The sequence below is a fragment of the Pseudomonas sp. NY15356 genome (genome assembly GCF_048068175.1).
GTDB classification, from domain to species: domain Bacteria; phylum Pseudomonadota; class Gammaproteobacteria; order Pseudomonadales; family Pseudomonadaceae; genus Aquipseudomonas; species Aquipseudomonas putida_K.
In genome coordinates, this window is sequence record NZ_JBLUPW010000015.1 from 56,451 (window position 1) to 112,384 (window position 55,934).

The 55,934-nt window shown below is 64.3% G+C and carries 52 protein-coding genes (2 of these 52 cut by a window edge); 31 read left to right on the plus strand and 21 right to left on the minus strand.

Features of this window, described 5'->3' with window-relative positions; translation table 11 throughout:
• The 7 genes from murG to lpxC all read left to right on the plus strand — a co-directional run.
• On the plus strand, window positions 1-762 hold the 3' portion of the coding sequence (murG, locus tag ACNFCI_RS13910) for an undecaprenyldiphospho-muramoylpentapeptide beta-N-acetylglucosaminyltransferase (protein ID WP_084857281.1). Its footprint begins 318 nt before the window's first position; the window shows 762 of its 1,080 coding nt (coding positions 319-1,080); the start codon falls outside the window, past its left edge; its stop codon occupies window positions 760-762.
• A complete protein-coding gene (gene murC, locus ACNFCI_RS13915; RefSeq protein WP_324815387.1) occupies window positions 755-2,209 on the plus strand; it encodes a UDP-N-acetylmuramate--L-alanine ligase in 1,455 nt (484 codons plus the stop codon). The genes murG and murC overlap by 8 nt, the downstream gene beginning before the upstream one ends.
• The gene (locus tag ACNFCI_RS13920; RefSeq protein ID WP_084857285.1) at window positions 2,206-3,162 is read left to right on the plus strand and encodes a D-alanine--D-alanine ligase; all 957 of its coding nucleotides are present in this window, start codon (window positions 2,206-2,208) and stop codon (window positions 3,160-3,162) included. The genes murC and ACNFCI_RS13920 overlap by 4 nt, the downstream gene beginning before the upstream one ends.
• Window positions 3,163-3,167: 5 nt before the next feature.
• Window positions 3,168-4,037 (plus strand): cell division protein FtsQ/DivIB, encoded by an 870-nt coding sequence (locus ACNFCI_RS13925; protein ID WP_084857287.1) that lies wholly within the window; start codon window positions 3,168-3,170, stop codon window positions 4,035-4,037.
• 14 nt (window positions 4,038-4,051) lie between these two features.
• The gene (gene ftsA, locus ACNFCI_RS13930; RefSeq protein WP_084857289.1) at window positions 4,052-5,308 is read left to right on the plus strand and encodes a cell division protein FtsA; all 1,257 of its coding nucleotides are present in this window, start codon (window positions 4,052-4,054) and stop codon (window positions 5,306-5,308) included.
• Between the two features lie 55 nt (window positions 5,309-5,363).
• A complete protein-coding gene (ftsZ, locus tag ACNFCI_RS13935) occupies window positions 5,364-6,560 on the plus strand; it encodes a cell division protein FtsZ (RefSeq protein ID WP_084857291.1) in 1,197 nt (398 codons plus the stop codon).
• 112 nt (window positions 6,561-6,672) lie between these two features.
• Entirely contained in the window at window positions 6,673-7,584 is a 912-nt protein-coding gene (gene lpxC / locus ACNFCI_RS13940) for a UDP-3-O-acyl-N-acetylglucosamine deacetylase (protein WP_070092350.1), read from the plus strand.
• An 86-nt stretch (window positions 7,585-7,670) separates the two neighbouring features.
• Here lpxC and ACNFCI_RS13945 read toward each other — a convergent pair whose 3' ends face one another.
• Entirely contained in the window at window positions 7,671-8,126 is a 456-nt protein-coding gene (locus ACNFCI_RS13945) for a DUF721 domain-containing protein (RefSeq protein ID WP_084857293.1), read from the minus strand.
• A gap of 32 nt (window positions 8,127-8,158) precedes the next feature.
• The gene (locus tag ACNFCI_RS13950; RefSeq protein WP_301178466.1) at window positions 8,159-8,287 is read right to left on the minus strand and encodes a hypothetical protein; all 129 of its coding nucleotides are present in this window, start codon (window positions 8,285-8,287) and stop codon (window positions 8,159-8,161) included.
• A gap of 198 nt (window positions 8,288-8,485) precedes the next feature.
• Between ACNFCI_RS13950 and secA the strand changes: the two genes are divergently transcribed.
• From secA to ACNFCI_RS13970, 4 genes are all read left to right on the plus strand, one after another.
• Window positions 8,486-11,224, plus strand: a complete 2,739-nt coding sequence (secA, locus tag ACNFCI_RS13955; RefSeq protein WP_084857295.1) for a preprotein translocase subunit SecA — start codon at window positions 8,486-8,488, stop codon at window positions 11,222-11,224.
• Window positions 11,225-11,403: 179 nt separating this feature from the next.
• A complete protein-coding gene (gene argJ, locus ACNFCI_RS13960) occupies window positions 11,404-12,621 on the plus strand; it encodes a bifunctional glutamate N-acetyltransferase/amino-acid acetyltransferase ArgJ (protein WP_416768022.1) in 1,218 nt (405 codons plus the stop codon).
• Window positions 12,622-12,749: 128 nt separating this feature from the next.
• Entirely contained in the window at window positions 12,750-13,382 is a 633-nt protein-coding gene (locus ACNFCI_RS13965) for a glutathione S-transferase family protein (protein ID WP_084857299.1), read from the plus strand.
• Complete coding sequence (locus tag ACNFCI_RS13970; RefSeq protein ID WP_368829559.1) at window positions 13,379-14,323, plus strand: Nudix family hydrolase; 945 nt, start codon at window positions 13,379-13,381, stop codon at window positions 14,321-14,323. The genes ACNFCI_RS13965 and ACNFCI_RS13970 overlap by 4 nt, the downstream gene beginning before the upstream one ends.
• A 129-nt stretch (window positions 14,324-14,452) precedes the next feature.
• On the opposite strand, the gene ACNFCI_RS13975 is transcribed toward ACNFCI_RS13970, so the two are convergent.
• From ACNFCI_RS13975 to ACNFCI_RS13985, 3 genes are read right to left on the minus strand one after another with little or no spacing between them, the layout of a single operon-like run.
• Window positions 14,453-15,019 carry a cob(I)yrinic acid a,c-diamide adenosyltransferase gene (locus ACNFCI_RS13975; RefSeq protein WP_084855795.1) on the minus strand — a complete coding sequence of 189 codons (567 nt, stop codon included), beginning with the start codon at window positions 15,017-15,019 and terminating at the stop codon, window positions 14,453-14,455.
• A 1-nt stretch (window position 15,020) separates the two neighbouring features.
• Entirely contained in the window at window positions 15,021-17,051 is a 2,031-nt protein-coding gene (locus ACNFCI_RS13980) for an ATP-binding protein (RefSeq protein WP_368829558.1), read from the minus strand.
• A 39-nt stretch (window positions 17,052-17,090) separates the two neighbouring features.
• Window positions 17,091-18,008 (minus strand): putative 2-dehydropantoate 2-reductase, encoded by a 918-nt coding sequence (locus tag ACNFCI_RS13985; protein WP_084855797.1) that lies wholly within the window; start codon window positions 18,006-18,008, stop codon window positions 17,091-17,093.
• Window positions 18,009-18,104: 96 nt separating this feature from the next.
• Between ACNFCI_RS13985 and ACNFCI_RS13990 the strand changes: the two genes are divergently transcribed.
• The 3 genes from ACNFCI_RS13990 (at window position 18,105) to ACNFCI_RS14000 (ending at window position 20,972) form a co-directional block, all read left to right on the plus strand.
• Window positions 18,105-18,590 carry a YajQ family cyclic di-GMP-binding protein gene (locus tag ACNFCI_RS13990; RefSeq protein WP_084855798.1) on the plus strand — a complete coding sequence of 162 codons (486 nt, stop codon included), beginning with the start codon at window positions 18,105-18,107 and terminating at the stop codon, window positions 18,588-18,590.
• Between the two features lie 118 nt (window positions 18,591-18,708).
• Window positions 18,709-19,551, plus strand: a complete 843-nt coding sequence (locus tag ACNFCI_RS13995; protein ID WP_084855799.1) for a mechanosensitive ion channel family protein — start codon at window positions 18,709-18,711, stop codon at window positions 19,549-19,551.
• Window positions 19,552-19,730: 179 nt separating this feature from the next.
• On the plus strand, window positions 19,731-20,972 hold the full coding sequence (locus ACNFCI_RS14000) for an MFS transporter (protein WP_084855800.1): 1,242 nt from the start codon (window positions 19,731-19,733) through the stop codon (window positions 20,970-20,972).
• Window positions 20,973-21,058: 86 nt separating this feature from the next.
• Here the strand turns inward: ACNFCI_RS14000 and ACNFCI_RS14005 are convergent, their stop codons facing one another.
• Complete coding sequence (locus ACNFCI_RS14005) at window positions 21,059-22,606, minus strand: AmpG family muropeptide MFS transporter (protein ID WP_084855801.1); 1,548 nt, start codon at window positions 22,604-22,606, stop codon at window positions 21,059-21,061.
• A gap of 44 nt (window positions 22,607-22,650) precedes the next feature.
• Window positions 22,651-23,004: an MGMT family protein gene (locus ACNFCI_RS14010; RefSeq protein ID WP_324813581.1), complete on the minus strand. Its 354-nt coding sequence runs from the start codon at window positions 23,002-23,004 to the stop codon at window positions 22,651-22,653.
• A gap of 153 nt (window positions 23,005-23,157) precedes the next feature.
• Between ACNFCI_RS14010 and ACNFCI_RS14015 the strand changes: the two genes are divergently transcribed.
• From ACNFCI_RS14015 to groL, 5 genes are all read left to right on the plus strand, one after another.
• A complete protein-coding gene (locus tag ACNFCI_RS14015) occupies window positions 23,158-24,165 on the plus strand; it encodes a DUF481 domain-containing protein (protein WP_368829557.1) in 1,008 nt (335 codons plus the stop codon).
• 110 nt (window positions 24,166-24,275) lie between these two features.
• A complete protein-coding gene (locus ACNFCI_RS14020) occupies window positions 24,276-25,007 on the plus strand; it encodes a HugZ family protein (RefSeq protein WP_368829556.1) in 732 nt (243 codons plus the stop codon).
• 67 nt (window positions 25,008-25,074) lie between these two features.
• On the plus strand, window positions 25,075-25,536 hold the full coding sequence (locus ACNFCI_RS14025) for an FxsA family protein (protein ID WP_324813589.1): 462 nt from the start codon (window positions 25,075-25,077) through the stop codon (window positions 25,534-25,536).
• A gap of 275 nt (window positions 25,537-25,811) precedes the next feature.
• The gene (locus ACNFCI_RS14030) at window positions 25,812-26,105 is read left to right on the plus strand and encodes a co-chaperone GroES (RefSeq protein WP_012274036.1); all 294 of its coding nucleotides are present in this window, start codon (window positions 25,812-25,814) and stop codon (window positions 26,103-26,105) included.
• A 48-nt stretch (window positions 26,106-26,153) separates the two neighbouring features.
• The gene (gene groL / locus ACNFCI_RS14035; RefSeq protein ID WP_084855806.1) at window positions 26,154-27,797 is read left to right on the plus strand and encodes a chaperonin GroEL; all 1,644 of its coding nucleotides are present in this window, start codon (window positions 26,154-26,156) and stop codon (window positions 27,795-27,797) included.
• 86 nt (window positions 27,798-27,883) lie between these two features.
• On the opposite strand, the gene ACNFCI_RS14040 is transcribed toward groL, so the two are convergent.
• Window positions 27,884-28,612, minus strand: coding sequence for a phosphatase PAP2 family protein (locus ACNFCI_RS14040; RefSeq protein WP_084855807.1), 729 nt, complete (start codon window positions 28,610-28,612; stop codon window positions 27,884-27,886).
• 178 nt (window positions 28,613-28,790) lie between these two features.
• Here ACNFCI_RS14040 and colR point away from each other — a divergent pair, with 178 nt between their 5' ends.
• The 5 genes from colR to ACNFCI_RS14065 all read left to right on the plus strand — a co-directional run bounded on the left by colR (window position 28,791) and on the right by ACNFCI_RS14065 (window position 32,512).
• The gene (colR, locus tag ACNFCI_RS14045; RefSeq protein ID WP_043213544.1) at window positions 28,791-29,474 is read left to right on the plus strand and encodes a two-component system response regulator ColR; all 684 of its coding nucleotides are present in this window, start codon (window positions 28,791-28,793) and stop codon (window positions 29,472-29,474) included.
• The gene (locus ACNFCI_RS14050) at window positions 29,464-30,792 is read left to right on the plus strand and encodes a sensor histidine kinase (protein WP_084855808.1); all 1,329 of its coding nucleotides are present in this window, start codon (window positions 29,464-29,466) and stop codon (window positions 30,790-30,792) included. Before colR ends, ACNFCI_RS14050 begins: the two co-directional genes overlap by 11 nt.
• 108 nt (window positions 30,793-30,900) lie before the next feature.
• The gene (locus ACNFCI_RS14055) at window positions 30,901-31,581 is read left to right on the plus strand and encodes a class I SAM-dependent methyltransferase (protein ID WP_368829555.1); all 681 of its coding nucleotides are present in this window, start codon (window positions 30,901-30,903) and stop codon (window positions 31,579-31,581) included.
• A gap of 5 nt (window positions 31,582-31,586) precedes the next feature.
• Window positions 31,587-32,288 (plus strand): lipopolysaccharide kinase InaA family protein, encoded by a 702-nt coding sequence (locus tag ACNFCI_RS14060; RefSeq protein ID WP_368829554.1) that lies wholly within the window; start codon window positions 31,587-31,589, stop codon window positions 32,286-32,288.
• Window positions 32,285-32,512, plus strand: a complete 228-nt coding sequence (locus tag ACNFCI_RS14065) for a hypothetical protein (protein WP_084855811.1) — start codon at window positions 32,285-32,287, stop codon at window positions 32,510-32,512. Before ACNFCI_RS14060 ends, ACNFCI_RS14065 begins: the two co-directional genes overlap by 4 nt.
• A gap of 355 nt (window positions 32,513-32,867) precedes the next feature.
• Here the strand turns inward: ACNFCI_RS14065 and ACNFCI_RS14070 are convergent, their stop codons facing one another.
• The 9 genes from ACNFCI_RS14070 to ACNFCI_RS14110 form a co-directional block, all read right to left on the minus strand.
• Window positions 32,868-35,900, minus strand: a complete 3,033-nt coding sequence (locus ACNFCI_RS14070) for a multidrug efflux RND transporter permease subunit (protein WP_368829553.1) — start codon at window positions 35,898-35,900, stop codon at window positions 32,868-32,870.
• 13 nt (window positions 35,901-35,913) lie between these two features.
• Window positions 35,914-37,065, minus strand: a complete 1,152-nt coding sequence (locus ACNFCI_RS14075) for an efflux RND transporter periplasmic adaptor subunit (RefSeq protein WP_084855813.1) — start codon at window positions 37,063-37,065, stop codon at window positions 35,914-35,916.
• Window positions 37,066-37,228: 163 nt separating this feature from the next.
• Window positions 37,229-38,326 carry a DUF1513 domain-containing protein gene (locus ACNFCI_RS14080; protein WP_368829552.1) on the minus strand — a complete coding sequence of 366 codons (1,098 nt, stop codon included), beginning with the start codon at window positions 38,324-38,326 and terminating at the stop codon, window positions 37,229-37,231.
• A 2-nt stretch (window positions 38,327-38,328) separates the two neighbouring features.
• On the minus strand, window positions 38,329-39,393 hold the full coding sequence (locus ACNFCI_RS14085) for an imelysin family protein (protein WP_084855815.1): 1,065 nt from the start codon (window positions 39,391-39,393) through the stop codon (window positions 38,329-38,331).
• Window positions 39,394-39,410: 17 nt separating this feature from the next.
• A complete protein-coding gene (locus tag ACNFCI_RS14090; RefSeq protein WP_368829551.1) occupies window positions 39,411-40,838 on the minus strand; it encodes a di-heme oxidoredictase family protein in 1,428 nt (475 codons plus the stop codon).
• A 509-nt stretch (window positions 40,839-41,347) separates the two neighbouring features.
• Window positions 41,348-42,679: an imelysin family protein gene (locus ACNFCI_RS14095; protein ID WP_084855817.1), complete on the minus strand. Its 1,332-nt coding sequence runs from the start codon at window positions 42,677-42,679 to the stop codon at window positions 41,348-41,350.
• Between the two features lie 144 nt (window positions 42,680-42,823).
• Entirely contained in the window at window positions 42,824-44,875 is a 2,052-nt protein-coding gene (locus ACNFCI_RS14100; protein ID WP_084855818.1) for a putative bifunctional diguanylate cyclase/phosphodiesterase, read from the minus strand.
• Window positions 44,876-45,164: 289 nt separating this feature from the next.
• Window positions 45,165-45,761: a superoxide dismutase gene (locus ACNFCI_RS14105; RefSeq protein WP_084855819.1), complete on the minus strand. Its 597-nt coding sequence runs from the start codon at window positions 45,759-45,761 to the stop codon at window positions 45,165-45,167.
• Between the two features lie 283 nt (window positions 45,762-46,044).
• Complete coding sequence (locus ACNFCI_RS14110; protein WP_084855820.1) at window positions 46,045-46,644, minus strand: LysE/ArgO family amino acid transporter; 600 nt, start codon at window positions 46,642-46,644, stop codon at window positions 46,045-46,047.
• 124 nt (window positions 46,645-46,768) lie between these two features.
• Here ACNFCI_RS14110 and ACNFCI_RS14115 point away from each other — a divergent pair, with 124 nt between their 5' ends.
• From ACNFCI_RS14115 to ACNFCI_RS14125, 3 genes are all read left to right on the plus strand, one after another.
• On the plus strand, window positions 46,769-47,659 hold the full coding sequence (locus ACNFCI_RS14115; protein ID WP_324813613.1) for a LysR family transcriptional regulator ArgP: 891 nt from the start codon (window positions 46,769-46,771) through the stop codon (window positions 47,657-47,659).
• 49 nt (window positions 47,660-47,708) lie between these two features.
• Window positions 47,709-48,704: an NAD-dependent epimerase/dehydratase family protein gene (locus ACNFCI_RS14120; protein WP_368829550.1), complete on the plus strand. Its 996-nt coding sequence runs from the start codon at window positions 47,709-47,711 to the stop codon at window positions 48,702-48,704.
• Window positions 48,705-48,794: 90 nt separating this feature from the next.
• The gene (locus ACNFCI_RS14125) at window positions 48,795-49,640 is read left to right on the plus strand and encodes an ATPase (protein ID WP_084855823.1); all 846 of its coding nucleotides are present in this window, start codon (window positions 48,795-48,797) and stop codon (window positions 49,638-49,640) included.
• Between the two features lie 118 nt (window positions 49,641-49,758).
• Here ACNFCI_RS14125 and ACNFCI_RS14130 read toward each other — a convergent pair whose 3' ends face one another.
• Window positions 49,759-50,808 (minus strand): alkene reductase, encoded by a 1,050-nt coding sequence (locus ACNFCI_RS14130; protein ID WP_084855824.1) that lies wholly within the window; start codon window positions 50,806-50,808, stop codon window positions 49,759-49,761.
• Between the two features lie 83 nt (window positions 50,809-50,891).
• On the minus strand, window positions 50,892-51,194 hold the full coding sequence (locus ACNFCI_RS14135) for an ArsR/SmtB family transcription factor (protein WP_084855825.1): 303 nt from the start codon (window positions 51,192-51,194) through the stop codon (window positions 50,892-50,894).
• A gap of 151 nt (window positions 51,195-51,345) precedes the next feature.
• Between ACNFCI_RS14135 and ACNFCI_RS14140 the strand changes: the two genes are divergently transcribed.
• Complete coding sequence (locus tag ACNFCI_RS14140; protein WP_324813620.1) at window positions 51,346-51,918, plus strand: ACP phosphodiesterase; 573 nt, start codon at window positions 51,346-51,348, stop codon at window positions 51,916-51,918.
• Between the two features lie 27 nt (window positions 51,919-51,945).
• Here ACNFCI_RS14140 and ACNFCI_RS14145 read toward each other — a convergent pair whose 3' ends face one another.
• Entirely contained in the window at window positions 51,946-52,734 is a 789-nt protein-coding gene (locus ACNFCI_RS14145) for a lysophospholipid acyltransferase family protein (RefSeq protein WP_084855827.1), read from the minus strand.
• Window positions 52,734-53,489, minus strand: a complete 756-nt coding sequence (olsB, locus tag ACNFCI_RS14150) for an L-ornithine N(alpha)-acyltransferase (RefSeq protein ID WP_084855828.1) — start codon at window positions 53,487-53,489, stop codon at window positions 52,734-52,736. The genes ACNFCI_RS14145 and olsB overlap by 1 nt, the downstream gene beginning before the upstream one ends.
• Before the next feature lie 134 nt (window positions 53,490-53,623).
• On the opposite strand from olsB, the gene ACNFCI_RS14155 reads away from it, so the two are divergent.
• The 3 genes in view from ACNFCI_RS14155 to ACNFCI_RS14165 are tightly spaced (at most 42 nt apart) and all read left to right on the plus strand, a layout consistent with a single transcriptional unit that may run on beyond the window.
• Window positions 53,624-54,511, plus strand: a complete 888-nt coding sequence (locus ACNFCI_RS14155; protein ID WP_084855829.1) for an acyl-CoA dehydrogenase — start codon at window positions 53,624-53,626, stop codon at window positions 54,509-54,511.
• Window positions 54,512-54,553: 42 nt separating this feature from the next.
• Complete coding sequence (locus ACNFCI_RS14160) at window positions 54,554-55,642, plus strand: serine hydrolase domain-containing protein (protein WP_368829549.1); 1,089 nt, start codon at window positions 54,554-54,556, stop codon at window positions 55,640-55,642.
• Window positions 55,639-55,934 carry the 5' portion of an amidase gene (locus ACNFCI_RS14165; protein ID WP_084855831.1) on the plus strand. The gene runs 1 nt beyond the window's last position, so 296 of the gene's 297 nt are visible here — the first part of the coding sequence; its start codon is at window positions 55,639-55,641; only part of the stop codon is in view: it crosses the right edge, with 2 bases visible at window positions 55,933-55,934. Before ACNFCI_RS14160 ends, ACNFCI_RS14165 begins: the two co-directional genes overlap by 4 nt.

The window sequence follows — 55,934 nt, forward strand, 5'->3', positions numbered from 1 at the left end:
ACCGGCCCCGGCGGCGTTGCCGCACGGCTGTGCGGCGTTCCGCTGGTGATCCACGAGCAGAACGCCCGGGCCGGTACCGCCAATCGGCTGCTGGTGCCATTGTCGGCCCGTGTCTGCGAGGCTTTCCCGGACACCTTCGGGGCCAGCGACAAGCGCCGCACCACCGGCAATCCGGTACGCCCGGAACTGTTCCTGGACGCCCATCGCACGCCCCTGGCCGAGCGCCGTGCACGCCTGTTGGTACTCGGCGGCAGCCTGGGTGCGGAACCATTGAACAAATTGCTGCCTAAGGCCCTGTCGGAAGTGCCCGCCAGTGTACGCCCAGAGGTGTTCCACCAGGCCGGCAAGCAGCATGCGCCGATCACCGCCGAGCGTTATCGCGAGGCCGGGGTCGAGGCTCAGGTAGAGCCCTTCATCAAGGATATGGCCCACGCCTATGGCTGGGCCGACATGGTGGTCTGTCGGGCCGGTGCCCTGACCGTCAGCGAACTGGCGGCCGCAGGCCTGCCCTCGGTGCTGGTGCCCTTGCCCCACGCCATCGATGACCACCAGACCCATAACGCCCAATACCTGGCACGTGAAGGCGCCGCCTTCCTGATGCCACAAGCGACAACTGGCGCAGCGCAGCTCGCTGAACGCCTGAACGAGGTGCTGATGCAACCCGAGAAACTCAACACCATGGCCAGCACCGCACGGCGCCTGGCCAAACCTGCCGCAACCAGCACCGTGGTCGACATCTGCCTGGAGGTGGCCCATGGTTGAGAGCCAGAAAGCCATGCCCCAGCCGAAGATGGGCCGTATCCGTCGTATCCACTTCGTCGGTGTCGGCGGCGTGGGCATGTGCGGCATCGCCGAAGTGCTGCTGAACCTGGGTTACCAGGTGTCCGGCTCCGACCTCAAGGCCTCGCCGGTTACCGAGCGCCTGGAGTCGTTCGGTGCCGAGATCTTCGTCGGCCACCGCGCCGAGAACGCGGCCAACGCCGATGTGCTGGTGGTATCCAGCGCGATCAACCCGGCCAACCCGGAAGTTGCCACCGCCCTGGAACGTCGCATTCCCGTGGTGCCGCGCGCCGAGATGCTCGCCGAGCTGATGCGCTACCGCCATGGCATCGCCGTGGCCGGCACCCATGGCAAGACCACCACCACCAGCCTGCTGGCTTCGGTATTCGCCGCCGGCGGCCTGGACCCGACCTTCGTCATCGGCGGCCGCCTGACCGCGGCCGGCACCAACGCCCAGCTCGGCACCAGCCGCTACCTGATCGCCGAGGCGGACGAGAGCGACGCCAGCTTCCTGCACCTGCAGCCGATGGTCGCGGTGGTCACCAATATCGACGCCGACCACATGGCTACCTATGAAGGCGACTTCAACAAGCTGAAGAAAACCTTCGTCGAATTCCTGCACAACCTGCCGTTCTACGGCCTGGCGGTGATGTGCCTGGACGACCCGGTGGTGCGTGAGATCCTGCCGCAGGTCAAGCGCCCGACCGTCACCTACGGCTTCAGCGACGAGGCCGACATCCGCGCGATCAACGTGCGCCAGCATGGCATGCAAACGCACTTCACCGTGTTGCGCCGCGACCGCGAGCCGCTGGACGTCTCGGTCAACATGCCGGGCAACCACAACGTGCTCAATGCCCTGGCCACCATCGCCATTGCCACTGACGAAGGCATCAGCGACGAAGCCATCGTCCAGGGGCTGTCCGGCTTCCAGGGCGTCGGCCGACGCTTCCAGGTGTATGGCGAGCTGCCGGTCGAAGGTGGCAGCGTGATGCTGGTCGACGACTACGGCCACCACCCGACCGAAGTGGCTGCGGTGATCAAGGCGGTGCGTGGCGGCTGGCCGAGCCGGCGCCTGGTGATGGTCTACCAGCCGCACCGCTACAGCCGTACCCGCGACCTGTACGACGATTTCGTGCAGGTGCTGGCCGACGCCAACGTGCTGTTGCTGATGGAGGTGTACCCGGCCGGCGAAGAGCCGATCCCCGGTGCCGACAGCCGCCAGCTGTGCCACAGCATCCGCCAGCGCGGCCAGCTGGACCCGATCTACATCGAGCGTGGTGTCGACCTGGCACCGCTGGTCAAGCCGCTGCTGCGCGCCGATGACATCCTGCTGTGCCAGGGCGCCGGTGACATCGGCGGCCTGGCCCCGCAACTGATCAAGAGCCCGCTGTTCGCTGGCGCCGTCGCCAGCCCGGAGAAGTCGAAATGAGCAGCGCATACGCCAAGTTGCATTCCACCCTGGACGTGAAGGCCTTCGGGCGGGTCGCCGTGCTGTACGGAGGCAAGAGCGCCGAGCGCGAAGTCTCGCTCAAGTCTGGCAAGGCCGTGCTGCAGGCACTGACCGACGCCGGTGTCGACGTGGTCGGCATCGACGTAGGCGATGACCTGCTGGCTCGCCTGCAGAGCGAGAAGATCGACCGCGCCTTCATCATCCTCCATGGTCGTGGCGGCGAAGACGGCAGCATGCAGGGCCTGCTGGAGTGCTTGGGCATTCCCTACACCGGCAGCGGCATCCTCGCCTCGGCGCTGGCCATGGACAAGCTGCGTACCAAGCAGGTCTGGCAAAGCCTGGGCATCCCGACCCCGCGCCACGCCGTGCTGGGTAACGAAAACGATTGTGTCGAGGCCGGCACGGAACTGGGCTTCCCTTTGATCGTCAAACCGGCCCATGAAGGTTCCAGTATCGGCATGGCCAAGGTGAACAGCGTCGAAGAGCTGGTTGCTGCCTGGAAGGATGCCGCCAAGTACGATTCCCAAGTGTTGGTCGAACAGTGGATTCGCGGCCCGGAGTTCACCGTCGCGGTGCTGCGTGGCCAGGTACTGCCGCCGATCGCGCTGGGCACCCCGCATGTGTTCTACGACTACGACGCCAAGTACATCGCCAATGACACCCAGTACCGCATCCCGTGCGGACTGGACAGTGCCAAGGAACAGGAACTGATCGACCTGACCGCACGCGCCTGCGATGCCATTGGCATCGAAGGCTGGGGCCGGCTGGACGTGATGCAGGACGAGCAGGGCCGGTTCTGGCTGCTCGAAGTCAACACCGCACCCGGCATGACCGACCATAGCCTGGTGCCCATGGCGGCCCGCGCGGCCGGCCTGGACTTCCAGCAATTGGTGCTGGCGATCCTGGCCGCCAGCGTCGAGACGCGAGGTTAACAGCCATGCAAGGCGCGATGTTACGTCATCAGCAACCCGCCACCGGCCGTAGCAAGCCGGTGCCGCGTGGTGCCAGCCGACTGGTGGCCAAGGAGCCAATGTCGGCGCGCCTGCCCAAGGCCAACTTCAGTGTGTTCAAGCGCCTGCTGTGGCCGGTGCTGCTGGTGGCCGCGGGCTTCGGTGCCTATGAAGGTGCCGTGCGCCTGATGCCGTACGCCGACCGTCCGATCACCAAGGTCGCCGTGCAGGGCGACCTGAGCTACATCAGCCAGCAGGCGGTGCAGCAGCGGATCGCGCCCTACGTGGCGGCGAGCTTCTTCAGCGTCGACCTCACAGCGATGCGTACGGAGCTCGAACAGATGCCGTGGATCGCCCATGCCGAAGTCCGTCGTGTCTGGCCGGACGAGGTGGTGATCCGCCTGGAAGAACAGTTGCCGGTGGCGCGCTGGGGCGACGAGGCCCTGCTCAACAACCAGGGGCAGGCCTTCACCCCGCGCGAGCTGGCCAACTATGAGCATCTGCCGCAGCTGTTCGGGCCGCAGCGCGCTCAGCAACAAGTCATGCAGCAGTATCAGGTATTGAGCCAGATGCTGCGCCCCTTGGGCTTTTCCATCGCTCGCCTGGAGCTGCGCGAGCGAGGCAGCTGGTTCCTGACCACCGGCGCGGGCAGCGCTGGGCCTGGGATCGAGCTGCTGCTGGGGCGCGACCACCTGGTGGAGAAGATGCGCCGTTTCATTGCCATTTACGACAAGACACTCAAAGAGCAGATCACAAACATCGCCCGCGTTGATCTGCGGTACGCCAACGGGCTTGCCGTTGGCTGGCGGGAACCGATTGCACCGACGACGGCCCAACCCGCCGTTGCGAAGAATTAGAGAGAGGCAGGACCATGGCAAACGCGCATAGCGGCAAAATGATCGTCGGGCTGGACATCGGCACCTCCAAGGTGGTGGCGCTGGTGGGTGAAGTGGCCGACGACGGCTCCCTGGAGATCGTGGGGATCGGCACCCACCCGTCCCGCGGCCTGAAGAAGGGCGTGGTGGTGAACATCGAATCGACCGTGCAGTCGATCCAGCGCGCCGTGGAAGAGGCGCAGCTGATGGCCGGCTGCCGCATCCACTCGGCGTTCGTCGGTGTCGCCGGCAATCACATCCGCAGCCTGAACTCCCACGGCATCGTCGCCATCCGCGACCGGGAAGTGAGCACCGCTGACCTCGAGCGTGTGCTCGACGCTGCCCAGGCTGTAGCCATTCCGGCCGACCAGCGGGTGCTGCACACCCTGCCGCAGGACTACGTGATCGACAACCAGGAAGGCGTGCGCGAGCCCCTGGGCATGTCGGGCGTACGTCTGGAGGCCAAGGTTCACGTGGTCACCTGCGCGGTCAATGCCGCGCAGAACATCGAAAAATGTGTGCGCCGCTGCGGCCTGGAAATCGACGACATCATCCTCGAGCAGTTGGCCTCGGCCTACTCGGTGCTGACCGATGACGAAAAAGAACTGGGCGTGTGCCTGGTGGACATCGGTGGAGGCACCACCGACATCGCCATCTTCACCGAAGGCGCTATCCGCCACACCGCGGTGATCCCGATCGCCGGCGACCAGGTGACCAACGACATCGCCATGGCCTTGCGTACGCCGACCCAGTACGCCGAGGAAATCAAGATCCGCTACGCCTGCGCCCTGGCCAAGTTGGCCGGCGCCGGCGAGACCATCAAGGTGCCGAGCGTGGGCGATCGCCCGCCGCGCGAGCTGTCGCGCCAGGCCCTGGCCGAGGTGGTGGAGCCCCGTTACGACGAGCTCTTCACCCTCATCCAGGCCGAGCTGCGTCGCAGCGGTTACGAGGACCTGGTGCCGGCCGGCATCGTCCTTACCGGCGGCACCGCGAAGATGGAAGGCGCCGTGGAATTGGCCGAGGAAATCTTCCACATGCCGGTACGCCTGGGCGTGCCGCACAGCGTTCGGGGGCTGAGCGATGTAGTACGCAACCCGATCTATTCCACCGGCGTGGGCCTGCTCACCTATGGCCTGCAAAAGCAGACCGAGGACCTGCCCTTGACCGGTAACAGCAGCAACAACAGCTATGGCGATGAACCGAAGGCCCCGGTGCTTGAGCGATTCAAGCGTTGGGTCCAGGGCAACTTCTAAGTTTCAAAGCAGTAGTGGTAGGCGCAAAAACTAGAGAACTGTAAGGAGAGGGAAAATGTTCGAGCTCGTAGACAACGTCCCGCAAAGCCCGGTCATCAAAGTGATCGGTGTCGGCGGTGGTGGCGGCAACGCCGTCAACCACATGGTCAAAAGCAACATCGAAGGCGTCGAGTTCATCTGCGCCAACACCGATGCACAGGCGCTGAAGAACATCGGCGCGCGCACCATCCTGCAACTGGGTACCGGCGTCACCAAGGGCCTGGGTGCAGGTGCCAATCCGGAAGTCGGCCGCCAGGCTGCGCTGGAAGACCGCGAGCGCATCGCCGAAGTGCTGCAGGGCACCAACATGGTGTTCATCACCACCGGCATGGGTGGCGGTACCGGTACCGGTGCTGCGCCGATCATCGCCGAAGTGGCCAAGGAAATGGGCATCCTCACCGTTGCGGTGGTGACCCGTCCGTTCCCGTTCGAAGGCCGCAAGCGCATGCAGATCGCCGATGAAGGCATTCGCATGCTGGCCGAGAGCGTCGACTCGTTGATCACCATCCCCAACGAGAAGCTGCTGACCATCCTGGGCAAGGATGCCAGCCTGCTGTCTGCCTTCGCCAAGGCCGACGACGTACTGGCCGGTGCCGTACGCGGTATCTCCGACATCATCAAGCGCCCAGGCATGATCAACGTCGACTTCGCCGACGTGCGCACCGTGATGGGCGAAATGGGTATGGCAATGATGGGTACCGGTTGCGCCAGTGGCCCGAACCGTGCCCGCGAAGCGACCGAGGCGGCGATCCGCAACCCGCTGCTCGAGGACGTCAACCTGCAGGGCGCCCGCGGCATCCTGGTGAACATCACCGCAGGCCCGGACCTGTCCCTGGGCGAGTACTCCGACGTCGGTAGCATCATCGAAGCCTTTGCCTCCGACCACGCGATGGTCAAGGTCGGCACCGTGATCGACCCGGACATGCGCGACGAACTGCACGTGACCGTGGTGGCCACCGGCCTGGGCGCGCGCATCGAGAAGCCGGTCAAGGTCGTGGACAACACCCTGCAGAACGCCCAACAGGCCTACGAGGCGTCCATCCCGGCACCGGCCCGCCAGGAGCAACCAGCGGTCAACTACCGTGACCTGGAGCGTCCGACCGTGATGCGCAACCAGGCCCATGGCGGTGCTGCCGCAGCCGCTAAACTCAACCCACAGGATGATCTGGACTACCTCGACATCCCGGCGTTCCTGCGTCGTCAGGCCGATTAATGGAATTTATCAGGGGTATAGGGGTGATTGGTGTTCAGCAAAGGCCGGGTCTGTTATCATCCCCAGCCTTTGTTGATACCTGTTCGCAATTTGCGCTGAAGCGGCCAATGCCATGATTAGACAACGCACCCTGAAGAATACCATCCGTGCCACAGGTGTCGGCCTGCACTCCGGGGAGAAGGTCTACCTGACCCTCAAGCCAGCGCCTGTGGACACCGGCATCGTCTTCCGCCGTGCCGACCTCGACCCTGTCGTCGAGATCCCGGCGCGCGCGGCCAACGTCGGCGAGACAACCATGTCGACGACGCTGGTCAACGGTGACGTAAAGGTCGATACGGTCGAGCACCTGCTCTCCGCTATGGCGGGCCTGGGCATCGATAACGCCTACGTCGAGCTCTCCGCCTCGGAAGTACCGATCATGGATGGCAGCGCGGGCCCCTTCGTATTCCTGATTCAATCCGCCGGCCTGGAAGAACAGGACGCAGCCAAGAAGTTCATCCGCATCCTGCGCGAAGTGACGGTGGAGGAGGGCGACAAGCGCGCTACCTTCCTGCCTTTCGACGGGTTCAAGGTGAGCTTCGAGATCGACTTCGATCATCCGGTACTGCGCAACCGGACCCAGAGCGCCAGCGTCGACTTCTCCAGCACGTCGTTCGTGAAGGAAGTCAGCCGCGCCCGTACCTTCGGTTTCATGCGCGACATCGAGTACCTGCGCAAGCACAACCTTGCGTTGGGCGGCAGTGTGGAAAACGCCATCGTGGTCGATGAGGACGGCGTGCTCAACGAAGACGGCCTTCGTTACGAAGACGAATTCGTCAAGCACAAGATCCTCGACGCCATCGGCGACCTCTACCTGCTGGGCAACAGCCTGATCGGCGAGTTCAAGGGCTACAAGTCCGGACACGCGCTGAACAACCAGCTGCTGCGCAAGCTCATTGCCGAGAAAGACGCCTGGGAAGTGGTCACCTTCGAAGATGCCAGCACGGCACCGATCTCCTACATGCGCCCTGTTGCGGCCGTGTAAGTTCGAACACTCTCTAGTTCATTGAGGCCACCTTCGGGTGGCCTTTTTTATGCTTGCTGACGGAGCGCGAAGCGGTCCCAGTGGGCCTATCGCTTGTCGCGGGCGTGACTGGCCAACCGCTCCAGGGCTGCGCGCAGCCTGGGGTCGGCAATGCCTTCGGCCGAATCGCGAATGCTCTCGGCTGCCTTGCTCGACAGTTCGACCCCTTGCCCCTCGCGCTTGGCCGGGACCAGCGGCGGCTGCACCTTGAACAGGATGCGCTGCAGGTTGCCGAACGCCTCCAGCGTTTGCAGCTGACGTTGCAGCCTTTTCTGCTGGTAGCGCAGGCGTGTCGCCCAATGACCATCCGTCACCACCAGCAACAATGTGCCATCGCGCCAGGACGCCACATGGCAATGCTCGCGAGCAGCCGGCTGCAGCTGGCTCTCCAGCAGGCGCTGCAGGTATTCCAGGCGTTCGGCCTGGTTGAGCAGCAGGCGCAGCGGCCGGGCCTGGCGTAGCAGGGCGGCCGGTGGGCGGGCGGGGGAGGGCTTGTAGGCCATTGGAGTACACAGTGGGTTGCTGGGTGGCCATCTTAACAGAAGCTGCACGCCTCACGGCCTGTCTTGCCGAACCCCTGCGGGAGCAGGCCTGTCCCGCGATTGGGCAGTAAACGCAACGCAACCGCCTGATCCGCTTCGGAAATGTCCCAGATACGTTTCATCTTCCAGCACCTTGAACTTGCCCGAAAAGCCCTTATGTTAGGAGGGCCCCCGCCAAAGCGCTGTGCCAGCATCGTGGAAATCCACCACTTTCCTCACCATCGTTTCCGGGTAGAATGCTCGTTCGCATGCAGCCCATGGGCTGCACGGGCGACTCACGGGGCCGCCCTCCATCCCTAAGTGTGGAAGATCCTGTCGATATGTTTGCGCCTTTGTTAAAGAAACTTTTTGGAAGCAAGAACGAGCGTGAAGTCAAACGCATGCTCAAGACGGTGAATATCGTCAATGCCTTCGAAGAGAAGATGGTGGCCCTCTCCGACGAGCAGCTGCGGGGCAAGACCGCAGAGTTCAAGGAGCGCCTGGCCAAAGGCGAGACCCTCGACCAATTGCTGCCCGAAGCCTTCGCCGTGGCCCGTGAGGCCGGCAAGCGCGTCATGGGCATGCGTCACTTCGATGTGCAGCTGATCGGCGGCATGACCCTGCACGAGGGCATGATCGCAGAAATGCGCACCGGTGAAGGCAAGACGTTAGTCGGTACCCTGGCCGTCTACCTCAACGCACTGTCCGGCAAGGGCGTGCACGTGGTGACGGTGAACGACTACCTGGCCCGCCGTGACGCCAACTGGATGCGTCCGCTGTACGAGTTCCTCGGTCTTTCCGTGGGTATCGTCTCGGCCTTCCAACCGCCGGAGGAGAAGCGCGCCGCCTACGCCGCCGACATCACCTACGGCACCAACAACGAATTCGGTTTCGACTACCTGCGCGACAACATGGCGTTCAGCCAGGAGGAGAAGTTCCAGCGCGAGCTGAACTTCGCCGTGATCGACGAAGTCGACTCCATCCTCATCGACGAAGCTCGTACCCCGCTGATCATCTCCGGCCAGGCCGAGGACAGCTCCAAGCTGTACATCGAGATCAACCGCCTGATCCCACGCCTGACCCAGCACATCGAAGAAGTCGAAGGCCAGGTGACCCAGGAAGGTCACTACACCATCGACGAGAAGAGCCGTCAGGTGGAGCTCAACGAAGCCGGCCACCAGTTCATCGAGGAGATGCTCACCCAGGCCGGCCTGCTGGCCGAGGGCGAGAGCCTCTATTCGGCGCACAACCTGGGGCTGCTGACCCACGTCTATGCCGGCCTGCGCGCCCACAAGCTGTTCCATCGCAACGTCGAATACATTGTCCAGGACGGCCAGGTCCTGCTGATCGACGAGCACACCGGCCGTACCATGCCGGGCCGCCGCCTGTCCGAAGGCCTGCACCAGGCCATCGAGGCGAAGGAAAACCTGAACATCCAGGCCGAGAGCCAGACGCTGGCCTCGACCACCTTCCAGAACTACTTCCGCCTCTACACCAAGCTGGCCGGCATGACCGGCACCGCCGACACCGAGGCCTTCGAGTTCGCTCAGATCTACGGCCTGAACGTGATGGTCATTCCGCCGAACAAGCCATTGGCGCGCAAGGACTTCAACGACCTGGTATACCTGACCGCCGACGAGAAGTACGCGGCGATCATCGCCGACATCAAGGAAAGCATGAAGCAGGGCCGCCCGGTCCTGGTCGGTACGGCCACCATCGAAACCTCCGAGCACATGTCCAACCTGCTGAAGAAGGAAGGTATCGACCACAAGGTGCTCAACGCCAAGTACCACGAGAAGGAAGCCGAAATCATCGCCCAGGCCGGTGCGCCGGGCGCGCTGACCATCGCCACCAACATGGCCGGTCGGGGTACCGACATCCTGTTGGGTGGTAACTGGGAAGCCGAGGTCGCAGCGCTCGAGAACCCGACCCCTGAGCAGATCGCCCAGATCAAGGCCGACTGGCAGAAGCGTCACCAGCAGGTGATCGAGGCTGGCGGCCTGCACGTGATCGCCTCCGAGCGCCACGAATCCCGCCGTATCGACAATCAGCTGCGCGGTCGTGCCGGCCGTCAGGGTGACCCGGGTTCCAGCCGTTTCTACCTGTCGCTCGAAGACAGCCTGATGCGTATCTTCGCCTCCGACCGGGTGAAGAACTTCATGAAGGCCTTGGGGATGCAGTCCGGCGAGGCCATCGAGCATCGCATGGTCACCAACGCCATCGAGAAGGCCCAGCGCAAGGTCGAAGGCCGTAACTTCGACATCCGCAAGCAGTTGCTCGAATACGACGATGTGGCCAACGAGCAGCGCAAGGTGATCTACCACATGCGCAACAGCCTGCTGGCGGCCGACAACATCGGTGACACCATCGCCGAGTTCCGCCAGGAAGTGCTCGATGCCACCATCAGCCAGCACATTCCGCCACAGTCGCTGCCCGAGCAGTGGGACGTGGCCGGCCTGGAAGCTGCTTTGGCCAGCGATTTCGCCATCAAGCTGCCGATCCAGCAGTGGCTCGACGAGGACGAGCGCCTCTACGAGGAGACCCTGCGCGAGAAGCTGCTCAGCGAAATCACCGCAGCCTACAACGAGAAGGAAGACCAGGCCGGCGAGGAAGCCCTGCGTACCTTCGAGAAACAGATCCTGCTGCGTGTACTGGACGATCTGTGGAAGGACCACCTGTCCACCATGGACCACCTGCGTCACGGTATCCACCTGCGCGGCTATGCACAGAAGAACCCGAAGCAGGAGTACAAGCGCGAGTCCTTCAGCCTGTTCCAGGAGCTGCTGGAATCGATCAAGCGCGACACCATCCGTGTGCTGTCCCATGTCCAGGTCCGTCGCGAGGACCCGGCCGAAGAGGAAGCGCGCCTGCGTCGCGAGGCCGAGGAACTGGCCCAGCGCATGCAGTTCCAGCATGCCGCCGCCCCTGGCCTGGAAAGCGAAGAGCAAGCTGCCCAGGAAGGTGCCGAAGTGGCCGTGGCCACCGCGCCGGTGCGCAACGAACAGAAGCTGGGCCGCAACGAGCCATGCTGGTGCGGTTCGGGCAAGAAGTTCAAGCATTGCCACGGCCAGATCGAATGATCTGATCCGCTTGCTGTAACGTGACAAACCTGGGCCGCTGTGCGGCCCATTCGCGGCACAAGGCCGCTCCTACAGAGACTCGAGCATGGTTCTGTAGGAGCGGCCTTGTGCCGCGAATGGGGTGCGAAGCGGCCTCGCTCTTCCATCACCTGTCCACCGTATTTTCTAGGAGCGCTCTAATGGCTGTTGGTCTTGGTCCTTTGCCCACCCTGCACCCGGTTCCCGGTTTTGAACTCGGCATCGCGTCTGCCGGCATCAAGCGCCCTGGGCGCAAGGACGTGGTGGTGATGCGTTGCACCGAAGGCTCCAGCGTCGCGGGTGTGTTCACCCTCAACGCCTTCTGTGCAGCACCGGTGATCCTCTCCAAGCAGCGTGTACAAGGCACCGTGCGCTACCTGCTGACCAACACCGGCAACGCCAATGCCGGCACCGGCGCGCCGGGCCTCGCCGCCGCCGAGCGCACCTGCGCCAAGCTGGCCGAATTGGCGGGTGTCGATGCCAGCACGGTACTGCCGTTCTCCACCGGCGTGATCGGCGAACCGCTGCCGGTCGAGAAGATCGAGGGTGCGCTGCAGGCCGCCCTGGACGACCTGTCGGAAGACAACTGGGCGCAAGCCGCCACCGGCATCATGACCACCGACACCCTGCCCAAGGGTGCCAGCCGCCAGTTCCAGCACGACGGCGTCACCGTCACGGTCACCGGCATCAGCAAGGGCGCCGGGATGATCCGCCCGAACATGGCCACCATGCTCGGCTACATCGCCACCGACGCCAAGGTCGCGCCGGGCGTGCTCAAGGACCTGCTGCTCGACGGCGCCAACAAGTCGTTCAACCGGATCACCATCGACGGCGACACGTCGACCAATGACTGCTGCATGCTGGTCGCCACTGGCAAGGCCAACCTGCCGGAAGTCACTGAAGCCCGCGGTGCGCTGTTCGACGCCCTGAAGCAGGCCGTGTTCGAGGTGTGCATGGAAGTGGCCCAGGCCATCGTGCGCGACGGTGAAGGCGCCACCAAGTTCGTCACCGTGCAGGTCAATGGCGGCGGCAACCACCAGGAGTGCCTGGACGTCGGCTACGCCGTGGCCCACTCGCCGCTGATCAAGACCGCGCTGTTCGCCTCCGACCCCAACTGGGGCCGCATCCTCGCCGCGGTCGGCCGTGCCGGCGTACCGGCGCTGGATGTCAGCCTGATCGACGTGTTCCTCGATGACGTCTGCATCGCCAGCAAGGGTGGTCGTAGCCCGAGCTATACCGAAGAGCAGGGTTCCAAGGTGATGGCCCAGGAGGAAATCACCATTCGCATCGAGCTGGGCCGTGGCCAATGCAGCGAAACCATCTGGACCACCGACCTGTCCCACGAGTACGTGAAGATCACCGCTGAATACGGCCCCTGATTCCGGTGGGGCCGCGACGCGGCCCTTTCGGGGCAAACGGCGGCTACTCCCGGGCCCAGGTAGGCGCGGCCTTGTGCCGCGATGGGCTGCAAGGCAGCCACGAATTTCCAAACCAATGGAGCCGAACCATGAGCTATCACCTGATCATCGGCGACAAGCTGTACTCCTCCTGGTCGCTGCGTGGCGCGCTGGCCCTGGAGCTGGCTGGCGTGCCCTATGAAGAAACGCTGATCAAACTGAACCAGCCCGACACCCGCAAGCGCATCCTCGAGTTCTCGACCAGTGGCAAGGTGCCGCTGCTCAAGACCGAGCATGGTGTGATCGCCGATTCCCTGGCCATCGCCGAGTATCTGGCCGAGCGCCACCCCGACGCCCAGCTGTGGCCTGCCGATGTCACTGCCCGTGCCCAGGCCCGCTCGGCTTGCGCGCAGATGCACAGCGGCTTCATGGCCCTGCGCAGTGCCATGCCATTCGACCTGTCTCGCGACGAGGGCCTGGAAAGCATCCCGCTGGATGTCCAGGTGGATATCGATCGTATGGTCGCCCTGTGGTCCGAATGCCGGCTGGCGGCCAAGGAAAGCGGCCCGTTCCTGTTCGGCAAGCCGAGCCTGGCCGACGCCTTCTTCGCCCCGGTGGCTGTGCGCCTGCGTACCTACCGCGTCGAAGTGCCTGCGCAAGCGGCCACGTACATCGAGACCATCTACCAGTGGCCGGCCTTCCAGGCCTGGCAGAAGGCAGGCCTGGCGGAGCGTGAAGGGTGAAGCGGATTCATGTGGTAGCAGCAGTCATTCGTGGTATCGATGGGCGCATCCTGATCGCTCGGCGCGCCGACACCCAGCACCAGGGCGGCCTGTGGGAGTTCCCCGGCGGCAAGGTGGAGGAGGGCGAGGCCGTCGAGGCGGCGCTGGCCCGTGAGCTGCGCGAGGAACTGGGCATCGAGGTGACCCGTTCCCGGCCGCTGATCAAGGTCAGCCATGATTACCCGGACAAGCAGGTGCTGCTGGATGTCCGTGAAGTCGACGGTTTCACCGGCGAGCCCCATGGCGCCGAAGGCCAGCCGCTGGCCTGGGTGGCGCCCCGGGACCTGGGGCAGTATGACTTCCCCGAGGCCAACACGCCGATCGTGGCAGCCGCCCGCCTGCCAGACCAGTACCTGATCACCCCGGACGGGCTGGACGCGCCGCAGCTGCTGCGCGGTATCCAGAAGGCCATCGCCGGCGGTATCCGCCTGATCCAGCTGCGTGCACCGGACATGTACGACCCCAAGTATCGCGACGTGGCGGTGGATGCGGTCGGCCTGTGTGCCGGCAAGGCCCAGCTGATGCTCAAGGGGCCCTTGGAGTGGTTGGGGGATTTCCCTTCCGCCGGCTGGCACCTGACCTCGGCACAGCTGCGCAAGTACGCTGCCAATGGCCGCCCCTTCCCCAAGGCGCGCTGGCTGGCGGCGTCCTGCCACGATGCCGAGGAGTTGGCCCTGGCCGAGCAAATGGGCGTGGACTTCGTCACCCTGTCGCCGGTGCAGGCGACCCAGACTCATCCGGACGCCACGCCGCTGGGATGGGAGCAGGCGAGGCGGTTGATCCAGGGGATCAACCATCCGGTGTTCCTGCTCGGAGGCGTCGGTGCCGGTGAGCGGGAGCAAGCCTGGGATGCCGGAGCACAGGGTGTTGCCGGGATCCGGGCGTTCTGGCCTGAAGTCTGAGTAATCGGGGCCGCTTTGCGGCCCATCACCGGCAAGCCGGCTCCCGCAGGGCCTGCACAGAACTCAAGCCCTGTGCGGTCCTTGTGGGAGCCGGCTTGCCGGCGATGGGCTACAAAGTAGCCCCAAAAATCAGCCGTTAGGCTTATCCGCAGGCTGCCACAACACCTCAGCCACCCCCTGCCGCCGGCCGATGATCCGCGCCGCCACGAACAGCAGGTCCGACAATCGGTTGATATACGCCAACCCGACCCCCTCCAGCGGCTCGAGCGCATTCAGCTGTTGGCAACGCCGCTCCGCGCTCCGCGCCAGGCTCCGGCACACATGGGCCTGGGCCACCAGCGCCGAGCCGCTGGGCAGGATGAAGTTCTTCAGCGGCCCCAGCTCTTCGTTCCAGCGGTCGATCGCCGCTTCCAGCCGTTCGACCTCTTGGGAATCCAACGCCTGGTAGCTGGGCATCGCCAACTCGCCACCCAGGTCGAACAGCCGGTGCTGACAGGGCGCAAGGACCTCGATCACCTCCTGCAGCCCTTCGCTGGCGAGCCCTGCGAGCAGCAGGCCCAGTTGACTGTTGAGGCTGTCCACCTCGCCAATGGCTTCGATGCGTGGGTGGTCCTTAGGCACCCTGCGCCCATCGCCCAGGCCGGTCTCGCCTTTGTCGCCGGTGCGGGTGTAGATCTTCGACAGGCGATAGCCCATGTCATGCCTCCGTGGTGCCCGGTGCCGTCGGCGCCGGTTGGCCAAGGGGCAGGCGCAAGGTGAAGCAGGTACCCTGGCCGGGGGCGGAATGCACTTCCATTTGCCCCTTGTGGTTGTTGGTGATGATGAAATACGAGACCGACAAGCCCAAGCCGGTGCCCTGCCCAATCTCCTTGGTGGTGAAGAACGGTTCGAAGGTTCGCTTGCGTACGGCTTCGGGCATGCCGACGCCATTGTCTTCCACCTGGATTTCCGCCCACGGCGGGTTGAGCCGGGTGCGCAGGGTGATGCGCCCCGGTTCGCTGGTTTGCGGGCGCTGGTGGATGGCCTGGGCGGCGTTCTTGAGCAGGTTGAGCAGCACCTGCTCCAGCTCGTTGGCCGTGCAGGGCACTGGCCCGAGTGCCGGGTCGAATTGACGCACGATGTGTTGGCCCTTGAAGTCGAAGCCGATGGCCAAATCGAAGTCGTTGCCGGCGATTTCCACGGCCTGGTCGATCAGCGCCGGCAGATCGCAGGGCGCCAGCTGACGGTTGCTGCGGCGGCTGAAACTGAGCATGTGGGTGACGATCTTCGCTGCGCGCGCGCCGGCTTGTTGGATGCCATCGAGCAGCTGGGGCACCTCGCGGCTTTCCAGGTAGCGGTTGACGCTGGACAGGTCGATGTCCAGCTCGGCCGCCTGCTCCTGGTTGCGAGGCAGCTCCGGCGACAGCCGTCGGCGGATGTTCTGCACGTTGTGCAGGATGGCCCCCAGGGGGTTGTTGATCTCGTGGGCCATGCCCGCGGCGAGCCCGCCCACCGAGAGCATCTTCTCCGACTGCACCATCATCTCTTCCAGCGAGAGGCGCTGGGTGATGTCGTCGATGCGGATCACCACGCCACGCCCTCCGCCGCCCGTCAACGGGTAGAAGGTCAGGGCGTAGTGGCGCACGTCCTCGCCCTTGGGCCAGGTGACCCGTTCGATCTTCGCCACGCGGTGTTTTTCCACGCTTTCCTTGAGTTGCGGAAGGAACGGCTTGAGCGGCTCGAAGGCGATGAAGATCGGCTGGTTCAGTGCCTCGTCCAGCGGTGTGCCGGAGAGCACCGTGGCTTCATGGTTCCACTGGGTCACGTAGAGCTGTTCATCGAGGGCGATCAGGGCCGAAGGCATGGAGTCGATGATGCTGTTGAGGTAGTTTTGGAAGCCCGTGAGCTTCTTCTCGATCTTGCTGCGGACCTGGACTTCCAGTTCCAGCTTGCGATTGGTGTGTCGCGTTTCTTCGGCCAGGCCCTGGGCCTGGTCATAGGCCATCTGGAATTCGTCGCGGGTGCGCTTGAGCTGTTGCTCGCGAGCCTCGATGCGCGAGAGCATGGTATTGAAGGCGTTGGCCAGGCTGCCGATCTCGTCGTCGTTGCCGCGTTGGGCGCGCAGGGCGTAGCTTTCCTCACGGGTGACCTGGCGGCTCAGCTCCTCGAGCTGGTTGATCGGTTCGGTGATCAGGCGCTTGATCTGCCGGGCGATGAGCAACCACAGCAGCACACTGAAGACCAGGATCGCCAGGCTCGCGGTGAGGGTGCCAGTGTAGAAGGCCGTCGGCAGTTCGCTGCTGGCGACCAGCAGCAGGTGGGCCGGGGGCTGGCCTTCGCGGGGCAGAGGGATCAGCTGGGTGCTGCGAAATTCCATCATGCGCCAGCCGCTGATGTTGCGAAAACGCTTGGGCAGCGCCAGCGGGTCACCATGTTGCAACTGTGCGAGCATGCGCCCATCGCCGCCATAGAGGGCGGCGGCGCGCAGGGGAGAGTAGCTGTCCAGTTCCTTGAGCAGTGCGCTGGCCGCCTCCTGCGAGTCGCCGGCACGCGCCGACAGCTGTGGGTTGGATACCAGCCGGCCGATGGTGTGCAGGGCCTGGGGCGCCATGCTTTCCTGGGTGATCCAATAGGCGGCGCTGATGAAAGCCAGGTTGGCTACCAGCAGGATGGTGACCAGCAGTACCAGCAAGGCCGCCAGCAGTTTCTGCCCGACCGGGAGGTTTTCCAGGCGTTGGCGCAGGGTCATGGGCGAGGCGGTGTCCTCTGTGCGGTTGATGGGGCAGCGTCAGTCGCTGGGCAGGCCACGGGCCTGCAAGCTATCGACCAGGCGCTGGTGCAGGCGTTCCAGGTGCGGCAGGCCCAGACCATGGCGGGCTGCGGTCCGGCAGGCATGGCCGAGCAGGTAGTGCACTTCGGTGCGCCGACCATGGCGTACGTCCTGGTACATGGAAGAATAGTTGGCTGCCGTGGCCAGGATGACCCGCTGTACTTCCTCGTACAGCCTGTCGGCGGCCTGGGGCTGGCCACAATGGCGCAGCAGTGCGGCGAGCTCGTCGCACAGTGTGGCGACTTCTCCCAGGTGTTCCAACAGGCCACCGTTATGGCAGTCGTGAAGCACCGTCAGGGGGTTGATCGCACAATTGAGCGCCAGCTTGCGCCACAGGCGGGTGTTGATATCCACCGTCCATTCGGCGGGGATGGCGGCTTCGGCCAGTTCGTCGTACCAGTGCGGCATGGTGGGGTTGGCGGGGTCGCCCAGCCAGTTGAAGCCTTGCCCGGCGAAGCGTACGCGCCAGTCGTCCTCGCGAAAGGCGCCTTCGGTGCTCGAGGCGAAGATGCAGCGGGCCCGAGGCACCTGCTCGGCGACTTCGTCCTGGCTGCCCAGGCCGTTCTGCAGCAGAACCAGTTCGGCCCCTTCGGCCAGGCGCGACGCCAGGCGGGCCACGGCAGGGGCGGCGTCATAGGCCTTGCAGGCCACCAGCAGGCGATGGATCGGCCCATGGGCACCGGGGCTCTCGGCCGGGATCGCATAGCGGCTGGCCTGGTCATGCTCGACCAGGGTCAGGCCGCCGACGGCCTGGTAGGCGGCCACGCGCTGTTCGTCACGCAGGACCAGGCGCACCGCCTTGCCCGCGCGGGCCAGGCGGCAGGCCCAGAGGCTGCCGAGGCTACCGGCGCCGAGAATATGCCAGGTGCTGCTCATCTGCGTTTCGCAACCCGTTATAATGAGCCCGCATTTTAACCGTCAAACCTGGCGCGCTCCATCCGACCGAGCGCGCTTTTATTTTGGAGAACAACCATGCCTTCGTTCGACGTGGTATCGGAACTGGACAAGCACGAAGTCACCAACGCCGTGGACAACGCGGTGAAGGAACTGGACCGTCGCTACGACCTCAAGGGCAAGGGCAGCTTCGAGTTCAAGGACAAGGAGCAGACCGTGCTCCTGACCGCCGAGGCGGAATTCCAGCTCGAGGCGATGATCGAGATCCTGCGCCTGGCCCTGGTCAAGCGCAAGATCGACGTCAAATGCCTGGAAGTCAAGGATGCCTACCCCTCCGGCAAGGAAATGAAGCAGGAAGCCAAGTTCCGCGAGGGTATCGATAAAGAACTGGCCAAGAAGATCGTCGCTACCATCAAGGACGCCAAGCTCAAGGTCCAGGCCGCCATCCAGGGCGAGCAGGTGCGGGTCACCGGCAAGAAGCGCGACGACCTGCAGGAAGCCATCGCCCTGCTGCGCACCAAGGAATTCGACATGCCGCTGCAGTTCAACAACTTCCGCGACTGACCGTTTGTGAAACAGGAACCTTGATGGCCTAGTGATGTCCATCGGAACCTGGGGCCGCGAGATCTTCGCGGCCTGTTTTTTTCGTGTACATGCCGTTTGGCATCAGGAGATGAAATAGATGGACTTGAATGCTGAAGTGGACCAGCTGGTCCGCCAGTCGCAGACCTGGATCCCGTTGATCATGGAATACGGCAGCCGTGTGCTGCTGGCATTGGTGACCCTGGGCATCGGCTGGTGGGTGACCAACAAGATCAGTGACCGCCTGGGCCGGCTAGTGGGCCTGCGCGCGCCTGATCCCGCATTGCAGGGTTTCATCAAGACCATCGCCAACATCGTGTTGAAGGTTCTGCTGGTCATCAGCGTGGCCTCCATGATCGGCATCGAGACGACCTCGTTCGTGGCGGCCATCGGTGGTTCGGCCCTGGCCATCGGCCTCGCTTTGCAGGGCAGCCTGGGCAACTTCGCCGGAGGGGTGCTGATCCTGTTGTTCCGCCCGTTCCGTGTCGGTGACTGGATCGAGGCCCAAGGAGTCAGCGGCACTGTCGACAGTATCCAGATCTTCCATACCGTGCTGCGCACCGGTGACAACAAGACCGTGATCATGCCCAACGGCAACCTGTCCAACGGCATCATCACCAACTACAACCGCCAGCCGACCCGCAAGGTGGTGTTCGACGTGGGTGTGGATTACGACGCTGATCTGCAAAAGGCTCGCAACGTTCTGTTGGAGCTGGCCAAGGACCCGCGCGTGCTGCAGGACCCGGCTCCGGAAGCCGTGGTGTCGACCCTGGGCGACAGCGCCATTACCGTCTCCCTGCGTGCCTGGGTCAAAACCGCTGACTACTGGAGCGTGATGTTCATGCTCAATGAACAGGCCCGTGATCGCCTGAAGGCCGAGGGTATCGACATTCCGTTCCCGCAGCGGGTGATCCGCGTGGTACAGGAAGCGGCTGCGCAGTAAAGCCGGTGTTCCTGGGGCTGCTTTGCAGCCCTTTCGCGGGGCAAGCCCACTCCTACAGACGACTGTGGGGGCGGGCTTGCCCCGCGATGCGTTGGTAGCCATTACACTTGTTCACAGCCTCGCCCCGCCGTTTCTGGCATATAGGCTGGCCCCTCCTGTTTTTCAAGCTGTCTTCGACCATGAAACCATTGCTGTACATCACGCCCCTGCGTGCCTTGCTGTTCGGGCTGACCTTGGCCCTGTTCGAATTGCTGACCTACCTGGCCAGCGATGCGGTCATGCCCGCCATGCCGGTGGTGGTCGACGATCTGAAGGCCAGCCCCGAATACATTCCCCATGCCCTGAACCTGTACCTGCTCGGTGGTGTGCTGCTGCAGTGGCTGATCGGCCCCTTGGCCGACCGCTATGGGCGGCGGCCGCTGCTGCTGGCCGGTTGTGCGTTCTTCGGCCTGGCGTGCTTGGCCACCTACTGGGTGCACGACATTGGCCTGTTCAACCTGCTGCGCCTGTTGCAGGGCATTGGCCTGGGCTTCGTGGTGACGGTCAGCTATCCGGCGCTCAACGAGGCCTTCAGCGAGGCCGATGCCGTGCGCATGATGGCCCTGTTGGCCAACATCGCCCTGTTGTCGCCGCTGCTGGGGCCGCTGGTGGGGACCCTGATGCTGCAATGGCTGGATTGGCGCTGGTTGTTCGTGGCGTTTGCCGTGGGCGCTGTACTGACCTGGGCGCTGCTCTACCGATTGATGCCGGAGACCCTGGGCGTGGAGCGCCGCGATGGTTCGCGCCTGCCGTTCACGCCGATCCACCTGCTGCCGTTGCTCGCCGGTTATGGCCAACTGCTGGGCAACTCTCGCTTCGTCGCGGGCAGTGCGGCGCTCGGGCTGGTGGGCTTGCCGCTGATCGGCTGGATCGGCCTGTCGCCGGTGTTGCTGATCACTGACGAAGGTTTGAGCACGATGGAGTACGCCCTGTGGCAGTTGCCGGTGTTCGGTGGGTTGATCCTGGGCAACCTGATCATCAACCGTATCGCCGACCGCTACCCCTTGGCCAGCCTGGTGCGCGGGGCGCTTTGGCCATACCTGGCAGGGCTGTGCCTGATGGCGCTGGCGACTTGGTACTGGCCGACGGTGACCAGCCTGGTAGCGGGCATGTCGCTGTATGCGCTGGGCTTGGGTGTGGCCAATGCCGTGTTGTATCGCATGACGCTGTTCGCCAGCGAGCAGAGCAAGGGGCTGGTATCGGCGATGCTGGGGATGATCACCATCGCCCTGCTGGGGCTCGGTGGCGCGGTGCTGGCGATGCTGGGGGCGGGGGCGAGCCTGGTGCACTTTGCCCTGGGCGCCGGCCTTGCCGGAGCATTGGCGCTGTGGCCGTTGTGGTTTGTGGTAGGCGGGCGTCGGGACCAAGGTGCTGTGGTCTAGGTCCTAGGGCCGCATCGCGTAGCAAGCCCGCACCTACAGGGACTTACCCCCTCTGTAGGCGCGGGCTTGTCCCGCGATGGGCTGCATCAAGGCTGCTCGGCCGCGGAATTGTCCACAGGCGCCGGCTTGCCACGCCCGGCCTCTTGGTGCCAGTGCAGGGCGATCAGGATCAGCGTCGGTACGCCCAGCAGGGCCGTGATCAGGAAGAAATCGTGGTAGCCGAACTTCTCCACCAGCACCCCTGAGTAACCGCCGATCAGACGCGGTAGCAGCAGCATGATCGAGCTGAGCAGTGCGTACTGGGTGGCCGAGAACTTCAGGTTGGTCAGGCTCGACAGGTAGGCCACGAATGCCGAGGTGGCAAGGCCCGAGCTGAAGTTGTCGAGGGAGATGGTGACCACCAGCATTTCCAGGTTCGGGCCCATGTCGGCCAGCATCAGGAACAGGATGTTGGTCGCCGCCGAGGCTGCACCACCGATGAACAGGATCGGCAGGATGCCGAAGCGTACGATCAGCAGGCCGCCGGCCCCGGCACCGACCAATGTCATGATCAATCCGAAGATCTTGCTGACGCTGGCGATCTGGTCCTTGGTGAAGCCTTGATCGATGTAGAACACGTTGGCCATCACGCCCATCACCGTATCGGACATGCGATAGGTAGCGATCAGCCCGAGCAGCAGCAACGCCTGCCAGCGATAACGCAGGATGAAGTCGTTGACCGGCGTCAACACCGGTGCCAGGCCTCTTCGGCCCAGGGACGACAGGCAAGCCCAGGTCAGCAGCACATAGAGGATCAGGCGCAGGAAGGCACGATCCTCGAGCAGCAGGTCGAGCATGGTCGCATCACCAGCAATCACGCTGGACCAGCCGGTATTGAACATCTGCGTGAAGCTCGCCGGCACCGACACCAGCAGAATGATCAGCACGAACACCGACGCCAGCTGGTGGACCAGGCCGTAGCGCGCAGCCGACAGCTGGGTACGCATCGGCACGGGCGGCTCGCGCATCACCAGGGTGGTGAACACCGCAGGTAGCATCAGTACGCCGAACAGCACATAGGTGCCGGTCCAGGCCTTGTGCAGGTAGCTGAAACCGGTGGAGCCGAACCATTCGGCGAAGAACAGCGCACCGGCCGTGGCGAGCAGGGCCGCGACACGGTAGCCGGCCATGTAGCTGGCAGCCAGGGCGGCCTGGCGCTGGTCATCTGCGATTTCCAGGCGGTAGGCATCCACGGCGATGTCCTGGGTCGCCGAGGCGAAAGCCACCAGCACGGCCAGGGCGATCAGCCAGGACAGGTGTTTCTGTGGATCGCACAAGCCCATGCCGACCAGGCCGACCACGACCAGGGCCTGCGACAGCAACAGCCAGGAGCGGCGCCGGCCAAGGCGACCGAGCACCGGCAGGCGCCATTGGTCCAGTAGCGGCGACCAGACCCATTTGAACGCGTAGGCAAGGCCGATCAGGCTGGCATAGCCGATGGTCTCGCGTGCTACGCCTGCTTCCCGAAGCCACACGGAAAGCGTCGAAAACACCAGCATGTAGGGCAGGCCGGCAGCGAATCCAAGCAGCAAAAGCACCAAGGTCGACGGGCTGGCATAGGCAGCGAGCGCAGCGCGCCAGGTTTTACGGGGCATGGGCCAACATCTGCCTCAACATTTGCGAAAACAAAGCGCGCACTCTAACCGCTGTGCTCCATCGGACGCCAGCCATGACGCGACATATCGACGCGATTGTTCACGACTGCAACGCCTTCTGCACGCAGACGAGCACGCTGTTCATCCCCCGATGGCGTGCCCAGCGCCAGGCTCAGGCGGCCGCCTGCACCCAGCACCCGGTGCCAGGGCAGGCGGGTGTCCACCGGGAGTTGCCCGAGCGTGCGCCCGACCCAGCGGGCTGCGCGCCCCAGGCCGGCCAGCTCGGCCAGCTGGCCATAGCTGACGACCTTGCCGGGCGGAATCTGGCCAAGCACCGAGTAAAGCGCCATTCGTCGGCCCTCGGCATCTTCCGCTGGCCCAGGAAGGGGCGCCGGCATCACTGCAGCCCTGGCCTGTGGATGAAAGCGGACCGGCGGTCGGGGTAAATGAGAGTTGAACTCAACGGCATGGTCTGGGTCTGTCCTTGCTCTGGTCGTGGTGATCTGGATAATGCCCGGCTTTTTTTGGTAAATCGAACCCGTAGTCAGCTTATGTATCCTAGAACCCTGCTATGCATCCTTGCCGCTTCACTCTGCGCGCCGGCGCTCGCCGACACCGTGTGGATGAAGAACGGCGACAGGCTCAGCGGCAAGATCAAGGTCTTCGATGGCGGCAAGTTGTTGCTGGAAACCCCGTATGGCGGTTCCATCGCCCTGGACTGGAAAGAAGTGCAGACCCTGGAAAGCGACCAGGAACTGCTGGTCAAGCAGGACGCCTACAACGGCGAGAAGACCAAGTCGCTCAAGGCTGCCGAACCGGGCAAGGTGACCCTGGCCAATGGCGAGGCGCCCAAGACCGTGGACCTGGCGAGCATCGAACAGATCATGAAGCCCAAGCCATTGGTCGAGGACTTCCTGTGGAAGGGCAACGTCGATGTGGCCATGGACTACAAGCGCGCCGAGAACGATACCGACGACTACGACGTCAGCTTCAAGACCACCGCGCGCCATGGTCGCTGGCGGCACAATGCCGAAGGCGAATACAACCGTGAGACCAAGGACGACGTCACCACCACCAACAACTGGAGCGCTGAATACGCCCTGGACCGTTTCATCACCGACCAGTGGTTCTGGCAGGGGCGCATGGAATACAAGCGCGACCACATCGAGGACTTGGCGCGCCAGCGTACCGTCGGTACAGGCCCGGGCTACCAGTTCTGGGACGACGAGCTGGGGGCGTTCTCCCTCGGTTCGCTGATCAACCGCACCGATTTCGAATACCGGGACGGTGGCAAGGACAACTTCTATTCCGCGGCGCTGAAGTGGGACTACAACCGCTACCTGATCGGCAAGAGCGTCGAGATCTTCACCAATGGCGAATTCGGCAAGCCTCTGGGTGGCGTGGCCGATTACTCGCTGGATGCCGAGGCGGGCCTGCGCTACAAGGTCACCGAATGGGCCTCGCTCAACCTCAAGGCGGAGAAGGACATCATCAGCGGAACCCGGGACAGCGACCTGGACAAGACCCGTTACACGGCCGGCTTCGGGGTGACCTGGTAGGGCGCAAGGTGACTCGCGCCTGCAACGGGTGTGACAAGGCGGCGATTGGCAGTGGGCAGTGATAGTGCTTATCTTGTCCGCATCCAGTCCGCCGCCCAGGAGCGCGCTTCGTGAGTAACAATGCCATCCGCCCCGCCCGGGAACTGCTGCTCAAGGAATACCGTGGCGTCCTTTCGACCCATTCCAAGTCCATGCCCGGTTTCCCCTTTGGTTCGGTGGTGCCGTACTGCCTGGACGGCGATGGACACCCGCTGATCCTGATCAGCCGTATCGCCCAGCACACCCATAACCTGCAGAAGGACGCTAAGTGTTCGCTACTGGTAGGCGAGCGCGATGCCGAGGATGTCCAGGCCGTGGGGCGGCTGACGATCATGGCGCAGGCCTGCAAGCTCACCGACGAGGCCGCCATCGAGGCGGCGGCCGAGCGCTACTACCGCTACTTCCCCGATGCGGCGAACTACCACAAGGCGCACGACTTCGATTTCTGGGTACTGGAGCCTGTACGTCACCGCTACATCGGCGGCTTCGGCGCGATCCACTGGCTCGACCAGGTGACCCTGGCCAACCCCTTCGCCGGCCAAGTCGAGGCGAGCATGGTCGAGCACATGAACAACGACCATGCCAATGCCATCGCCCACTACGTCGAGCTCACCAACCTGCCGCGCACGGCGCCGGCGCAACTGGTGGGCATCGACAGCGAGGGCATGCACCTGCGAATCGGTCAGGGCATCCACTGGCTGGCGTTTCCCACTGTTTGCAATACGCCGATACAGGTTCGCGAAGCCTTGGTTTTACTGGCTCGCGCCGACCAATGGCCGGTTGCGGCGAAGGTCGAGGGTTGAAAACAGGCACACACGCATCCATCTGATGGTCTTATTGGAAGGTTTTCTTCCGCCGAGGATCCCTTGAATGCGTGCTTTTCTACTGCTGTTCCTGATTTTTCCGGTGCTGGAGCTGTTCGTCTTCGTCAAGGTCAGCGCCGCCATCGGTTTCTTCCCGGCGTTGCTGTTGATCATCGCCGGTTCTGCCCTGGGTGTGCTGGTGATGCGTGTGGCAGGCCTCGCGACCGCCCTGCGTGCCCGTGAAAGCCTGCAGCGCGGCGAACTGCCCGCCGAGGACATGTTCCAGGGCATGATGCTGGCCGTCGCTGGCGGCCTGCTGTTGTTGCCCGGTTTCATCAGCGACGTGCTGGGCCTGCTGTGCCTGTTGCCGTTCACCCGCCACCTGGCCGCACGCAAGATGCGCCAGCGTGCCGAAGCCCAGGCCATGCGCCAACGCGCCTTCCAGGACGACCCGTTCCAGGCGCAGCCGCGTGACGGTGGTCATCGCCCGAATGTGATCGAGGGCGAGTACGAGCGCCGCGACAAGTAATATCGCTGGGGCCGCTTCGCGCCCCTTCCGTGGCTTTGTGCCAGGAAGGGGGGGCGAAGCGGCCCAGTTTTTTTGCCTGAAAAAAATTTTTACGTACCAAGCCTTGTAATTGATTTCGCCGACCACATGTATGGGTCACCGCAAGGTTTCTGGTGGCAACACCAGACATATATACGGGGTTCGCCCGGGCGAGCCCCGACCGGCAACGCCGGACCGTATCAACCCGCCGGTATCGACACCGGCCGATGAAAACCACAATTTGGGAGAGATCGACAATGAAGCTTCGTCCTCTGCATGACCGCGTCGTCATCCGTCGCAGCGAAGAAGAATCGAAAACCGCTGGCGGTATCGTCCTGCCGGGTTCGGCCGCTGAAAAACCAAACCGCGGCGAAGTCGTCGCCGTCGGCACCGGTCGCATCCTGGAAAACGGCGAAGTACGCGCGCTGGCCGTGAAAGTGGGTGACAAAGTGGTTTTCGGCCCCTACTCGGGCAGTAACACCGTGAAAGTCGATGGCGAAGACCTGCTGGTCATGGCTGAAAACGAAATCCTGGCCGTCATCGAAGGCTGATTTCCCCGACTTCCCGTTACTCCAAAGATTTTCAAGGAATAAACGATCATGGCTGCTAAAGACGTAAAATTCGGCGATTCCGCTCGTAAGAAAATGCTGGTTGGTGTCAACGTTCTGGCTGACGCCGTCAAAGCGACCCTGGGCCCGAAAGGCCGCAACGTGGTCCTGGCCAAGAGCTTCGGCGCGCCGACCATCACCAAGGACGGCGTTTCCGTCGCCAAGGAAATCGAGCTGAAGGACGCCTTCGAGAACATGGGCGCCCAGCTGGTCAAGGAAGTCGCTTCCAAGGCCAACGACGCTGCCGGTGACGGCACCACCACCGCTACCGTCCTGGCCCAGGCCATCGTCAACGAAGGCCTGAAGGCCGTTGCTGCCGGCATGAACCCGATGGACCTCAAGCGCGGTATCGACAAGGCCACCGCCGCCATCGTCGCCGAACTGAAAAACCTGTCCAAGCCATGCGCCGACTCCAAGGCCATCGCCCAGGTAGGTACCATCTCCGCCAACTCCGACACCTCCATCGGTGAGATCATCGCCGAAGCCATGGAAAAGGTCGGTAAAGAAGGCGTGATCACCGTTGAAGAAGGCTCGGGCCTGGAAAACGAACTGTCCGTCGTTGAGGGCATGCAGTTCGACCGTGGCTACCTGTCGCCGTACTTCATCAACAAGCCGGACACCATGGTTGCCGAGCTGGAAAGCCCGCTGCTGCTGCTGGTCGACAAGAAGATCTCCAACATCCGCGAGCTGCTGCCTGTTCTGGAAGCCGTTGCCAAGGCCGGCCGTCCGCTGCTGATCGTTGCCGAGGACGTCGAAGGCGAAGCCCTGGCCACCCTGGTGGTCAACAACATGCGCGGCATCGTCAAGGTCGCTGCTGTCAAGGCACCTGGCTTCGGCGACCGCCGCAAGGCCATGCTGCAGGACATCGCCACCCTGACCGGCGGCCAGGTCATCTCCGAGGAAATCGGCCTGACCCTGGAAACCACCACCCTGGAGCACCTGGGTAACGCCAAGCGCGTGATCCTGTCCAAGGAAAACACCACCATCATCGATGGCGCCGGTTCCGACGCCGACATCGAAGCACGCGTCAAGCAGATCCGTGCCCAGATCGAAGAGACTTCCTCGGACTACGACCGTGAGAAGCTGCAAGAGCGTCTGGCCAAGCTGGCTGGCGGTGTTGCCGTGATCAAGGTCGGTGCTGGCACCGAAGTCGAGATGAAAGAGAAGAAGGCTCGCGTCGAAGACGCCCTGCACGCTACCCGTGCAGCCGTCGAAGAAGGCGTGGTGCCTGGCGGTGGTGTTGCCCTGGTGCGTGCCCTGCAAGCCGTTGCCGACCTCAAGGGCGAGAACGAAGACCAGAACGTTGGTATCGCGCTGCTGCGTCGCTCGGTCGAAGCTCCGCTGCGTCAGATCACTGCCAACGCCGGCGACGAGCCAAGCGTTGTCGCTGACAAGGTCAAGCAAGGTTCGGGCAACTACGGCTACAACGCTGCTACCGGCGAATACGGCGACATGATCGAGATGGGTATCCTGGACCCAGCCAAGGTCACCCGTTCGGCCCTGCAAGCCGCAGCTTCGATCGGCGGTCTGATGATCACCACCGAAGCGATGGTTGCCGACCTGCCGGAAGACAAGCCAGCAGCTGGCGGCATGCCAGACATGGGCGGCATGGGTGGCATGGGCGGCATGATGTAAGCCAGCCTTACCCTCTGCTGTAACAAGAAAGCCCCGCCTAGTGCGGGGCTTTTTTGTTACAGCTGTGGGCCGCAAAGCGCCCCCATTCAGGCAACGCTACCTTGTGCTTCGGGCACCGTCACTGCGCCCCGGCGATACAGCACCAGGTAATAGCACCCCAGCCCGATCATCCAGCAGAACACCGCTGTCCACAGGTTGTGCGACAAGAAATGCGCGCCCTGCAGCATGCGCCCGATCGACAGTACCGTGCCGGTGGTGAACGCCAGCACGAAGGCGGCGCGCGCCAGGCGTGGGCGCCGGTCGCGCAGGACGAAGAACAGGGCAAACAGGCTGAAACCGGTCGCCGCATGGCCGCCAGGCCAGCAGCGCCCGGGCTTGTCGGTGGCCGGGCGGTGTTCAAGCAGTTTGCTGTAGGTCTCCTTGCCGCCGAATTGACTCAGGCTCCACGGGCACTGCACCTCGGTCGCGGCCTTGAGCGGGGTGACGAAGGCAGTGGACAACGCCAGCGACAATACCAGACAGCCCAGCTCGCGACGCCAGCCGAACAGCCGTGACCAGAAGCAGCTGGCCACGAAGGCGACGATCGACAACAGGCCCAGGCCGATGACCACCTGCTTGACCCGGTCGTGCAGGATGTTCTCCAACAGGTAGCTGTGACGGCCGATGAACTGGCCGGCGACCGGGTCGAAAGCCAGCTTGGCCACATCCATGTCCAGCGACGTCCATTCCAACAGGATCAAGGCCATGGCAGTAGCCAGTGGGATGCCCAGGTACAACCACAGGTTGAGTGGGCGGGGGCGGGGATGTTGCTGCATGACGGCTCCAGGGGCGATAAATGCCGGCCATTGTCGGCTTGCCGCTATGCTGGGTTCGTGAAGGATGGGTGAAAAATCCGTCAGCCTCCTGGATCGATGCCCAAGACTGGCGCCGCGCGGACGATGGCCTTAAGCTGCGCCTGCCGCGCAGAGCGAAAGCGCCGCACAGGAGACCCCGATGCGCATTCTACTGGTTGAAGACAACCGCGATATCCTCGCCAACCTGGCCGACTACCTGGGCATGAAAGGCTACACCGTCGACTGCGCCCAGGATGGCTTGTCCGGGTTGCACCTGGCCGCCACTGAGCATTACGACCTGATCGTGCTCGACATCATGCTGCCGGGCATCGACGGTTATACCCTGTGCAAGCGCCTGCGCGAGGATGCCCGCCGCGATACTCCGGTGATCATGCTGACCGCCCGCGATCAGCTCGATGACCGCCTGCAGGGCTTTCGCTCCGGTGCCGATGACTACCTGCTCAAGCCGTTCGCCCTGTCGGAGCTGGCGGCGCGCATCGAGGCGGTGCTACGCCGCTCCCAGGGGGGCGGCCGCCGTACCCTGCAAGTCGCGGACCTGAGCTATGACCTCGATACCCTGGAGGTCACCCGCCAGGGGCGCCTGCTCAAGCTCAACCCGGTCGGCCTCAAGCTGCTCGCCGTGCTGATGCAGAAGAGCCCCCATGTGCTTCGCCGCGAGGTGCTCGAAGAAGCCTTGTGGGGCGACGACTGCCCCGACAGCGACAGCCTGCGCAGCCATGTCCACCAACTGCGTCAGGTGATCGACAAGCCGTTCGAAAAACCGCTGCTGCATACCGTCCATGGCGTCGGCTATCGCCTCGCCGAGGGCCGTGATGGAGTTTAAGCAGAGCCTTGCCCAGCGCATCATCATCGCTTTCGCGCTGATGAGTGCGCTGGTGGCCGGCGCCTTCGCCTTCGGTATCGTCGCCACCGTGCACCTGGTCGAGGAGCGGCTGATTTCCGCCGTGCTCGGTGGGGACCTGCAGCGCTTGCTGCGTATGGACAGTATCAGTGACTGGAGCCATCGACCGCGCCCTGACCAACTGTTCTACTTCAGCGGAGGCCGCGACGATTTCGAATTGCCCAAGGACCTGCGCCATCTGAAGCCGGGTTTCCACGAAGTGTTCCGCGACCAGCTGTCCTACCACGCCATGGTGGAGATCGTCGACGGTCGCCATTACGTACTGCTGCAGGACCAGAGCGACTTCGAAGAGCGCGAGCGGGTGCTGTTCGCCGTCGTGGTCGTAGGGTTCATGCTCAGCCTGGTGCTGGCCGTGACCCTTGGCTGGTTGCTGGCCAGGCGCGTGATGGCGCCGGTCATCCGCCTGGCCCGACAGGTGCGCCATCGTGACCAGTTACTGGGCCTGGCGCCGCCCTTGGCCCCCGATTACGCTGCGGACGAAGTCGGCCAGCTGGCGGTGGCCTTCGACGATACCTTGGGCCGCCTGCGCGATGCCCTGACCCGCGAGCGGCTGTTCACCAGTGACGTGAGCCATGAACTGCGTACGCCCTTGATGGTGCTGGCCACCTCCTGCGAATTGCTGATGGAGAACCCGAACCTCGACAGCCGTTCGCGCAGCCAGGTGGAGCGCATCGCCCGGGCGACCGAGGAAATGCGCGAGTTGGTCAAGACCTTCCTGATGCTCGCCCGGGCCCAGCGCGACGAAGGCGCGGTAGCTTCCCAGGCGACCTTGAGCGAGGTGGCCGACGACTTGATCGGTGTGTGGCGCGACACCATCGAGCAGAAGGGGCTGACGCTCTACTACGACGGCCGCATCAGCGCCAGTCGGGTGCTCTATAACGCCACGTTCCTGCAATCGGTGATGGGCAACCTGCTACGTAACGCTGCCCATTACACCGACAGCGGTTACATACGTCTGAGCCTGGAGCCCGCCGGCTTCAGTGTCGAGGACAGCGGCGTGGGTATCCCGGAAGAACAGCGCGAAGCCATGTTCCGCCCCTTCGTGCGTGGTGACGAGCGTCGTGGTGAAGGCCTGGGCCTGGGGTTGTCGCTGGTGCAGCGGATCTGCGATGACCAGGGCTGGCGGGTCACCCTGACGGCAACCCAGCCCCATGGCTGCCGTTTCCAGGTGGACCTGAGCCAGGGCAAGACCCCTGCCGAAGATAGCGAAACCGGTGACCAGATACCGGTTTCCCGTTGATTTTTCGGAAATATCCTGTTGCAGGGCTGACGTAATTTTCACATTCGCATGACCTGATTCCAACGCTTGGCGCCCTAGAGTGAGCGCACTTGGAGTCAGGAGAGCACCATGCGTAGCCCCATCAAACTCGAATTTTCCGAGAAGTACGACCGGCAGCACGCCCAGGAGTACTTCCTCAAGCACCAGGACGGCCTGGCGCGTCGCCTCTCGCACCAACGCGACGAGCAATTGGCGCGCCGTGCTCTGGCCTTGGCCGGGGAGCCGGGGCTGGTGCTGGACCTGCCATGCGGTGCCGGCCGCTTCTGGCCGCTGCTGGCGGAAAAAACCAATCGAGTGATCATCGGCGCCGACAACTCCGCGGCGATGATCGAGACCGCCTGTGCCTCGCAGCCGGCAGACGTGGTGTCACGGGTACGCCCCTTGCAGACTTCCGCCTTCGATATCCAACTGCCGGACAATGCGGTCGACAACATCTTCTGCATGCGCCTGTTCCATCACATCGGCGAGGCCGCTCATCGCAAGGCGATTCTCTCGGAGTTTCACCGGGTTAGTCGCGACAGCGTGATCCTCTCGCTGTGGGTCGATGGCAATTTCAAGGCGTGGCGTCGCAAGAAACTCGAGCGCCGTCGCAGCGCCAAGGCGGAGCAGGGCAGTTACCAGAATCGTTTTGTGTTACCAGTTGATACAATCGAAGAAGAATTTATGACAGCAGGTTTCCGTATCCAGGATCGCCTGGACTTCCTGCCGTTCTACGCCATGTGGCGGGTATACGTATTACGCAAGGGGTAGGTTTCATGGCAGTGGCCGGCAATACAGCTTCCCAGTTCGAGTTCTACTGGAGCCAACAGGGCGAATGGGTCGAAGCGCCCAATCAGCGCCGTGGCGGCGAAAGTGGCGTGCAACGTTTGACCGCTGCGGGTGGGCAGTTGCTGTATGCCAAGCGCCAGGTCGGGCATATCTACCGCAGCCTGCGCCATCCCTTCGGCCGGCCGACGGTATTACGTGAGCTGGACGCCTTGCACAGCTTCGAACAATTGGGCGTGCGCGTACCGCGAATTGTCTTCGCTGGCGCTGAACGAGGCGCCGACCATGAATGGCGGGCGCTGTTGGTGAGCGAGGCCCTGGACGGCTTCGTCGACCTGGACACCTGGCATGCCGAGGGTGCCGTGGAGCGTTACCCGCAAGCGCTGCATGAGCGCCTGCTCAAGGACCTGGCGGACAACCTGGCGCGCATGCACCTGGGGCACTGGCAGCATGGTTGCCTGTATGGCAAGCACGTATTCGTCAAAGTTGTCGGCGAAGGTGAACAGGCCCGGGCCGAAGTCGCCCTGCTGGACCTGGAAAAGTGCCGGCGGCGCATCAGCTGCCAACGTGCGGCCTACAACGATCTTCGCCAGTTGCGGCGCCATTCGTCATTCAATGAGGCGCACTGGCAGACACTGCTCTATTTTTACCAGATGGCGTTTGGCAGCGCTGTCAAAGGGTTAGAGCAATGAAACTAGAAATCGCTCGAGCTTTGTTCCTGTTGGCTGCACTGGCGGTGACCACCGCGGCGGTGGCGGCCTGGGAAGAGCCGCGTCCCGCGGTGTTCAGCAAGGCAGAGGTCGGGGGGCTGTGCGCGGTGCCCCGTGAGGTGAAGCAGCAGGTCAGGGTCCAGCCGGACAATGACCTGTTGTTGTTCCTGTTCGGCATGCGCCAGGGGCTGCGGCCGTTCGGGTGAGCGAGCGCGTGATGGTTGAAAACGCCAGGAGCCCACGACGGGCTCCTGGCGTTTTCATTCCGGCCCGATCGCCGGCAAGCCGGCTCCCACAGTGATTTCGCAAGTCTTGAGAGCGGCGCAATCTCGGTGGGAACTGGCGACAGCCTGCGATGGGCTGCAAAGCAGCCCCAAGCCCTCGTATGGTGGAGCCCCTCCAGACTCAAGGGGCCGCTTTGCGGCCCATCGCAGGCTCCGCCAGCTCCCACGAAGCAAGCGGAGCCTGGGCCGTATTGGCGGCTGTCCAGCAAGCGTCCCGCTCAGGCGCAGTGTCAGTTTGTGGGAGCCGGCTTGCCGGCGAGTGGGCCAAAGCAGGCACTCAGGCGTGTACCGCCGTCCGGTGCGCCAACAGTGTGTAGATGCACGGCAACACGAACAATGTGAACAAGGTCCCGATCGACATCCCCGTGGCGATCACCATGCCGATATCGAACCGGCTGACCGCCCCGGCCCCGGTGGCGAGAATCAGTGGCACCATGCCGAACACCATGGCCGCGGTGGTCATCAGCACCGGGCGCAGGCGAATGGCGGCTGCCTCTTCGATCGCTTCGCGCACGCCCAACCCCCTTTCCTCACGCAACTGGTTGGCGAACTCGACGATCAGGATGCCATGCTTGCTGATCAGCCCGATCAGCGTCACCAGGCCCACCTGGGTATAGATATTCATGCTGGAGACCCCCAGGAACAACGGCAACAGCGCGCCGCAGATCGACAAGGGCACGGTCACCAGGATCACCAGCGGGTCGCGGAAGCTTTCGAACTGTGCGGCCAGCACCAGGAAGATGATCGCCAGCGCCAGGCCGAAGGTGACCCACAAGGCGCTGCCCTCCTGCACGAACTGGCGCGCCGCGCCGGCATAGTCGAAGGAAAAGCCTTCCGGCGCTTCCTCGCGGGCGATCGCCTGCACCGTCTGCAGCGCCTCGCCGATGCTGACCAGCGGGAAGCCTTGGATGATCGCCGAGTTCAACTGCTGGAACTGGTTGAGCTGGCGCGGCCGGGCGCGGTCGCTGACACTGATCAGGGTCGATAGCGGCAGCAGCTGGCCTTGGTCGTTCTTCACGTAGTAGCTGTTCAGCCAGCCGGGGTTGTCCCGGTAGGGCCGCTCGACCTGGGCGATGACCTTGTAGCTGCGCCCTTCGAGGGTGAAGCGGTTGATTTCCCCTTCGCCCAGCAGCGTCGCCAGGGTACCGCCCAGATCGTCCATGGATACGCCCATCTGCGCGGCCTTGGCCCGGTCGATGTTCACCACCACCTCCGGTTTGTCGAAGGCCAGGTCAATGTCCAGAAAGGCGAACTTGCCCGAGGCCTGGGCCCGCTCCTTGACCCGTTGGGCCACCTCCAACAGCGCCGGATAGTCGCCGGCGGTGTTGATCACGAACTGGAACGGCAGGCCTTCGCCGGTACCGGGCAACGATGGCAGGTTGAAGCCGAAGATCTGCAGGCCGCCGATTTCCTCGAGTTTGGCCTGCACCAGCGGCAGCAGCTCCATCTGGGTGCGTTCGCGCTCGTTCCAGGGCTTCAGGAGAAAGCCGCCGATGCCGCTTTGCACGCCGTTGAAGCCGTTGATCTGGAAGGATGAATAGTACTCGGGGAAGGTCTTGAACAGCGGTGTGAATTCATCGGTGTAGGCGTTGAGGTAGTCCAGGTTGGCTGTCTGCGGCGAATTGCTCATCATGAAGATCACGCCCTGGTCTTCGTCCGGCGCCAGTTCGTTATGGGTGAACATCAACAGCACCGGGATCAGGCACAGCACGAGCACGGCGAACACCAGCACCACCGGGCGACTGTCCAGGGTGCTGTGCAACAAGCGCTGGTAGCGAACCTTCAGCCCTTCGAACAGCACGTCCAGACGATGCGCCAGGCCGCTGGGGTTCTGCTCGTGGCGCAGCAGCAGGGCGCACATCATCGGCGACAGGGTCAGGGCGACGATGCCTGAAATGATTACGGCGCCCGCCAGGGTCAGGGCGAATTCCTTGAACAACGCGCCGGTCAGGCCTTCGAGAAAGCCGATGGGCGCATACACGGCCGCCAGGGTGATGGTCATCGACACCACCGGCATGGCGATTTCCCGTGCGCCTTCCAGGGCGGCCTCGAACGGTGTCTTGCCTTCCTCGATGTGCCGATGGATGTTCTCCACCACGACGATGGCGTCATCCACCACCAGGCCGATGGCCAGCACCATGGCCAGCAAGGTCAGCAGGTTCAGCGAATACCCCATCATCTGCATGAAGAACAGCACACCGATCATCGACAGCGGAATGGTCACCACCGGTATCAGCACCGACCGCAAGGCCCCCAGGAACAGGAACACCACCACGATCACGATCAGCACCGCCTCGCCAAGGGTCTTGATCACCTCGTCGATGGACGCCTGAATGAACAAGGTGGCGTCGTAGGCGATGGAAACCTTGAGGTTGGCGGGCAGCTCCGACTCCAGGGTGGGCATGATGCGCCGCACTTCCTTGATCACTTCCAGCGGGTTGGCTGCCGGGGTGGCCTTGATGCCGATGTAGACCGAAGGCGTGCCGTCGAAGGAGCTGACCGTGTCGTAGTTTTCCGCGCCCATTTCCACCCGTGCCACGTCGCCCAGCAGCACGCGCCGGTCACCGGCAGTCTTGACCGGTAGCTTGGCGAAGGCCTCGGCGGACTTCAGCTCGGTGGTAGCGTTGATGCTGGTGACCACGTACTCGCCTTTGACCTCGCCTGCGGCAGAGAGGAAGTTGTAGCGGCGCACCGCATCGGTCACATCGCTCGCGGCCAGGCCGAAGCCTGCCAGCTTCACCGGGTCGAGCCAGATGCGCATGGCGAACACCTGGTTGCCGAGGATCTCGGCCTCGGCCATGCCGGGCAGGGTGGCCAGCTTGGGCTGGATCACCCGCGACAGGTAGTCGGTGATCTGTGGGTTGCTCATCTGCTGGCTGTAGAAGCTGATGTACATCAGGGCCGAGGCGTCGGCCGCTTCCTTGCTCAGCACGGGGTCTTCGGCGTCCTGGGGCAGCTTGTTGCGTACTTCGTTGGCCTTGGCCAGCAGTTGGGTGAACAGGCGGTCGGTGTCGGCGCCGATACGTGCGTAGACGGAAATCACCGAGAAGTTCTGGCGGCTCACCGAGGTCATGTAGTCGATGCCGTCGGCGCTGGCCAGGCTCTGCTGCAACGGCTGGGTGATGTAGCCCTGGATGGTCTCGGCATTGGCGCCAGGGTAGGCGGTGGTCACCGTGATCAGGGCGTTTTCCATCTGCGGGTACTGGCGGATCTGCAGCTTGCTCCAGGCCTGGAAGCCCAGCAGCAGGATCAGCAGGCTGACCACGCTGGCCAGGACCGGGCGGCGGATGAACGGGTCGGTGAACGCCATGCCTGCCTCCTGCTCACTCGGCGCCGGAGGCGCCCTGGCCACCCTGCTCGAGCGCCTTGTCGGCACTGATACGGATGGCGGCGCCTGGGGTCAGCTTCAACTGGCCTGCGCTCACCACCTGCTCGCCAGCCTTGAGCCCTTCGCTCACCACCACCAGGCCATCGCGGCGCTCGCCGGTCTTGACCGTGCGTTGCTCGGCGATCAGCTGCGGCTGGCCATCGGCGTTCTTTTCCACCTGGCCGTCCTTGCCTTTCTTCTGGGTCACGACATACACCGAGTTGCCGTAGAGGGTATAGGTGATGGCACTTTCCGGGACCACCACCTGTGGCTGCGGATTGGGCAGCAGCACCAACAGGCTGGCGAACATGCCGGGCAGCAGCTTGCCGTCGGGGTTGGCCAGGGTCGCACGTACCAGCAGGTTGCGGGTGCTCTCATCGACCTTGGGGTTGATGGCGCTGATGCTGCCTGGGAAGGTCTGGCCCGGGTAGGCTGCCACCTGTACCAGTACCTGCTGGCCGAGCGTCAGTTGCGGCAGGGCCTGTTCGGGCACGTTGAAGTCGACGTAGAGGCTGGAGAGGTCCTGCAGGGTGGCGATGACAGTGCCGCTGGGCAGGTAGTCGCCCACATCCACCTGACGGATGCCGATGGTGCCGCTGAAGGGAGCGCTGATGCTTTTCTTGGCAAGCGAAGCCTTCAGTTGCTCGACCACCGCCTGGTTGCGCCGGTACTGGGCCGTGAGGCGGTCGAACTCGCCACGGGAGATGGCCGAGTCGCCGACCAGTTGGCTGCCCCGGCCGAAGTCGACCTTGGCCAGGCCCAGGTCGGCCTGCGCGGTGCCCAGCAGGGCGGTCTCCTGGTCGTGATCCAGTTGCAGCAACAGTTGGCCGGCCTTGACCTTCTGCCCGGACTCGAAGTGCAGCGACTTGACCGTGCCCGCCACCTCCAGGCTCAAGTCCACACCCTGCAAGGCCGTGAGGCTGCCGACTGCGGGCAGGCGCTCTTGCCACTGGCGCTGTTCGGCCCAGGCCGCAGCCACGCTCACCGGCGGTTTCGGGGCGGAGAACATCTGGACCTGCTGGTAGATCGAGAACGCCTTGATGCCACCCAGGGCCAGCACGATCAGCAGGACCACGGCCAACATGATCAGCATGCGGCGGCGCAGCATAGTTCCGGTTCCTTGGAAAAGGGTTGTTGTTCGTATGGCACGACAACGGGCGATCCTGCCCACGTGCGGATGGGGGAAGTATTGCCTGTTTTCTAGAGGAGGGGGAAGGGTGGATCGGCCTGACGGTCGGTTATTCCATTGGGCTGCAAAGCAGCCCAATGGCTCAGACCAGGTGCAGGTGGTTGTCCCAGAACCCGGACGGCAGGTTCAACGGTTGGCCGACCAGCTCGGTCTTGCGGCAATCATAGTAGCGGCAACGCCCCTGGCCGGAAGTCACCACGAAGCCATCCTTGACCGCGCCCACGCCCGCACAATCGGGCATCGGTGCGTCCAGCTTCACGGCGCCGCTGTCCAGGTCCCAGATGAACAGGCGGTTGGCCCGCGGGGCGGTCAGCGCGACCAGGCGCAGGTCGCTGTGGATGGCCACGCTGGCGGTGTACTGGGCCATCGACTGCAGTTGCCGCTCCGGCACCGGGAAGGCCTTGAACGGCTCGCCAGGGCGCTTGATCGCCAGCAGCTCGGCGGTTTCCTCGGCATCGCCCATGAACTGCTGGCAGGCGGCGATGGTGCCATCGCTGCCGATGGCCAGGTGGCGCACGCTGTTCATCTGCTGGGCCAGGGTCTCCTTGCTCAGCAAGGTACCGTCGCGGCGCATCAGCACCAGGCTCGGTTCCATGGCGTCGAGATTCATCTCCACACGGCTTTCGGCCTCGGTGCGGATGCCACCGTTGGCCACCACCAGGGTCTCGCCGTTCGGCAGCCAGGCCACTTCGTGGGGGCCGATGCCGTGGGTGGAAATCTCGCCGCTGTGCACCAAGCGGTCACCCTCGAAGCGGTAGATGCCGAGCACGCCACGGCCGGGGTCGGTGGTGTCGTTCTCGGTGGCGTACAGCCACTCACCGCCCTTGTGGACCACCGCATGGCCATAGAAATGCCGGTTTGGCTGGGAGGCCACGGTCTGCAACAGGCGCCCGTCACGCAGGTCGACCAGGTAGCTTTCGGTGCCGGGGCGGCGGGCGACGAACAGGGCGATGGGCCGTTCAGGGTGGTGGATTATGGCGTGGCAACGCTGGGCGACCTGGGTGGCGAACACTTGGGTGCCGTCCAGGCGATAACCGACGGCATAATGCTTGCCGTCGCCGTCATCGCGCGCCGAGAGCAGCAGCGGTTCGCTGCCCTTGCTGCGCAGCAGGCTCCAGCCACCCAGGGTCAGGGCGCTGAGCAACACGCTACCGAGTTTGAGGGCCTGGCGTCGCAACATGATCAGTCACCGTCGTTGGCATTGAAGCCCAGCTGGATGTTCAACGCCTTGGCCAGCTCGCCTTCGTGCAGGCGGTGGACGACGTTGAGGCTGTCGTAGATTTTGTCCAAGGCCTGCTTGCCAGCGTCGTCGGCGAGCAGCTCGCCCAGGGTCCTCTGGTTGTCGGCCAGCAGTTTCAACGACGTGGCATAGGCGGTGTCGATCTTCTCGGCCAGAGCGTCCTGGTCTTTGCCCAACAGGCCGCGCAGGCCCTGGTTGTCGACCCCTACCCATACCGCCTGGGCGGCCTTGAGGCTGGCTTCCAGGCTCTTGAGCGAGGAGCTGCTGCGCCAGGCTTCGGCCTGCAGCGGCTGCGCGATGCCTTTGCTCTGGCGACCCATGGGGGCACCGAGCTTCTTCTTCAGGGTGTCCAGGGCCGTGACCTGGGCACGCAGCAGGTCGGCGATCGCCTCATGGGAGTCGGCGTAGCGCTGGTTGGGGAACTTGGTCATCTGCGAGAGCATGCCGTCGGTGCTGTTCCAGCCCTTGAGGATTTCCTCGGCCAGGGCTTTCTGGTGTTCGCCGATGGCCACCAGCAGCGGGCAGTAGCGGGCTTTCTGTTCCGGGGTGGCAACATCCGGCTTGCTGTCGAACAGGATGTATTCGTAGGCCGACAGGCCACGCACCACCACGCTGGCCTTGCCCAGTGCCGCGGCGTCGATCGGCTTGTCGCCGGCGACCAGTTGCTCGACCTGGCGGCCCACCAGGTTCTTCTTGTCCGGCCAGAACTGTACCTGCCAGGCGCGGTTGCCCTCGGCCAGTGGGCCTACCAGCAGCGGCTGGAGCTCGGCCCAGGCTTTCTGGGCGTTGAGGAAGTCGGCGCGGGCGCTTTCCAGCGAGGCCTTGCCTTCACAGTAGGCCAGGGCGCTGCTGGCCAGCTGGCGGTCGGCCTCGACCCAGCGGCTGTAGGTCGGCAGGATCACCTGCTTGGCGATGGCCGCGGACGTCACCGCCTGTGGGTCTTGCGGCGAACAGGCACCGAGGGCGAGTGCGGCGAGGCTGGTGAACAACAGTTTGGGTCGGAACATGCCCGGCTCCTTGCGCTTTAAAGTGAGTTCAGGAAGGCCAGCAACGCGGCGCGTTGCTCGGCATTGAAGGTCAGTACATGGTTGCGCGCCGCCTGGGCTTCGCCGCCGTGCCAGAGCACGGCCTCGAGCAGGTTGCGGGCACGGCCGTCATGGAGGAACTGGGAGTGGCCGCTGACCGTTTCGCTCAGGCCGATGCCCCAGAGCGGCGCGGTGCGCCAGTCCTGCCCGGAAGCCTTGAATTCGCTGCGCTCGTCCGCCAGGCCCGGGCCCATGTCGTGCAGCAGCAGGTCGCTGTAGGGGCGGATCACCTGGTTGGCCAGCTCCGGCTCCGGGGTGTCGGCGGCGGTGGTGAACTGCGGGGTATGGCAGCCCTGGCAGCCAGCCTGGAAGAACAGGGTCTTGCCGGCCAGTACCTGCGGTGCGGCGACGTCACGGCGTGCCGGCACGCCCAGGTTGCGGGTGTAGAAGGTGACCAGGCGCAGGATGTTGTCGCTGACTTCTTTCTCGCCATCGGCCCCGTCGCCATTGGGCGCGGCCAGGCAGGCCGCCTGGGCCGGGGTGCAGTCGTCGAAGGGCAGCAGGGTGCTGGTCAGGCCCATGTCGCCGGAGAAGGCATGGACGTTCTGTTGGTTGACGTTGGGCTGGCCGGCCTTCCAGCCGAAACGGCCTAGCACGGCCTTGCCGGCAGCGTCGTCCCAGACCTGGTTGGCACGGCCACGGATACCATCGCCGTTACGGTCGTGCGGGTCGGCGTTGGCCAGGATCGCGGCTTCCGGGATGGCCTCGAGCAGGCCCAGGCCGATCATTGGCGGAGCCACCCGTGCGGAGAACCGGGTGTCGGGGTGCATGGGCCCGTACCCGAGCTGGGTGATCTGCAGGTGCGGGCGGCGCAGCTCGACCTGGTGGCCATCCTCGAAAGTGACCGTCTCGGTGGTGTATGTCACGCGCACCTTGCCTTCCGGCGCCACGCCCGGGATGGCCATGTCCTGTAGCTGGGTGCCGTAGACCGGCTCCGGGACCACGCCCAGGCGTTCGATTTCCTTCACATACTGCGGCTGGTCCGGGATCGACAGGCGCACCAGCATCGACACCGCATTGCTGGCATCGGGCTCGGGCGGATGGCCACGGCCGTCGCGCACGTGGCAGTTCTGGCAGGCGTTGGTGTTGAACAGCGGGCCTAGGCCGTCACGGGCGGTAGTGGTGGACGGCGCGATGACCCAAGGGCTGCGGAAGAAGCTGTTGCCGACACTGAAGTCCAGGCGCCGCTCTGGCGAAAGGTTGGCCGAGGGCAGGGAATATGCGTTGCGGTCGCTGCGTTGTACCGTTGCCGTGCCGCCGGAAAGGGCTTCGCCGGGCTCGGCCTGGGTGAAGCGCGGGGCGTCGTCACAGGCGGCCAGGGCAAGGGCCAGCAGCAAAGGGGAGAGTCGGAACAGCGACGCGGACATCGAGGATCCTGGCTATGGGCTAAAAAACCGGCGTGCAAGCTTAGCAGGGTGAAGAAGTTTGAATAAGAGCAATTTGCAATTGCTGGATGAAATCCTTGTCACTGTCGCTGCTATCGAATAGCTCACTGTGAGGGCTTCCAGGTGCATGCCTTGGGGTTTTAAGGTGACGCACAGATCGAGCGCCGCCCGCGCGGCGCATCGCGAGCTGCGCTCGCTCCTACGTTTGTTTACGGCCAGTAACGCCTGTGACAGACGCGCGCGACCGCCTGGTTCGTATGACACGATATCGCGCCATACACCAAGGCGTCCGCGCGAAAATCCACAGGATGGATTGGTCCGAAACAGACGTAGGAGCGAGCGCAGCTCGCGATGCGCCGCGCGGGCGGCGCTCGATCGGATAGGCGCTGAACCTTTCACGACGAACACTTGGCAGCCCTGACACATCCTCAAAAACGCCCCAAAAAAAGGCGGCCGGAAGGCCGCCTCTGTCGAACCCGCTACGCGTCGGATCAGAACTCGTGATCAGCGGTGTCCGGGTTCAGGTTGGCGATACCCAGCTTGCCGGCGGCCTGCTCGATCGCGCTGGTCTGCTTGACCAGCGAAGCGATGGCGTCGCGCACGACCTGGTTGCCGGCCGCGTTGTCGGCGGCGATCAGCTGGTCGTAGTGCTCGCCCTTGAGCGCGCGGTCGACCATGACCTGGATCTTGGCTTCGGTGGCTTCCAGGTCTGCCTTGAGGGTGGCGTCGGTGGCCGGGTCGATCTTGGCCACCAGCGAAGACAAGCTCGGGCCGGTCAACTTGGTGCCGTCGGTGCGGGTGTACTCGCCCAGGTAGACGTTACGGATACCCTTGGCGTCGTAGAAGTGCGAATAGTGGGTGTTGTCGCTGAAGCAGTCCTGTTCGTCTTCCGGCGAATTGGCCTCCAGGGAGACCTTCATGCGCTCGCCGGCCAGCTCGCCCAGAGACAGGCTGCCCATGCCGAACAGCATCTTGCGCAGGCCATCGGCCACAGGCTCGGCCTCGAGCTTGGCGCGGTAGTTGTCGGTGACGTTCGGTGCCCAGTTGCCGACCATTTCTTCCAGGTCCTGGACCAGCAGCTGGGTCACAGCCTTCAGGTAGGCGCGGCGGCGCTCGTTGTGGCCACCGGTGGCGCCTTCGCCTTCCAGGTAGTCGGAAGCCGGGCGGTTGCCGGCGCCTGGGCCGGTACCGTTGAGGTCCTGGCCCCACAGCAGGAATTCGATGGCGTGGTAGCCGGTGGCGACGTTGGCCTCGGAACCACCGAGCTCGTTCAGGCTGGCCAGCTTCTCAGGCGTGATGTCCTTGACGTCGACCTTCTCTTCGCCCACCTGGACTTCGGTGTTGGCGATGATGTTGGCGCTGGCCGCCGGGTTGCCCAGGGCGTGTTCGTAGCTCTTGTCGACGTAGTCGATCAGGCCTTCGTCCAGGGGCCAGGCGTTCACCTGGCCTTCCCAGTCGTCGATGATGGTGTTGCCGAAGCGGAAGACTTCGCTCTGCAGGTACGGTACGCGTGCAGCGGCCCAGGCTTCCTTGGCGGCTTTCAGGGTCTCGTCGTTGGGCTTGGCGAGGAACGCATCGATCGCGCTCTGCAGGGCCTTGGCGGTGCTCAGCGAGTCGCTGTAAACGGCATGGACCATCTCGGCGTAATGCTTGACCACGGCTTTGCCGGCCGCTTCGTCGACAGCCCCCGGCGCCGCGGCGGTGGTGGCGGCAGGTGCAGGTGCTTGCGCTGCGGGAGCCTTTTCATCCTTGCTCTCGCCGCAACCGGCGAGGGCGATGGCGATGGCCAGCAGACTGGCGGAGGCCAGAGGCATTCGAATCATTGTAGGTTTCCTGCGTCGTGGGGTTGGACAGTGTGCTGTGGGATACGAAACCGCAACATAATGCGAAAGATTTGCATTTGGTGTAAAGAGGCCGGCGCGTAATTCGTGCAGAAGGGTCGTTTTCACGCTCGTGCCGGTCTTGCCCTACGTGACCGTGGCCTGGTTGCGTTGCGCATGCTTGAGGAAGGCGGTCAGCTCGCGGGCGTTCAAGGGCTTGCTGTAGTGGTAGCCCTGACCTTCGTGGCAACCCTGGGCGATGATGTACGCCTCCTGCTCGGCCGACTCCACGCCCTCGGCGATCACCTGCATGCCCAGGCTCTTGCCCAGCTGGATGATGGCCCGCACGATGGTGGCGTCGTCATCGTCGTCCAGCAGGTCCTGGACGAAGCTCTTGTCGATCTTGATCTTGTCCAGCGGCAGCGACTTCAGGTAGCTGAGCGAGGAATAGCCGGTACCGAAGTCGTCGATGGCGATCAGCGCCCCGGAGCGGCGCAGGCTCAGCAGGTGCTGGGCGGCGGTGCTGATGTCTTCCATCAGGCCGGTCTCGGTCACCTCCAGCTCCAGGCTGCGGGGTGGCAGGCGATAGATCTGCAGCAGATTGTTGACCACCCGCGGCAGTTCGCTGTGGTGCAGTTGCACGGTCGAGAGGTTGACCGCCATGCGCAACTCGGTAAAACCCTGGTCATGCCATTCGCGCAGCTGGCGGCAGGCCTGGTCGAGTACCCATTCACCAATGGCGACGATGCTGCCGTTCTGCTCGGCCAGAGGGATGAACTGGTCGGGTGGGACCATGCCCAGCTCCGCATGCTGCCAGCGCAGCAGCGCCTCGACGCCCACCACACGATGGTCGCGATAGCTGATCTGCGGCTGGTACACCAGGTACAGCTGGTTGCGCGGCAGGGCTTCGCGCAGGTCCTTTTCCAGCTCGCGACGACGGCGCATCTCGCTGTCCACGCTGGCGATGTAGAACTGGTAGCGGTTGCGCGAACGGGCCTTGGCCAGGGTCATGGTCTGCTCGGCCTTTTGCAGCAGCTTCTCGGTGCTGTCGCCATCCTCGGGGAACAGCGTGATGCCGATGGTGGCGCGCAGGCGAATGTGCTGGTGGTCGACGGCGAAGGGGACCTCCAGGTCGTCGAGGATGCTCTGGGCCAGTTCGGCGGCTTCGTAGGGTTGGTCGATGTCGGCCTGGACCAGGGCGAACTGGTCGCCCCCGAGCCGCGCCAGAGCACCCAGGCGGCCGCTGTGGGCGCGCAGGCGGTCGGCCAGTGCCAGCAGCAGCTGGTCACCGACCTGATAGGTGAACTGTTCGTTGATGCCCTTGAAGTCGTCCAGGCCTACGCACAGCACAGCGACCCGGCGTTGCAGACGCCCGCCGTCGACGAGGATCTTGTCCAACTGCTGTTGCAACTGCTGGCGGTTGGGCAGGCCGGTGAGGAAGTCGTACTGAGCCATGCGTTGCAGGCTGTTCTCGGCCTCGTGGCGCAGATGGGTATTGCGTTCGATGGAGGCCAGCAACTGGTTGGCAGTGTTGACCCACTGGCCCAGTTCGTTCTTTTCGTGGCCCTTGAGCAACGGGATCTGGTGCTGGCTGGGGCGGTCGGGGTTGATCTGGGTAAGGTGTTCGATGATCTTCGACAGCGGTCGGGTCAGCAGCCAGTGATACACCAGATACAGCACCAGGCCCATGGCCAGCGCGCGCAGCACGCCGGAAATGAAGATGATCACGGCATTGACCAGGAAACCCTCGCCATAGTCGGCGGTGTCCAGGGTGATGCTCAGGTCACCGTAGTATTCGCTGTAGGGGCCACGGCCGACCAACTGGGTGGTGAAGGTGCGCTCCTGGCCGAGGATCAGGTCGGTCAGCCAGCGCACGGGCGTGTCCTGCAGCGGCCGGGACTTTTCCGCCAGCATGGTTTCGTTGGGGTGGCCGATGGAGGCGATGCGCACGGACTCGTCCTGGAACAGGCCTTCCATGACCTGCATGCCCATTTCCCGGTCCAGGCTGTAGACGGCCTGGGTGGACGGGTCGCGGAACATGTCAAGGATGCGCTGGGCGTCGTTGCTGACCGATTGGCGGGTCTTGTAGGCGTCGTAGACGATCTGCGCGCAGCTGAGAACGACACCGACGGCCAGCGCCGAGAGCAGCACGACCCTGAGCAACTTGACCGATAAGCTGTTCCGAAATTCCAGCTTCAATGGGGTTTCCTTAATCCATGCGCGTGCCATTATTTTGCCATTAGCCTTGGCGATACACTATCGACCTTGTTGCCGCGGCAGGCGAGGGGGCCTTCATGGTCCCTGTGGCAATGTATCGGTTGAGGTGGCTGGTGACTTGAGAGCGCGATGTCAACTTTCCAGATGATTGATGTTAGCGCGCTATCGGGGAGGGGCAAGAGGTAGCGGATGGAGTTTCATGGCGGGCGAACGGGCAAAAAAAATCCGACGCCTGGGCGTCGGATTTTTTTTGCGAAGGCTACCCAGGCGATCAGGCCTTGAAGGTGTTGCCTTCGAACTGCTGGGCAACGAAGTCCCAGTTGACCAGCTGCCAGAACGCCTCGACGTACTTCGGACGCAGGTTGCGGTAGTCGATGTAGTAGGCGTGTTCCCAGACGTCGCAGGTCAGCAGCGGGGTGTCGCCGCTGGTCAGCGGGTTGCCGGCGCCGATGGTGCTGGCCAGGGCCAGGGAACCGTCGGCCTTCTTCACCAGCCAGCCCCAGCCGGAGCCGAAGGTGCCGACGGAGGTCTTGGTGAACTCTTCCTTGAACTTGTCGAAGGAACCGAAAGCCTTGGTGATGGCATCGGCCAGGGCGCCGGTCGGCTGGCCGCCGCCGTTCGGCGACAGGCAGTTCCAGTAGAAGGTGTGGTTCCAGACTTGAGCGGCGTTGTTGAAGATGCCACCCGAAGAGGTCTTGACGATCTCTTCCAGGGTCTTGCCTTCGAATTCGGTGCCTGGGACCAGGTTGTTCAGGTTCACGACATAGGTATTGTGGTGCTTGTCGTGGTGATACTCCAGGGTTTCCTTGGAGATGTGCGGCTGCAGGGCATCGTGGGCGTACGGCAGCGGCGGCAATTCAAAAGCCATGGTGGATCTCCTGATTCAGGTCTGTGTGCGGTTTGCGCAAGGCCGATCACGGGCGGCCCGGTGTGCGTCGGGGAGTTTGTACTCTTTGCGACGCAAGGGCTGGATCATAGCACCGGCCCCGGCGCATAACCACGCAACAAAGATAGGGAATAGAGGTTCCCGAATGGATGGGCGATAGCGACCGGTGGTGTTCGCCTTGGCGATTGTGTTGCCTGTGAGATCGAGCGCCACCCGCGCGGCGTGCGATCTCACAGGCGATAAATATACTGCGCCGACCCAGGCCTCAGTTGAAGATCAACTGCGCCGCCACCGCGAACATCATCACCGCCACCATCAGGTCGAGCAGGCGCCAGGTGGTCGGGCGGGCCAGCCAGGGCGCCAGCCAGGCCGCGCCGAGGGCCAGGGTCGAGAACCACACCAGCGAGGCACTGGCGGCGCCGGCCACGTAGGCGCCCGGCACGGTCTGCTGGGCACCCAGCGAGCCGATCAGCAGCACGGTGTCCAGGTAGACGTGCGGGTTGAGCAGCGTTACGGCCAGGGCGCTGAGCAGCACTGCACGGCGCGAGCGCATGCCCTGGCCCTCCTGGTGCTGCAGGCTCTGCTTGGAGCAGGCGCTGCGCAGGGCCTTGGCGCCGTACCAGATCAGGAACACCGCGCCCCCCCAACGGGCCACTGCCAGTAAAGTCGGATTGTGGGCCAGCACCGTGGCCAGGCCGAACACCCCGGCGGCGACCAGGATGGCATCGCAGAGGATGCACAGCGCGGCCACCGGCAGGTGATGTTCACGGCGCAGGCTCTGGGCCAGGACGAAGGCGTTCTGCGCGCCGATGGCCATGATCAGGCCGAAGGCCACCAGCATGCCGTTCAGATAGCTTTGCCACATAGCGGGAACACTCCACAGACGCCGGCGATGTGCGGCGTTTATTGCCAAAGAAGATGCTGGCCATTGTGGGCAACGACACTGTATAAGAAAAACAAATAAAGCTGATCAGACATTAGGAAAATAGATGTTCGACTACAAGCTGCTCGCCGCCCTCGCTGCAGTCATCGAACAAGGCGGTTTCGAGCGTGCGGCGCAGGTCCTGGGCCTGTCGCAGTCGGCCATTTCCCAGCGCATCAAGTTGCTCGAGGCGCGGGTCGGGCAACCGGTGCTGGTACGTGCCACGCCACCCAGCCCCACCGAGGTGGGGCGCCAACTGCTCAACCATGTGCAGCAGGTGCGCTTGCTCGAGCGCGACTTGCAGCGCCAGGTGCCGGCGCTGGACGAAGAGGGCATGCCGGAACGCCTGCGCGTCGCCTTGAACGCCGACAGCCTGGCCACTTGGTGGGCCGGCGCGGTGGGCGATTTCTGCGCCGGCCAGCAGGTGCTGCTGGACTTGGTGGTAGAAGATCAGGAGGTTGGCCTCAAGCGCATGCGCGCAGGCGAGGTAGCTGCCTGCTTGTGCGGCAGCGAGCGGCCGGTGGCCGGGGCGCGCAGCCTGCCGCTAGGGGCGATGCGCTACCGAGCGCTGGCCAGCCCGGCATTCATGGCGCGGCACTTCGCCCAAGGCTTCGAAGCCCGGCGCCTGGCACGCATCCCGGCGGTGGTGTACGGGCCGGACGATTTCCTGCAGCACCGCTATCTGGCGTCCCTGGGGATCCAGGATGGTTTCCTGCACCACCTGTGCCCTTCCTCGGAAGGCTTCCTGCGTATGACCGAGGCCGGCCTGGGCTGGGGGCTGGTGCCGGAGTTGCAGGCCCAGGAGCAACTGGCGACGGGCCAATTGGTGGAAATCTGCGCTGATACTCCCATCGATGTGCCGCTGTACTGGCATCATTGGCGCAACGGCGGGCAATTACTCGCCCAGTTGACGGAGCACTTGCGCCAGACGGCGCCAGGCTGGCTGGTGCCCTTGTAGGCGCGGGCGACGTCAGCTGCATCTGTAATCTGGCAAGGCGGAGTCTTACATGCGAATTCTGGTCACCGGCGCGAGCGGCTTCATTGGCGGACGCTTTGCGCGTTTCGCCCTGGAGCAGGGCCTGGACGTACGGGTCAATGGCCGGCGTGCCGAGGGCTTGGAGCACCTGGTCAAGCGTGGCGCCGAGTTCATGCCAGGCGACCTGACCGATGCCGAGCTGGCCCGGCGCCTGTGCCAGGGCATCGATGCCGTGGTGCATTGCGCGGGCGCGGTCGGGCACTGGGGGCGCTATCAGGACTTCCATCAGGGCAACGTGGTGGTCACCGAGAACGTGGTGGAGGGTTGCCTGAAGGCGCGTGTACGCCGCCTGGTACATCTGTCGTCGCCATCGATCTATTTCAATGGCCGTTCGCGCCTGGATATTCGTGAGGACCAGGTGCCGCGTCGCTTGCATGACCATTACGCGACGACCAAGTACCTGGCCGAGCAGAAGGCCTTCGGTGCCCAGGAGTTCGGCCTGGAGGTGCTGGCTCTGCGGCCACGCTTCGTCACCGGGGCAGGCGATGCCGGCATCTTCCCGCGCTTGATGCAGATGCAGCGCAAGGGGCGCCTGGCAATCATCGGCAATGGCCTGAACAAGGCCGACTTCACCAGTGTGCACAACCTCAACGAGGCCCTGCTCAGCGCCCTGTTCGCCGATGAGCAGGCCCTCGGCCAGGCCTACAACATCAGCAACGGCCACCCCTTGCCGGTGTGGGACGTGGTCAACTATGTGATGCGTCAGATGCAGTTGCCGCCGGTCAACCGCTACCGTGCCCCAGGGTTGGCCTACAGCCTGGGCGCGCTGAACGAGGCGGCCTGCCTGCTCTGGCCCGGGCGCCCCGAGCCGACGCTGTCGCGCCTGGGCGCGCAGGTGATGAGCAAGGATTTTACCCTGGACATCAGCCGCGCCCGGCAGTACCTGGACTACCGCCCGAAGGTCAGCCTGTGGACCGCGCTGGATGAATTCTGCGCCTGGTGGAAGGCTCAGCCGGGTATCGGGTGAACCAGTGGGCGGGATGATGGTCATCAGAGCGCCGCGCGAGCGGTTTATACTACTGCCCCTTTGCTACTACTACCGCGGTTGAACGTACCCATGCGTAACAATGTCCACGACGATTTCGACGACGTGCCTGTCCTGCGCGCCGGCACTCCTGACGATGACGAGCTGTTGCCCGCACGGGTGGCGCGCAGCCGCGAGAAGGCGGCGCGCCCGGCCAGCAACGGGCCGCTGTGGGCCTTGCTCGGCGCCTCGTTCATTGCCCTGGCGGGTCTGGGCTGGTGGAGTTTCCAGCAGATCTCGCTGATGGAGCAGCAGTTGGTGGCGACCCAGGAAAGCTTCGCGCGCATCAGTGAGGAGGCCGCCGGGCGCCTGCAGGCGATCAGCGGCAAGGTCGACGCCACCGAGTCCAGCGCCAGTACCGGCAGCGAAGCGTTGAAGTTGCAGATTCGCAAGCTGCAGGCCAGCCTGGCCGAGGCACGTGCCCAGCAACAGGGCGTGGCCGGGCAGACCGGCGATCTGGGCAAGCGTTTGGAAAAAGTGCTGGCCGATGCCCGCGCGCAACAAGACGCCATGGCGCAGCAGCAAAAGACCATCACGGCTCTGCAAGGCCAGCTGGAAGCCCAGCTCAAGGCGGTCAATGGTGAGCTGGCTGCCCTCAAGTCAGGGCAGGTGGATGGCGGCAGGATCGATGCCCAGCTCAAGAGCCTGGGCAACGAGGTGGCAGCGCTGAAGAAACAGGGCAATCCGAACGCGGCGATCCAGAGCCTGGAGCAGGACATCCTGGTGCTCAAGAGCCAGATCGACAACCGCCCGGCACCGGCTGCCGGTGGTGCCTCGGTGCAGGAGTTCGATGCGTTCCGCGGGCAGACCACCCGCAGTCTCAATACCCTGCAGAGCCAGATCCAGAACCTGCAGCAGCAGATCAACGCCCGGCCCTGATGATCGCCAGACCCAATCGCCGGCAAGCCGGCTCCCACTTGTCCTGCGCTGTTTTCGAAGACACCGCCATACCTGTGAGAGCCGGCTTGCCGGCGATCGGGGCCTGGGCGGCCCTGGCTTACATCCGTGGGTAATCGATGTACCCCACCGGCCCCTTGGCGTAGAAGGTTTCCGGATGTGCTTCGTTCAAGGGCGCATCGGCGGCCAGGCGGGCGGGCAGGTCCGGGTTGGCGATGAACGGGATGCCGAAGGCCACCGCGTCAGCCTTGCCGTTGGCCAGGGCGGCGTTGGCGCTGGCCTTGTCGAAGCGCTCGTTGACGATGTACGGGCCGCCGAAGGCGTCCTTGATCAGCGCGCCGATGCTGTCGTCGGCTTCCATTTCCCGTGAGCAGATGAACGCCACGCCACGCTTGCCCAGTTCCCGGGCGACGTAGGTGAAGGTCTCGGCGCGGTCAGCGTCGCCCATGTCGTGGGCATCGGCCCGTGGCGCCAGGTGCACGCCCACACGGTTGGCACCCCACACCTCGATGGCCGCGTCGGTCACCTCCAGCAGCAGGCGCGCACGGTTCTCCAGCGAGCCGCCATATCGGTCGGTGCGCTGGTTGGTGCTGCTTTGCAGGAACTGGTCGAGCAGGTAGCCGTTGGCGCCATGGATCTCCACGCCGTCGAAGCCGGCCGCCTTGGCGTTCTCGGCACCGGTGCGGTAGGCCTCGACGATGTCGGCGATCTCCTCGGTTTCCAGGGCGCGTGGCGTCGGGTACTCGGTGATCGGGCGAACCAGGCTGACATGGCCTTTGGGCTGGATCGCGCTCGGGGCCACCGGCAGCTCACCGTTCAGGTAGGTGGGGTGGGAGATACGGCCCACATGCCACAGCTGCAGGAAGATGCGCCCGCCGGCGCCGTGTACGGCCTTGGTGACGTTGGTCCAGCCGCGTACCTGTTCGTCGGACCAAATGCCCGGCGTGTCCGGATAGCCGACGCCCATGGGGGTTACCGAGGTGGCCTCACTGAGGATCAGGCCGGCGCTGGCCCGTTGCACGTAGTACTCGGCCATCAGTGCGTTGGGCACGCGGCCTTCGTCGGCGCGGCAGCGGGTCAGCGGGGCCATGATGATGCGGTTGGGCAGCTCGAGGTCGCCCAGGGTGATCGGATCGAAGAGCGTGGTCATCTGCTAAGCCTCGCGTGGTCAATTGAAAGGGGTTGCCAGCTCGGCACGCAGCCGTGCTGGTTGAAGGGAAAGACAGGAGTGGATCAGAGCTCCTGGCTCATCTGCTCGAGGAAGGCCTGGATGGTTTCTTCGTTGCGTTTGAAGAAGTGCCACTGGCCGATCTTCTGGCTGGTGATCAGCCCCGCGCGCTGCAGGGTGGCCAGGTGGGCGGAGACGGTCGACTGCGACAGGCCGCAGCGTTGGTCGATCTGCCCGGCACACACGCCGTGCTCGGTGCTGTGGTACTGGTCGGGAAACTGCGCCGCCGGGTCCTTCAGCCAGGTGAGGATTTCTCGCCGTACCGGGTGGGCGAGGGCCTTAATGATTTCGTCGAGGTCGAGAGGCATGGAGGTGCTCATGTGTGTAACGTCATATCGCGATAGAGCGAAATATAAATCGGTATTTCGCGATATACAAATATGAAGAGGTTCTGAGCTGAGCATCAATCGCTATATCGCGTTATAACGATATTCGCCACCCGGGTGCTAGACTGGCGCCATGAACTACCTTGCACACCTTCATCTTGGCGGCAACGAGCCGCAGCAGTTGCTGGGCAGCCTGTATGGCGATTTCGTCAAAGGCTCGCTCGAAGGGCGTTTCCCGCCTGCGCTGGAGGCCGCGATCCGCCTGCACCGGCACATCGACAGCTATACCGACAGCCATCCGCTGGTGCTGGCGGCCTTGGCGCGCTTCCCCCAGGAGCGGCGGCGCTACGCCGGCATCATCCTGGACGTGTTCTTCGACCATTGCCTGGCTCGGCATTGGAGCGACTATGCCGAGCAACCGCTGGCAGCATTCACCCAGGGCTTCTACCGGGTGCTGCTGGCCGAGCCCGAATTGCCAGGGCGCCTGGCGCGGATTGCGCCGTTCATGGCCGCCGACGACTGGTTGGGCGCCTATGGCGACTTCGCCACGCTGGAGCAGGTGTTCAACGGGATTGCCCGGCGCTTGTCGCGGCCGGAGGGGATGAGCGGGGTGATGCAGGAGCTGGAGGCGCTGTACGAGCCGCTGATGGCGGACTTTCGGGCGTTTTATCCACAGCTGCAGGCGTTTGCGGCTGCGGGCAGGTAAATCGCGGGACAAGCCCGCGATCGGGCTTCAGGCTGCCCGCGCCTGACGCCGGGGCACGCTGCCGATATCTTCGACGCCGAACAATGCCAGGTGAACCGCCTGCTGTGCCTGGAACGCCAGGGCCGCCCGTTCCTTGCCAGCACTCGCGATCGGCTGCAGCAAGTGGATGACCACCTCGCTGCGCGGTTGGTCGAACAGGCGGATCAGATGCGAGACCAAGTCGTCGTCGCCAATGAACGGCGCGATCGGGTCCGGCTCGCCACCGCGCAGGTACTGGATCGCCACCGGCTGTACCGGTGTGCCTTGGTCGATGGCACCGGCGAGCAGCCGGCCATGGAAGGTGCGCACGCTTCGGCCATCGGTGGTGGTGCCTTCGGGGAAGATCAGCAAGGGCCTGTGTTCACCCAACTGGTTGCCGATCTGCTGGGACAGGCGCTGGCCGTCGCCACCGCCGCGGCGGATGAACAGCGTACCGGCCTTTTCCGCCAGCCAGCCGGCCAATGGCCAGCGACGCACTTCGGCCTTGGACAGGAATGACAACGGCGTGAGCATGCCGAGCAGGGGAATGTCGGTCCACGACACATGGTTGCTGACCCACAGCATCGGCTGCTGCGGCAGGCTGCCCACCACGCGTACGTCCAAGGGCAGGGCCGCGACCAGGCGCTGCATGAACAGGCGCGTCCAGCGTTGGCGACGTTCGATGGAGGCAGCCAGGCCCAGCCGTTCGCCCAAGGCGATGACGCTGGCCATGGCCATGCCCAGCAGCAGGACCAGCACCAGGCGGGACAGGCGGGCCAGAACCCGCAGGCTCGGCATCACACCGCCGCCTTGAAGTGGCGGGCGTAGCGTGGGCAGAGGTCGTCGCGCTTGAGCAGGATGAACACGTCGGCGACCTGGAAATCCTCGTCCCAGCACGGCTCGCCGCAGATCTTGGCGCCCAGGCGCATGTAGGCCTTGAGCAAGGGCGGCATCTCGGCGATCACATTGCCCGGCAGGGCCAGGCTCGGCAGGGGGTTCTTCGGCTCGGCGCGCAGGTGTTCGGTGCACAGGTAGCGTTCGCGCAGCCGTTGCATGATGGCGTGGGCCTGTACGCCGCCATCCTGCATGGGAATGCTGGCGCAACCCATCAGGTAGCTGTAGCGACCTTCGTTGAGCACTTCGGCAAGCTCGCCCCAGAGCACGGCGATGGTGCCGCCGTTTCGGTAGGCCGGGTCGACGCAGGTGCGACCCAGTTCCAGGATCGGCCCCTGCAGTTGCAGCAGGCCGTGCAGGCTGAATTCCTCTTCGCTGTAGAAGCGGCCCAGGCTGCTGGCGGCCTGGTGATCGAGCAGGCGGGTGGTGGCGACCAGGCGGCCGGTGGCCAGGTCGCGCACGCCGATGTGGCGGCAATGGACATCGTAGTCATCCATGTCCAGGCCCTGCTCAGCGCCCTTGAGCTTGGCCTGGAATTCGGCGCTGAACACCTTGAAACGCAGGGCCTGTGCTTCCTGCAGCGCCGCGGCGCCGACCAGGCGTTCGGCTTGCAGACGGCGTTCAGTGCTGTTGTCGCCAGAGCGAGCGATCCGAGTCATTACGAGTCTCCCTAAGCCAGCCAAAGGGTTGCGGCCGGTCGGCTTTGTTGTGCAAAGTCAGCCTAGGTATGCGTGGTGTCACCCCCATGAACCTTTGGTGATGCTTGCGTGACAACCCAGACGAGGAGTGCCCGATGGCCTGGTTGCAACGACTCAACGACCCTTACCGGCAACCCCTGGCAGCCACCTTGGGCGAAGGCCATGGCGCGCTGCTCGAGCGGCTGGGGCACGCCACACCGTTCGAACTCGCGGTACTGGGCGGCCGGGCGATGGCTACCCCAGGGCTGGCCTTCCTGGTTGGCTACCAGGCAGCGTTGCGCGTGCTCTGGCCCAGCGCCCCTGTCAGCTTGGGCGCCCTGTGCGCCACCGAGCGGCGCAGCGTACGGCCGGCGGACATGCACACCCGCCTCGAGGACCTGCGCTTGACCGGCCGCAAGGATTTCGTCACCGCAGGCCTGGAGGCCGAATGGTTGCTGGTCGCGGCGCGCAGCGAAGGGCAGGGGGAGGCGCCACGGCTGCAACTGGCCGTGGTCTACCCGGGGGAACCCGGCGTGACGCTGGAACCCTTGCCTACGTTGCCGTTGATGCCCGAGGTTGGGCATGCCCGCCTGCAATTGCACCAAGCCAGCTGCGAGCTGCTGGCAGGCGACGGTTGGGACGCCTACGTCAAGCCCTTCCGATCCCTCGAGGACCTCTACGTGCTGGCTGCGTTGGCTGCCTGGTTGTACGGCGTCGGCCAGGAGTGCAGCTGGCCGCAGGACCTGCAGCTGCGTTTGCTGGGGTTGCTCGGCGGTTGCGCCGAAGGCAGCCGGCAATGCGCCGACAGTGCGGCCTGCCACCTGTTGCTGGGGGGCCTGTTCGCCCAATTCCACAGCTTGCATGGCGCCATCGACAAAGCGCTGGCGGCCGGCCCGGCGCAATGGGCGCAGCTGTGGCAGCGTGACCAAGGGGTGCTGGCGCTGGCCACCGCGGCTCGCGAGAAGCGTTTGCAGAAAGCCTGGGCCGCCGCCGGGCTGTCATGAAACCCTGGCAGGCTCGCCCGATCCGCGACGTGAGGGCTGGCCATGGGTGTATTCGGAAAAGTACTGGGTATCCTGAGCCTGGTGAGTCTTTCAGCCTGGGCAGAGCAATGGCCGGACGCGAACTGGAGCCGCGAGCCTGCCAAGGTCGACTGGCGGGCGGTGGAAGCCTACGCCTTTCCGGCCCGTGACGAGGGCAGGCGCATAGGGGTACGCACCGATGCGCTGCTGATCGTGCGCGATGGCCACATTCTGTATGAGCGCTACACCGCACCCACCGGGCCGGATACGGCGCACCTGACCTGGTCGGTGAGCAAGAGCGTGCTCGCCACCGTGCTCGGTGTCGCCTACGGCGAGGGGCGCTTCGCGCTGGAGGACCCAGCGGCCCGCTATTATCCGCCGCTGCATGCCCACCCTGGGGTGCGCCTGGTCGACCTGTTGCACTGGGCCAGTGGCCTGGCCTGGCAGGAAGACTATGAATACGCGCCGCTCAAGTCGTCGGTGGTGGCGATGCTCTATACCCGGGGCCACACCGACATGGCGGCCTTCACCGCCGCGCAGCCGGCTGCCCAGGCACCTGGCCAGGGTTTTCTCTATTCAAGCGGCGACAGCAACCTGTTGGCTGCAGCGCTGCGCGGCATGCTGGAACCCGGTCGCTACGACGTCTACCCCTGGCAGGCGCTGTTCGAGCCGCTGGGCATTCGCAGTGCGGTCTGGGAGCGCGACGGTGCCGGTAACTACGTGGGGTCCTCCTACCTTTACCTCAGTGCCCGCGACCTTGCCCGCATCGGCCTGCTGATGCTGCGTGACGGGCGTTGGCACGGCCGGCAGGTGTTGCCGGCCGATTGGGTGGCCTTCAACCGACAGCTGTTCGCGCATGCCCAGGCGATTCCCGGCGAGACCAGCCCCGGTGGGCACTGGTGGCTCAACCAACCCTTGCCGGGTAGCCCGCGGCCTTGGCCCAGCGCGCCGGAGGACACCTTTGCTGCGCTTGGTCACTGGGGGCAGGCGCTGTATGTGGTGCCGTCGCGAAAGCTGGTCATCGTGCGCTACGCCGACGATCGAGATGGCAGCTACCGGCATGACGAACTGCTCGAGCGGATATTGGCGGCCATGGCCGGGGAGGGGCTATGAAACGCGTACTGTGGCTGTTGCTCATTGCCTTGCTGGCCTGGGCCTGGCACGAGCGTCAGGCCTTGGCGGACTTTCCGGGCATCCTCTCGGCATATTCGGCGAAAGAGTATTGCTCGTGCCGCTTCGTCATGGGGTTTGACCAGGCCTATTGCCGAGGCTACGTGAAGCAGTACCTACCCTTGGGGCGGCTGGAGGAAGACAGCGTCGAGCGCCATGTGATCGCCGAGGGCCTGGGGCGTCGCCACCAGGCAGCCTGGCAGGGCGCGCGCGAGGGCTGCCGCTTGCTGCCGTG

Bases quoted from the DNA above. Each gene is read 5' to 3' on its own strand.
- ACNFCI_RS14065 (WP_084855811.1), top strand. From the start codon at position 32,285: ATGAAACTAGAAATCGCTCGAGCTTTGTTCCTGTTGGCTGCACTGGCG.
- ACNFCI_RS13965 (WP_084857299.1), top strand. From the start codon at position 12,750: ATGAGCTATCACCTGATCATCGGCGACAAGCTGTACTCCTCCTGGTCG.
- ftsA (WP_084857289.1), top strand. From the start codon at position 4,052: ATGGCAAACGCGCATAGCGGCAAAATGATCGTCGGGCTGGACATCGGC.
- ACNFCI_RS14030 (WP_012274036.1), top strand. From the start codon at position 25,812: ATGAAGCTTCGTCCTCTGCATGACCGCGTCGTCATCCGTCGCAGCGAA.
- ACNFCI_RS14060 (WP_368829554.1), top strand. From the start codon at position 31,587: ATGGCAGTGGCCGGCAATACAGCTTCCCAGTTCGAGTTCTACTGGAGC.
- ACNFCI_RS14110 (WP_084855820.1), bottom strand. From the start codon at position 46,644: ATGTGGCAAAGCTATCTGAACGGCATGCTGGTGGCCTTCGGCCTGATC.
- ACNFCI_RS13985 (WP_084855797.1), bottom strand. From the start codon at position 18,008: ATGAGCAGCACCTGGCATATTCTCGGCGCCGGTAGCCTCGGCAGCCTC.
- ACNFCI_RS14015 (WP_368829557.1), top strand. From the start codon at position 23,158: ATGTATCCTAGAACCCTGCTATGCATCCTTGCCGCTTCACTCTGCGCG.
- ACNFCI_RS14075 (WP_084855813.1), bottom strand. From the start codon at position 37,065: ATGCTGCGCCGCCGCATGCTGATCATGTTGGCCGTGGTCCTGCTGATC.
- ACNFCI_RS13920 (WP_084857285.1), top strand. From the start codon at position 2,206: ATGAGCAGCGCATACGCCAAGTTGCATTCCACCCTGGACGTGAAGGCC.
- ACNFCI_RS14005 (WP_084855801.1), bottom strand. From the start codon at position 22,606: ATGCCCCGTAAAACCTGGCGCGCTGCGCTCGCTGCCTATGCCAGCCCG.
- olsB (WP_084855828.1), bottom strand. From the start codon at position 53,489: ATGACTCGGATCGCTCGCTCTGGCGACAACAGCACTGAACGCCGTCTG.
- ACNFCI_RS14160 (WP_368829549.1), top strand. From the start codon at position 54,554: ATGGGTGTATTCGGAAAAGTACTGGGTATCCTGAGCCTGGTGAGTCTT.
- ACNFCI_RS13980 (WP_368829558.1), bottom strand. From the start codon at position 17,051: ATGACCCTGCGCCAACGCCTGGAAAACCTCCCGGTCGGGCAGAAACTG.
- argJ (WP_416768022.1), top strand. From the start codon at position 11,404: ATGGCTGTTGGTCTTGGTCCTTTGCCCACCCTGCACCCGGTTCCCGGT.
- ACNFCI_RS14080 (WP_368829552.1), bottom strand. From the start codon at position 38,326: ATGTTGCGACGCCAGGCCCTCAAACTCGGTAGCGTGTTGCTCAGCGCC.
- ACNFCI_RS14130 (WP_084855824.1), bottom strand. From the start codon at position 50,808: ATGACCACGCTCTTCGATCCGATCACCCTGGGCGACCTCGAGCTGCCC.
- ACNFCI_RS14155 (WP_084855829.1), top strand. From the start codon at position 53,624: ATGGCCTGGTTGCAACGACTCAACGACCCTTACCGGCAACCCCTGGCA.
- ACNFCI_RS14025 (WP_324813589.1), top strand. From the start codon at position 25,075: ATGCGTGCTTTTCTACTGCTGTTCCTGATTTTTCCGGTGCTGGAGCTG.
- ACNFCI_RS14010 (WP_324813581.1), bottom strand. From the start codon at position 23,004: ATGCCGGCGCCCCTTCCTGGGCCAGCGGAAGATGCCGAGGGCCGACGA.
- groL (WP_084855806.1), top strand. From the start codon at position 26,154: ATGGCTGCTAAAGACGTAAAATTCGGCGATTCCGCTCGTAAGAAAATG.
- ACNFCI_RS13925 (WP_084857287.1), top strand. From the start codon at position 3,168: ATGCAAGGCGCGATGTTACGTCATCAGCAACCCGCCACCGGCCGTAGC.
- ACNFCI_RS14070 (WP_368829553.1), bottom strand. From the start codon at position 35,900: ATGGCGTTCACCGACCCGTTCATCCGCCGCCCGGTCCTGGCCAGCGTG.
- ftsZ (WP_084857291.1), top strand. From the start codon at position 5,364: ATGTTCGAGCTCGTAGACAACGTCCCGCAAAGCCCGGTCATCAAAGTG.
- ACNFCI_RS13975 (WP_084855795.1), bottom strand. From the start codon at position 15,019: ATGGGCTATCGCCTGTCGAAGATCTACACCCGCACCGGCGACAAAGGC.
- ACNFCI_RS14135 (WP_084855825.1), bottom strand. From the start codon at position 51,194: ATGCCTCTCGACCTCGACGAAATCATTAAGGCCCTCGCCCACCCGGTA.
- secA (WP_084857295.1), top strand. From the start codon at position 8,486: ATGTTTGCGCCTTTGTTAAAGAAACTTTTTGGAAGCAAGAACGAGCGT.
- ACNFCI_RS14095 (WP_084855817.1), bottom strand. From the start codon at position 42,679: ATGATTCGAATGCCTCTGGCCTCCGCCAGTCTGCTGGCCATCGCCATC.
- ACNFCI_RS14115 (WP_324813613.1), top strand. From the start codon at position 46,769: ATGTTCGACTACAAGCTGCTCGCCGCCCTCGCTGCAGTCATCGAACAA.
- lpxC (WP_070092350.1), top strand. From the start codon at position 6,673: ATGATTAGACAACGCACCCTGAAGAATACCATCCGTGCCACAGGTGTC.
- ACNFCI_RS14125 (WP_084855823.1), top strand. From the start codon at position 48,795: ATGCGTAACAATGTCCACGACGATTTCGACGACGTGCCTGTCCTGCGC.
- ACNFCI_RS13945 (WP_084857293.1), bottom strand. From the start codon at position 8,126: ATGGCCTACAAGCCCTCCCCCGCCCGCCCACCGGCCGCCCTGCTACGC.
- murC (WP_324815387.1), top strand. From the start codon at position 755: ATGGTTGAGAGCCAGAAAGCCATGCCCCAGCCGAAGATGGGCCGTATC.
- ACNFCI_RS14145 (WP_084855827.1), bottom strand. From the start codon at position 52,734: ATGCCGAGCCTGCGGGTTCTGGCCCGCCTGTCCCGCCTGGTGCTGGTC.
- ACNFCI_RS13995 (WP_084855799.1), top strand. From the start codon at position 18,709: ATGGACTTGAATGCTGAAGTGGACCAGCTGGTCCGCCAGTCGCAGACC.
- ACNFCI_RS14090 (WP_368829551.1), bottom strand. From the start codon at position 40,838: ATGTCCGCGTCGCTGTTCCGACTCTCCCCTTTGCTGCTGGCCCTTGCC.
- ACNFCI_RS14085 (WP_084855815.1), bottom strand. From the start codon at position 39,393: ATGTTCCGACCCAAACTGTTGTTCACCAGCCTCGCCGCACTCGCCCTC.
- ACNFCI_RS13950 (WP_301178466.1), bottom strand. From the start codon at position 8,287: ATGAAACGTATCTGGGACATTTCCGAAGCGGATCAGGCGGTTGCGTTG.
- ACNFCI_RS14050 (WP_084855808.1), top strand. From the start codon at position 29,464: ATGGAGTTTAAGCAGAGCCTTGCCCAGCGCATCATCATCGCTTTCGCG.
- colR (WP_043213544.1), top strand. From the start codon at position 28,791: ATGCGCATTCTACTGGTTGAAGACAACCGCGATATCCTCGCCAACCTG.
- ACNFCI_RS14105 (WP_084855819.1), bottom strand. From the start codon at position 45,761: ATGGCTTTTGAATTGCCGCCGCTGCCGTACGCCCACGATGCCCTGCAG.
- ACNFCI_RS14140 (WP_324813620.1), top strand. From the start codon at position 51,346: ATGAACTACCTTGCACACCTTCATCTTGGCGGCAACGAGCCGCAGCAG.
- ACNFCI_RS14040 (WP_084855807.1), bottom strand. From the start codon at position 28,612: ATGCAGCAACATCCCCGCCCCCGCCCACTCAACCTGTGGTTGTACCTG.
- ACNFCI_RS14120 (WP_368829550.1), top strand. From the start codon at position 47,709: ATGCGAATTCTGGTCACCGGCGCGAGCGGCTTCATTGGCGGACGCTTT.
- ACNFCI_RS14055 (WP_368829555.1), top strand. From the start codon at position 30,901: ATGCGTAGCCCCATCAAACTCGAATTTTCCGAGAAGTACGACCGGCAG.
- ACNFCI_RS13990 (WP_084855798.1), top strand. From the start codon at position 18,105: ATGCCTTCGTTCGACGTGGTATCGGAACTGGACAAGCACGAAGTCACC.
- ACNFCI_RS14000 (WP_084855800.1), top strand. From the start codon at position 19,731: ATGAAACCATTGCTGTACATCACGCCCCTGCGTGCCTTGCTGTTCGGG.